This is a genomic window from Rossellomorea marisflavi (assembly GCF_009806575.1).
GTDB lineage: Bacteria > Bacillota > Bacilli > Bacillales > Bacillaceae_B > Rossellomorea > Rossellomorea marisflavi_A.
The window spans coordinates 4,368,424-4,411,234 of the sequence record NZ_CP047095.1; the positions used below are offsets into that span (position 1 = coordinate 4,368,424).

A 42,811-nucleotide genomic window follows, 5' to 3' on the forward strand; every position below is an offset into this window, starting at 1 on the left:
ATTTGCTAATTCCTTGCCCTGATACATTATAAATAAGTCTTTTTCAATAAATAAATCTACTAATATTTTCTCTATTTTAGGGACATGAATTTTTTCTTGTAATTGAATTGGAGATTCAACAACTAAATTTTTGACAACTATATTGTTTTTTCCAGTTAATAAATAAGTGTCTATTTCATTTTTACTTGGGTTTAAAAAAACGTTACTTCTTGTTTCTTGAAGTAGTGAAAATACTGATTCCATTGCATCCTTATCAACTTCTACAATTACATTATCAGTTCTTGGTTGATGTACCATATAATTGTTCAACCAATTAGTTTCCCAAATACTAATATCGATATATGGAAACTGTTCTTTTATTTTGTTATACATCCTTTTTAAACTTAGATTTATAGGTGGAATAAAGTCTATTCTACTCTCCAACATATAAGTTCCTCTTTTAACACTTGTAATTATTCCTTCCTTCTTTAAATTGTAAATCCTCCATCTAAAAGTATTTTCATTTAAATCAGGCTCATAATTTAAATAAAAATGATATAACTCTCTACTTGTAAAAGGTCTGTTTAAAAAGTTTCTTTTCACTTCCGATATACGAAATTTATCGCTCACTTTTATCACCTCTTTCTATTTTACTAAAAAACAAACATTTGGGATTTAAATATCTGTATATCCGTTTGTTTGAACTTTCTATTTCCATTATACACCTAAAAATTTAAGTACTAAACCACACTATTATTTATTTTTTTAAAAACAAACATTTGGGATTTAAATATTTATATACCCATTTGTTTATTTTCTATAATATCAATAAAAGTTAGTATGACATATGATTTCTATGCCATCTTATATTTCTTAAAAAAATTAAAGGAAAAACAAACATTTGGATGTAAACTAAATAAATATCCGTTTGTTGGTTATTTAATAATATTATTAAAAGCTCTAAGAAGTTATATCCTTTAAAGAAACTATAAAAACCAAACAATCGGATTTTTTTCTTTAATATTTCCGTTTGTTTGTGTATATTATCTAATTTTTAATAACTAATAGTTGTTAATGAAAAGAGTGTGCGTTTTTGACTAAATATAATATAAATAATATAAAATGGGGTTTCATTCAAAAAAATAAAAAAGACAGGAATTTATACCTGTCATTTGAAACATTCTTTCAATTTATTTTACTAATTTATTTTGCCACTCTCTTCCTATAATCAATTCTACTCTTTGTTTTACCACTATTTGTGATACGGTTCCCCCCGATTAATCCGAAAAGCCCGATAAAGCTGCTCCACCAGCACCAATCGCATCAGCTGATGAGGAAACGTCATCTTTGAAAACGATAGTTTTTCATCGGCCCGCTTCAATACATCATCACTTAGCCCAAGTGATCCACCGATGATGAAGGCGACTTTGCTTTTGCCGTAGGTGGCGAGTTTGTCGAGGGTGTCGGCTAGTTCCTCGGAGGATTTCATTTTGCCCTGGATGGCGAGGGCGATGACGTGGTGGTCCGGGGAGATCTTGGAGAGGATGCGCTCGCCTTCTTTGTTTTTGACCTGCTGCATCTCGGAGTCGCTCAGGACTTCGGGGGCTTTTTCATCGGCGAGCTCGACGATGTCGATTTTGGCGTAGGCCCCGAGTCGTTTCGTGTATTCGGCGATTCCTTGCTTCAGGTATTTTTCTTTCAGTTTACCGACGGTGATGATGGTGATGTTCATGGTTTATCCACACTCTCTTTACAAACAGATTACAAACATATTATCCACAGAATTTATCCACATATCCACAAAACCCATCCATATGTCGTGGGGGAATATTAGTTCGCCACTACATATATTGCGTTATTCCCACAATATTCACAGGTTGTGGATAACTGTTTTTCCTTTGGAAGCTCTTCCAGTTTAGGCGCGACCTCATGCTCATCGACGGCGATGTCGAGTGCGAGTTCCACGTGTTCCAGGCAGCAGTTAATCATGCTGAATCGACTCCTTTTGCTATGTTTTTATACTTATCCACAGGTTATCATAACACGTAAAGAAAAAGCAGGAAAGGGATGCCCTCTTCCTGCTTTTACGTTATCCACATATTACAATTGTGATTCATCCGTTAATTTCATTGTGACTTCTTGAAGTTTTCCGTCGCGGTAGAATTTCACCTTCATGGAGTCGCCGACTTTTTTCTTCGTGTAAAGATGTTTCCGCAAGTCGACGGTACTTTCAATTTTCTCACCATCAAGCTCAACGATGACATCAAGCTCTTGCAGCTTTGCTTGGGCTGCTGGCGAGTTAGGCATAACCTGGCGAACCAACACGCCTGATTTCACATCTTTAGGAAGCTTCAATGTTTCTTGTTGGTGATACGATGATACTTCGCTCACATCTTGGAGCGTGATTCCCATTGAAGGACGTTTCACTTCTCCATGCTCTTCAAGATCTTCTATGATCGGTTGAGCAGAGTTGATTGGAATTGCAAGACCGATTCCTTCAACGGCGTCCTGGGCGATCTTCATGGAGTTGATTCCGACAAGCTGACCGGAAATATTGACGAGTGCTCCACCGCTGTTACCAGGGTTGATGGCCGCATCCGTCTGGATGACTTCCGTATTCCAGTCTTCAACGCCGTCCTGGTTGATATCAACCGGAATCGTACGGTTCACACCGGACACGATCCCTTGTGTCACAGAACCTGAGAACTGAAGGCCAAGGGGGTTACCGATGGCGATGACCGGTTCACCCTGTTTCAATTTATCAGAGTCACCGAATTTCGCAATGGCACTGTCTTTTACATTGCTGCCCTCGATTTCAATGACCGCAAGATCCGTCCACTGATCGGCACCGCGAGCATTAGCTTTTACTTTGGACCCATCTGAAAGGGTGACTTCAAGCTGATCGGCCCCTTCAATAACGTGGTTGTTCGTGACGATGAGGACCTTGTCCCCTTCACGCTTGTAGATGACACCGGAACCTGATCCCGCTTCCTGGGTTTGAGATCCGTCATTACCGGATTGACCCCAGAAGCTCTGAGACTGGATGTTGCTGATCCCGACAACAGAATCACCGGCTTTTTCAACGGCTTTCGTGACATCCGACGATACATCGACCGCCACATTCTCCGTTTTCGCACTATCCACCTTATTCTCAGTCGTCACGCCGTTCGCATTATTATTCGAACCGAACAAATCGGTCCCGGTCAACTGAGGTACCGCCACCAGCACTAAAAGCGCACCGACAATCACACCAATCAAACCCGAGAAGAAAATCCCGCCGCCTCCTCGTCTCCTTCTTTCCCTATTCTCCGAAGAGGGTCCCTGATCATAATATCCCATCTATTCTTCATCCTTTCTCCATTATTAGTCCATTCGTTAGTTTTTCTTTACTACCCTCATTATAGTCAGATTAAATTAGAAACTGATGAAAAAAAAGTAAGAAAACCATGATGATATAGAGGCAATTTTGTGAACATTCAAGGCGCAAAAACCCATCTTTTCAAATCCCCACACAACTAAAATGAAGGGAAGGAGGGTTGATGCTTGCCTCATCTATGCACTAACACCTCATATCAACCACTAGTGCAGTGCAGCGGAGGCCGACCGACTCCCGCGGAAACAGAGGAAAGGTCGAGACCCCGCAGGCACGAGGAGGCTCGACTTCCTCTCCGCAGGAAAGCGGTCGGCCGAAGCGGAACGAAACATCCCATCTCTCTTCCCCACCAATAAAACAGAAGAAAGGGGTATTGAGACGCACCCCTCTATGCACTAACTCCCATATCACGCAGTAGTGCAGTGCAGCGGAGGCCGACCGACTCCCGCGGAAACCAGAGGAAAGGTCGAGACCCCGCAGGCACGAGGAGGCTCGACTTCCTCTCCGCAGGAAAGCGGTCAGCCGAAGCGAAACGAAACGCCCCATCTTATCACTAAAAGCTAGCCAAGCTCAAAAATACAAAAAAGGATGAAGACCCGAAAGCCTCCACCCTTACTCTACCCCTTGCCAAACAAAGGATAAACCTTCCATCACACAGCTACAAGCGGCGTAGGAACCTTCGGATCCGTATCCAAAAGATCAAACTGCTCCCCAACAAGAATACCCTTCGTCTCCAACGTCTGCGAAACGCTCATCCTTGCCAGATCCTTCATATTATTATCCAAGCTCAAATGCGCCAAATAAAAATTCTTCGTCCGATCGCCAGCCACCTCGGCCATGGCAATCGCCGCATCTTCATTCGACACATGCCCCACATCGCTCAGGATGCGTCGCTTGATGTTCCACGGGTAACGCCCCATTCGGAGCATCCCCACATCATGATTGCTTTCGAACACATACGTATCGGCATTCGCAATGATACCCTTCATACGGTCGCTCACGTAGCCTGTATCCGTCATGAGGACAAGTTTCTTCTCGCCATGATGGAACACATAGAACATCGGCTCCGCTGCATCATGGGACACACCGAATGACTCGATGCTCATGCCGCCGAAATGCTTGGCCGTTTCCATGTCAAAGGTGAATTTCTGCTCGGTATCGATATTCCCCACGAGACCGTCCATGGCGTTCCACGTCTTCTGATTCGCATAGATGGGAAGCTTGTACTTCCGTGCAAGGACGCCGAGGCCCTTGATGTGATCGCTATGCTCATGGGTGACGAGGATGCCGGACAGGTCTTCGATCTTCCGTCCGATCTGGCTGAACAATCCTTCCATCTGCTTGCCGCTGAATCCGGCATCGACGAGGAAGGAGTGCTCTTCGTTCTCAACGAATATGGCATTTCCTGTACTGCCGGAAGCAAGTACACTAAAATGCATGCTCATGTTTCTCTCACTCCAATGGTTTGTCTTTATCTGTCGTGCTCGTCTCCAAAAATTGTCCTTCGAAGGCGTTCTGATAGTAATCCTCTGTCTCATCCCCATTCTTCACGACGAAATGCCATGTAGGGGCCAGCACCTGGGATTCCTCCCAAGGCACAAAGGTGGAGTAGCCGAGAACCGGCCGTTCCACAGTGCTGCCAGCAGGAATGCGCTGGGTGTTATAGAGGTTGCCGAATGCTGCAAACGGGGTGATGATCGGTTTTTGCTCGTCGCTCAGTTCCTTGATGCTGTCGAACATCGTCTGGGTGTACGAGACGATTTCATTGCTCTGATTGAGCTGGAACACGATCATCCCGTTCGTATTATTGTAGATCTTCCTATCCTTGTACGTCTGGAAATAGGTGATCGTTCCTTTTTCTTTATCAATATCCCAGTAGCTGTACTTGTCCCCATCGATCATGTTCACCTTCATGAACTCATTGAGTTCTTCGGGCTTGAATTTCTCACTGATCGGTAAAGGATCCTTCAATACTGAGTTTATCGTATTCTCGTTCATAATTCGAGCATCCTGATTTTTCAAGTCCTTCAGATCCTCTGATTTGAACTTCTTCGCCACCGCTTCAATATACGGTTCCCTCACGACTTCACTGGAGAGGTCCTTCGGATACTTGATATTCTCAGACTTCAGCTGTTCATCAATCGTCCACTGACCGAGGGTATCGAGGTTGCTTTCAGAGACCTTGCTGATAAACGTGGAGACCAGGAAGACGTTCAAGATGAGAAATACGACGATGAAGATCGTTTTCGTCTTACTCCAATCCATTCAAGACATCCTCCTTTTGCTCCGTATCCAGTCTGATCCAATTACCGTCGTACTTATAATACCAGGAAGGCTCAAAGTTCAGCTTCCGGCTATCCTCCGGGTTTCGGGTCATCTTGTATCCGACCACGATATCCTGCACGGAATCGAGATCGATGCTCTTCGCGTCCTGGAGCATCGTAATGACAGAGGCACCGCTTGGAAGCTGTTCTTTCGACACAGCGCTCGACGAGAAGTCGCTGGATGAGAAGTCCAGTGTGAAATAAGGGCGGCTATACTTATTGACCGAGTTGGTCCCCACCGTCTCCGTGATTTCCGCCATTCCCTGATCATTGAATACCGGAAGATTCTGGACGAAGAGTCGGTAGGTGACTTTGTTCTGATCCGGATTGATCGAGAAGAATTGGAAGTTCTTATCGGTCCAACCGCCGTGCTCATTGACGAAGCTCATGGTCTCCGTAAGCAGATGATAAGACGGCCACGGCTCGACTCTCTCCTCTGTGGGATACACGAAGGAGAGCGTGTTGTAATCTTTATTCACGGTCATCAGACTGTACACAGAGATATACGTGTCGACATTTCCGTTTGACGAGAGATTGATGCTCTTCCCATCGATAAACAGGGCATTCTTATAATCCTCTATGGAATCCAGGTCGGTGAAATACTGATAGCTGATGTATTCATCCTTCGCAAGCGGCAGATAGATCGTCCGGTCGTCCGTCAGCGCATATTCCATATACTCTGTATATTGAAGGGAGAGCTTTTTCAAATATCGACTGGCGAACGTGTTGACGCTGTTCTGGTCGACACGGGCTGTATAAACGCTGGTCGTCCCCTTTTTCGTTTCCTTTGGCAGGAAGAAAACGGCACTGGAATCAAGCCCCTTATCATTCAAATCGATGATGATACGTTCGAAATCGGCTCTCGGAACCGACGAGCTGTCCAGATTCAGGATCTGGCTGTAGACCGATAGAGGGACATTGTCAGGGAAGATGATTTCGATGCGATTTTCTCCCTTGGACACTTCCTTTAGATCTTGTTCGCTCAATTGCACCTGGGAAAAATCATAGACGTTCCACGTCCCGATGTCCTCCATGACCTTATCGATCTCTTTTTGATTCGACGTACCGAGGGTCTTATCGGCCTGGTGGTACAGAAGTTTGAACGGCTTGATCAACGAAGGCGCAAGCTCATCTTCCGGGCGCTTTTCCCCGACGGTCACTTTCACGGGGTTATCCTGATCCTCGATTGTTTCATAACGTGGTTGATACGTCCATAGACTGTAGGTCAGGAAGATGCTGATCGCCACCAGGACGGTCAGCAGTATGGATTTGAATTTTTCGTAGTTCATGACCAATCATCCTCTTGAAGAGCGTCATAAGGCAGGGTAAAGGTGATGGTCGTCCCTTTTCCTTCTACACTGTCCGCCCAGATATCGCCGCCATGCGCAGTGATCATTTCCTTCGCGATGGCAAGACCAAGGCCGGTTCCACCCATTTGACGGGTCCGCGCTTTATCGACGCGGTAGAACCGCTCGAAGATTTTACCGAGATTGTCTTTCGGAATCCCGAGCCCCTGGTCGGAAATGCTGATTTCAATGAACCCATTCTTCTCCTCGACGATGAACGTGATCGTTCCGCCTTCCGGAGAATACTTGAGCGCATTGGAAATGATATTATCCAAAACCTGCGTGATTTTATCCTGATCGATCTCGACGAACATCGCCTGATCGGGAAGGATCCGCACGAAGCGGACATCCTGATTCTTCGACATCTCGAAGCGATCGATGATCTTATGGAAGAACCCGATGAAGTCCATCCAGTCCCTGTTGAACCGGTAGTCCTTGCTGTCCATCTTCGACAGCTGCAGCAGGTCATTGACGAGACGGATCATCCGCTCGGTTTCATTCTGGGTGACATCAAGGAAACGCGGTGCGATATTCTCGTCCTGCCAGGCTCCTTCTGCAAGGGCCTCCAGGTAGCTTCGCATCGTCGTGAGCGGCGTCCGGAGCTCATGGGACACGTTCGCCACGAATTCACGGCGTTCCAGGTCGATCTTCTCCTGCTCCGTAATATCATGAAGCACGGTGATCAAGCCGTTCACGAAGCCCGTCTCCTTCTGGATGATGGAGAAATTCGCGCGCAGGATATACGGCTTTTCATTCGTACTGTAGTCCAGGATGATGGAGTCCTGGGTATTGGAAAGATCCTCGAAGCTATACTCTTCTTCGATCCCAAGAAGGGAAACGATTGGTTGAGACACCACCGTTTCACGTGAAACATTCAGCATGTTTGCTGCGGGATCGTTGATGAGGATGACCCGGCCTTTCCGGTCGGTGGCGATGACCCCGTCCGTCATATAGGAAAGGACGGAGGACAGCTTCCTTCGCTCCCCTTCTGTCGACGCCTGGGAGTCCTGAAGCCGTTTCGTCAGGTTATTGAAGGTGATGGCGAGCTGACCGATTTCATCATACCCGTACACCTTGACCTTCCGGGAGAAATTCCCCTTCGACATGGCCAGGGCCTGCTTCCGCATATCGGAAATCGGCCGCGTGATCGTCTGGGCCAGAAGCACCCCAAGGATCGCCGTGATGACAAGGGCGATGATCGTCCCCCTCGTGAAAATCGCATTGATCTCATTCATCTGATCATAGACCGTCTCGATCTGTCCGACGACGAACATTGCCCCGATCACTTCGTTATTGCTCTCGATCGGTTCCGTGAACACCCAAATCCGATCACCTGATTTTTTATCAAAATAAATGTCATTATGGTTGATACCGAGGGCAAGGGCCCGCTTGACTTCCTTTTCCCCGGCTGCCTGGCCGATGAGGTTCTGCTCATTCTGTCCAGACGTCCCGATGACCCGGCTCTTCGCGTTGATCACCCGGATCTCCGAGATATCGTTCGTCCTGCTGTCCCTCAGAATCCGGTTCAGATCGTCCTCAAGCTTCGGATCGGTATCGGTCCGGGTTTTGAGCATTTCTTCTTTCACCGTATACTGAAGGATCTCCACCCTGTTCTGGATGGAGGTCTTGAAGTTATTCACAAACCGTTCCTCAAGGGAGCGGACAAAGTACACCCCGATGATCTGCATGGCGAGCAGGATCAGGAGTACATAGATCATCACGAACTTAAGATGGATGGAACGGGTCAATCCGACTTTCTTCATCCGATTACTCCTGTTCTGGGTTTCTCAAGTAGTACCCGACACCCCGTCGCGTCACGATCCACGTCGGATGGCTCGGATTATCCTCGATCTTCTCGCGGAGCCTACGCACCGTCACATCGACCGTACGGACATCCCCGTAGTAGTCATAGCCCCACACCGTCTGCAAGAGATGCTCACGGGTCATGACTTGTCCGATATGCTTTGCAAGATAATGAAGCAGCTCGAACTCACGATGGGTCAGCTCAATGGTGTCTCCACGCTTCGACACGACATACGCATCGGGATGGATCGTGAGTGAACCGATCGTGATTTCATTATTCTCATCCTCTTCCACCTGGGCCGCACCCTGCTGGTGACGGCGAAGATTCGCCTTCACACGGGCGATCAGCTCGCGTGTACTGAACGGTTTGGTTACATAATCATCCGCACCAAGCTCAAGGCCGAGGACTTTGTCGATCTCTGAGTCCTTCGCCGTCAACATGATGATCGGCATCTCATATTTTTTCCGGATTTCACGGCACACTTCCATGCCGTCACGGTTTGGAAGCATAATATCAAGAAGCACAAGGTCCGGCTTGATTTCCTCTGCCATGCGCACGGCTTCATCCCCGTCATACGCACAGTGAACCTCATATCCTTCTTTTTTTAAATTGAACTGCAGTATATCAGCAATGGGTTTTTCATCGTCAACGACTAGAATTTTCTTATCCATATGAATTGATCTCCTTATTTAAACGAATTTGATTCAGGATACTCTCTTTAAATTTATCACTTTCTTCATATTAAATCACCTTTTACTCAGAAAACTCCTTCTTCCCAATATAACAAAGGGGACTGACATTGCAAAATGGATGTCAGTCCCCTCGTGATGAAATCTATTGATGAAGTACGTCCAATGGATTCAGCATCTTTCCGTCCTTATACACTTCGATGTGCAGGTGGATTCCGGTCGATTGCCCCGTATCCCCCATCACGCCGATCTTCTGGCCCTGCTCGACCTTCTGACCGGCCTTTACAGAGATGGAAGCCAAATGTCCGTAAATCGTCTTATAGCCATTCTGATGATCAATGACGATCTTGTTGCCGTAGCCGCCGTCATTCCATCCTGCCGACTCGACAACACCGTTATCCACGGTCTTGATCGTATGATCGGTCGGACGCGCGATATCGATTCCCTTATGGAATTTACCCCAGCGCTCACCCTGCTTGGAGGAGATGTATCCCCCGTTCGTCGGCCAGACGAAGTTTCCGTTCCCGCGGCCAGGGATCTCCTTTGTTCCTTTAAGGACGATATAGTCCACAGGCTTCTTCAGCGTTTCCTCATCCTTCACGTCCTTTGATTCAACCGCACCGTTCTCTTCGGTCACCTCATAGGTCACGGATTTCTCGCCTTCTTTACCGGCCTGCTCGACCTTTGTATCGCCCTTCGTCATGGACGCATCGTCTTTCACTTTCTTCTCATAGTCGATTGCTTCAAGCTTGTTGACTTCCTTCTTCACCACCATATGAAGAAATGGTTCAGATTCCTTGATCACAAGCTTCTCACCGACCTTCAGCGCCTCGTCAGCCTTCACGCCCTTGTTCAAGTCGAGGATGTCATCCATGGAGAGGTCATGCTCCTTGGCAATTTCCCCAAGGCTGTCGCCGCGCTCCACTTTGTAATCCTTCTCTTCGACTTTACCAGACTCAAGATCCTTCGCAGCCTCTTTCACCGAAACCACTTCATCCGGATCGACCTTCGCTTCCTTCGTCTCCACCTGCTCCTTGAACGAAAGATCCAAGATCCTGGACTCATTCTCCCCGAGCTCCGGCAGTGACTCGTCGTCCTTACGATTCTCGTAATCTTCCAGTTCTTTTTTCGACACGTGATTGAGTTTGAACGCCTTGAGCACGTCCTCGGCGTCCTTCTCATCCTTCACGTAGGCCACCGGCTCACCGTCCACCTCCACGGCATAGGCATTCGCCTCGACAGAAACCGAATTCTGGACGGTATTCAACACGTCCTGATCCTGTGATTCAATCGTAAATACATCTTCAGGTATGTATGTTACTTCTTTATTAAAATCAAGATCGATATCCTTATGTTCATCCATGGCTTTGGAAAGCTTCTTCTCAAGCACAGCATCCACTTCCGCTTTATCCGTCACGGCCCCGACATACTCAGAATCCATATATACATGATACACCGTCTTAAAGTCCTCAGCAGCAGAAGCACTCGACGCCGTAGTAAATGCTCCCAGCACAAGGGCAATCGCACCTGCTCTTTTCAGCGAGGGAAACGGTGATGATGGTAACCCCAATTTCATTGATTTTCCTCCTATTACAAGACATGCATGTCTATCGTAGTAGTCTTTCAATCACTCATACCAACCCAATTTACCATATTTCAACGAATTCCGGGCTGATGTATCATGATTGTAAAAAAACTGTATCAACGACTAGGACAATCGATTGATAGAAGAGCTGTGAAGCTTGTCATAGAGGGAACTGGGAATGTAAGGACATTGCAATAAACATGGGGAAACATGGGTAAAACGAGCGGGGAATATTACAGAGGGATGACAAAAAACATAATAAAAAAGTACTACGAGAGGCAACGTCGTCGCAGTACTTTTTATAAATGGCTCAGGACAGAATCGAACTGCCGACACATGGATTTTCAGTCCATTGCTCTACCAACTGAGCTACTGAGCCACAATATGAAAATGGCGGTCCGGACGGGACTCGAACCCGCGACCTCCTGCGTGACAGGCAGGCATTCTAACCAACTGAACTACCGGACCAACTTTTTTTCGCAATAGCGAAAATAAATCTACAACACATTCGTGACCCAACTCGACATAGGTGTTAAACATCCTACATCAAACGCCGAAACCTTTTAAATCCGGAAAATTTCGACAAATCACGAATAAAAATTTGCGACCCACATGGTGGATCGTCTATTTTTAAATCCCAATGAAGGAATGAAAAAATGACCCGTACGGGATTCGAACCCGTGTTACCGCCGTGAAAGGGCGGTGTCTTAACCGCTTGACCAACGGGCCACAAAAATAATGGTGAGCCATGAAGGATTCGAACCTTCGACCCTCTGATTAAAAGTCAGATGCTCTACCAACTGAGCTAATGGCTCTAAAAAAGGATATATATAAACACGATTCGGCCGTTTATATCTTACATCTATCAGGCCTCTTTCGTGACAACGAAATTAATATTATCACAGAGCAAAACACTCCTGCAATAGTTTTTTGTCTTTTTTCGTCGAAAATTATTTCTCGGGGAATAATTTAGAGGTTTATTTGCTCGGAAATGGTGTAGAACGTGCTTTTGTAGTGGCCGGATTTTGTTAGGTGGGGGTGGATTGGAGGAGGCGGTTTGCCAATGCAAGACAATCGATGAGAAGGAACTCTCTACACTGTTGATTCGTTATTGTATTACTGAGTAGCAGGAAATAATCTCGTACAGCCGTGAAATGGGCATCCTTGGCTTTAAAATCACACTTAATGCATCTCCAGAACTTATATATACGATCCATCGGTAGGAAAGAACATTGGGGACATTTGACTCCAGGATGAATATCATTTTTCTCCAAACCATACCTAAGTAAAATAGAAGTTTGATCCGGTATATGGTGCTTAAGTGTTTGCTTTGAGATTTTCTTTATGATCCGATGTGGGAGTGGATGGGTTTCGTAATAATTCATTAGTGTCTGAAGGTTTGATACGAGGGTCTGTGGACGGATGATGAGGTTATCGTCTTCGTAGTTTTCAGAGGTTAATACTGTATATGGATTACTCATAACAATGAAGCCGTGGATGGGTATCTCAGGGTATCCATTGTTTTTTAACCAGCTTCTATATTGTGATATTTGCTTCTGAAGTTGCAACACAGGGTCCGGAAAAGCCTTTTGCTCACCATTTTTGGTTTGGACTACTTGATTAAATTTCCCGTCAAACGTTAGGTGACCGGACATATTCTTCACTTCTACTATTGCGACAAAACAATGCGAAATGATAAGAAGATCGAGTTGAAAAAAATGCGTACCATTAAATAGCCGAACGTCATGTAAAATATAGTATTGGTCATTAGGTAAGAATGAAAGGTAGTATTCTAAGGATTTTTCCCCATTGTAACCCGACATGAACTTCCTAAGATCAGATTGAATGAGGGGGAGCTTTCCACTAGACTCTGTCACTCTTTCTGAAAGGGCTTGTAACTTTTGGATGGTTAAAGAGGGTTTTAGTTCTTTGACCTTCATTGCATCACTCCTATTTCATTATTGTAAAGATTATTTTCGACTCATAACGGCAAAATCCTTCCTTATAAATTTTTCTTTTTTTGAGAGGTGAAATTTACTTTCAACTCTGGCAGATTTACTTTCAACAAGAGAAGATTTACTTTTAACTTTCAAACAAATACTTTCAACTTTAAAATTCAGCTAAAATTTTTAATCAACTCTCTTCATTTACTTTCAACTTTGAACCCTTTCTTTCAACATGGCTCCCATGTTATCAACTCCACCCACATCGACCACCTCTGCCCAACTCCACTCGTACCGCCCCCAACCAATCCAATCAAAAAAAGACCCAACCCCAAAGGGCCAGGTCCATCCATCAATCAAACCAATCTTATCGTACACTCCACACGCTGCGAACCACGTTCGTCTGTGAACGATCCGGTCCGACAGAGAAGATGGATAGCGGGATACCTGTGAGCTGTGAGACGCGCTCGAGGTAGTGGCGTGCGTTGTCTGGAAGGTCTGTGAGCGTCTTGCAGCCGGTGATGTCTTCGGTCCAGCCTGGAAGCTCTTCGTAGACAGGCTCGCACTCGGCAAGGATGTTGAGGTTTGCCGGGAACTCTTCCATGATTTCGCCTTTGTATTTGTAGGCGACACAAATTTTCAATGTTTCGATGCCGGTTAGGACGTCGATGGAGTTCAGTGATAGGTCAGTCAATCCGCTGACGCGGCGTGCGTGACGGACGACGACGCTGTCGAACCAGCCGACACGGCGGGCGCGGCCGGTGGTTGTGCCGTATTCGCGGCCGACTTCACGGATTTGGTCACCGATTTCGTCTGTCAGTTCAGTCGGGAACGGGCCATCTCCTACGCGGGTCGTGTACGCTTTGGATACACCGACAACGTGGTTGATCTTCGTTGGGCCGACACCTGAACCGATGGTCACGCCACCAGCTACCGGGTTGGATGATGTAACGAACGGGTATGTACCCTGGTCGATATCGAGCATGACACCTTGTGCTCCTTCGAATAGGACGCGGCGTCCGTTGTCGATGGCGTCGTTCAGAACGACGGATGTATCGACGACGTAATGCTTGATTTGTTGACCGTACTCATAGTACTCGTCAAGGATATCTTCGATCTTGAAGCCTTCTGTTTCGTAGAAACGCTCTAGGAGACGGTTCTTTTCTTCAAGGTTGCGTTCAAGCTTTTCTTCGAATGACTTGCGGTCAAGAAGGTCGGCGATACGGATTCCGATACGGGCAGCTTTATCCATGTAAGCAGGGCCGATTCCTTTTTTCGTTGTACCGATCTTATTGGCACCTTTACGCTCTTCTTCCACTTCATCAAGCTTCAAGTGGTATGGAAGGATGACGTGGGCGCGGTTGCTGATGCGCAGGCTGTCTGTTTTCACATCACGGTCGTGAAGGTATTTCAATTCTTGTACGAGTGCCTTCGGATCCACGACCATACCGTTTCCGATGACGGAGATTTTTTCATTATAGAAGATTCCAGATGGGATCAAGTGTAATTTGTAAGTTTCGCCATCGAATTTGATGGTGTGTCCGGCGTTGTTTCCGCCTTGATATCGTGCGATTACTTCTGCATGTTCAGAAAGGAAATCAGTGATCTTTCCTTTTCCTTCGTCTCCCCATTGTGTTCCAACAACTACTACTGAAGACATGTGAGCACCTCCGACGGGAATCGTGATTCCCCTTTTTTCAAACAAGCTTATTTTATCAACTCACTGGAAGAAAGTCAACGAAAACACGAACATTTAATAATAAACACAATGAATACGTTCGTGAAAAATGATGAATCTTTTCTCCTCACTACACCGGTGCTATGGTAAAATTATCTTATGTTTTGTCTATTACATAAAGGTGGAGTGGTCCTATGATCAAACGATTTTTCTCGTATTACCGTCCCCATCGACGGCTTTTTTATATTGATTTTTTCTGTGCCGTACTCGTCGGAGTCTTGGAACTTGGATTCCCCATGGCCGTATCGTGGTTCATTGATACGCTCCTTCCAGAGGGGAATTGGAGCACGATCGTATCGGTGAGCATCGGCCTCTTGCTTCTTTACCTGATCAGCTCGTCTATGCAGTTCGTCGTGAACTACTGGGGGCATAAGCTCGGCATCAACATCGAGACGGACATGAGGCGGGAGCTGTTCCATCACGTGCAGCGCCAGTCGTTCCGCTTCTTCGATAATACAAAGACCGGGCATATCATGAGCCGGGTGACCAATGACCTCATGGATATCGGGGAGCTTGCCCATCACGGACCGGAGGACTTGTTCATTGCCGTCATGACGTTCGTCGGCGCGTTCTGGATCATGCTGACGATCAATGTGAAGCTTGCCCTCGTCGCAATCATCATCGTGCCGTTCCTCATCTGGCTCATTTCGTATTCCAACATCAAGATGAACAAGGCGTGGACGAAGATGTACGGAAATATTGCAGACGTCAACAGCCGCGTGGAAGATAGCGTATCAGGCTCCCGTGTCGTGCAATCGTTCACGAACGAGTCCTATGAAATGGAACGCTTCAACAAGAACAACCTGTTCTTCCGTAAATCAAAACTGAAGGCATACAAAGTGATGAGCGTGAACCTATCCGGAATCTACATCACCACAAGGCTCATGACGCTGGTCATCCTCGTGTACGGGGCATGGCTCACATTCAGCGGCGCCCTTTCTTATGGGGAGCTTGTTGCCTTTATCCTGTATATCAACGTACTGTTCAAACCGATTGATAAGATTTCTGCCCTCCTGGAGCTCTATCCGAAAGGGATGGCGGGCTTCAAGCGCTTCACGGAGCTCATGGATCAGGAGCCGGATATCGAAGACCGTCCGAATGCGGTGGAAGTGGAGAGTCTTGAAGGGCGCATCACCTTCCGCGACGTGACGTTCGGATATGAAGCGGAACGTCCGATTCTGAACGACCTCTCCTTCACGATCCAACCGGGACAGACGGTGGCATTCGTCGGACCATCCGGTGCCGGAAAAACGACGATCTGCTCCCTCATCCCGCGCTTCTATGATGTACAGGACGGGGCAATCACCATCGACAGCATCGATGTCCGCAACATGACGAAGGCGTCACTCCGGTCCCAGATCGGGATCGTGCAGCAGGATGTCTTCCTGTTTGCCGGTACGCTGCGTGAAAACATCGCCTACGGACGTCTCGGAGCGACACAGGAAGAGATCGAGGAGGCGGCCAGACGCGCCCATCTGACGGATCTCATCGCTTCCCTGCCTGACGGGTATGACACCGAGATCGGGGAGCGTGGACTCAAGCTCTCCGGTGGGCAGAAGCAGCGCCTGTCCATTGCGAGGATGTTCCTCAAGAACCCTCGCATCCTCATCCTTGATGAAGCGACGTCGGCCCTTGATACCGAGACAGAAGCGATCATCCAGGATGCCTTGAACGACCTTGCGAAGGACCGTACCACCCTGGTCATCGCCCACAGGCTCGCCACGATCCGCAAAGCCGACCGGATCCTCGTCGTCACAGAAGATGGCATTGCTGAAGACGGGACCCACGAAGAGCTCCTCTCGGACGCAGGAGGAATCTTCACGAGGCTCCATTCTCATCAGAATGCGACGATCGGTTCGTAATAAAAATAGAAAGGAGGAAGCCGTGTGTGGCTTCCTCCTTTTTGCCGTTTGATAGATGGTTGGTTGTGAATTTGAGTCGGGTCGATTGATGTCTATTTGCGACTTTTTCCTGTTACGAGTGAAAGGTATGGGATACTTGGAAAACAGGGTGATTTATCAGCGAGATACTGGATGTGATTTTCCAGTTGTACCTCCACCGACAAATTCCGACTTATTTCGCAGGCTATTTTAGAGAGTTTGGACCTTATTGGGGACGCACTGGTCCGAGAGTAGTGGATTTACTTGCGACTTTCAAAAAAATAGTTGTGACTTTTTGAATTTTATTTGTGAAACCAAACATTTTATTTGCTAACGGCGATCCTGCTCGAATTTTCATTTGCGGGTGCGGCACGGTACATACGAAAGACCTTCCTTATTTGCGAATCCCGCCGCCATGCTCCCATTCAAACCAACTGCTCTAATCTCTGCCTGAACCTTCTCTCAACACTCAAACTCCATATCCAAAGCGAACCTCTTGCCATGCCACAAACGCACACTCTGACCCTCTGCTTAGCATCTACTCTTACGATATCCACTTTCCCTCCGTAAACACCCCGCCCCTGCATACCTTGCACCTCCTACAAACGATCCCACCCCAATTTCAACCGATCACAAAAAAAGAGACCCGGCCAAAACCGGATCTCTTCCTCTACGCTGGAGCATCATCAAATCGACGCTCCAGATTCACGAATTTATTGTATTCTTTCACGAACGCCAGTGAGACGGCGCCAACGGGACCGTTACGCTGTTTGGCGATGATGATTTCGATGATGTTCTTGTTCTCTGATTCTTTGTCGTAGTAGTCTTCGCGGTACAGGAAGGCGACGATGTCGGCATCCTGCTCGATGCTTCCGGATTCACGGATGTCGGACATCATCGGGCGTTTGTCCTGGCGCTGCTCGACTCCACGGGAGAGCTGGGAGAGGGCGATGACCGGTACCTGGAGCTCACGGGCGAGTCCTTTGAGGGCACGGGAGATTTCCGATACTTCCTGCTGGCGGTTTTCGCCGGCGCGGCCGCTTCCCTGGATGAGCTGGAGGTAGTCGATCATGATCATGCCGAGTCCCTGGTCCTGAGCGAGACGGCGGCATTTGGAGCGGATTTCCCCGACTTTGATCCCCGGGGTATCATCGATGAAGATCCCGGCGTTTGAGAGGCTTCCCATGGCCATGGTGAGCTTCCGCCAGTCTTCGTCACTCAGGTCACCTGTACGGAGGTTCTGGGCGTTGATGTTCCCCTCTGCACAGAGCATACGCATGACGAGCTGTTCTGCCCCCATCTCGAGGCTGAAGATCGCGACGTTTTCACGGGCCTTGACGGCGACGTTCTGGGCGATATTCAGGGCGAAGGCGGTCTTACCCATGGAAGGACGGGCTCCTACGATGATGAGATCATTCCGCTGGAATCCGGCGGTCATGTGATCAAGGTCGGCGAAGCCTGTCGGGATCCCCGTGACGTCCCCTTTACGGTTGGTCAGGATCTCGATGTTGTCATAGGTACGGACAAGGACGTCCTTGATGTTATGGAAGGCTCCGGCGTTTTTCCGCTGGGCGACTTCCATGATGTTTTTCTCGGCTTCACCCAAAAGGGCATCGACTTCATCTTCGCGGGCATAGCCGTCTGAAGCGATGTCGGTGGCGGTGCGGATCAGTCTACGGAGAAGCGACTTCTCTTCGACGATCTTGGCATAATATTCGATGTTGGCTGCCGTCGGGACGGAGCCAGCCAATTCACTCAGGTAGGCGACGCCGCCCACATCTTCGAGTTCCTTGGCGGCAGCGAGTTCTTCCGTGACCGTGATCAGGTCGACGGCTTTCCCTCCGTCACCGAGCTTCAGCATCACATTGTAGATCTTTTGATGGGAATGACGATAGAAGTCCTCCGGTATGAGGATCTCCGATGTGGTCGTCAGAGCACTTGGCTCCAGGAATACCGCACCTAGAACGGCCTGTTCGGCTTCGATGTTCTGAGGCGGGATCCGGTCCTGAAACATTTCGTTCATTGTATATGACCTCCTGCACGAGGAATTCTTGGTTTCCACTATAGGCTGATGATTGAGGCATGTATCGTTTACGGAAAAAAAGTGACCTGGACCGAATCCAAATCACCTTTTTTCATTCTAGTACTATTTTAACATGTTTTCGTTGGAAATGAAGATGTCAATCTCTTACTCTTCTGTGACGTGGACCTTAAGGGTAGCTGACACTTCAGTATGGAGCTTGACCGGTACGTTTGTGAAGCCGAGTGCGCGGATCGCGTCGTTCATCTCGATTTTGCGCTTGTCAACTTTAATGTCATGCTGCTTTTTAAGGGCATCGGCAATCTGCTTGCTCGTGATGGAACCGAACAAACGGCCGCCTTCACCGGATTTCGCTTTCAGTTCGACCTGAAGCTCTTCCATGGCTGCCTTCAGCTTTTTCGCTTCTTCCAGTTCTTCCTGTGCGATTTGCTTTTCTTTGTTCTTTTGACCCTCAAGCTGGCTGATGTTGGCGTTGCTTGCTTCTACAGCCAGGCCTTTTTTGAGAAGGAAGTTATGTGCGTAGCCATCAGCCACGTTTTTCACTTCGCCTTTTTTACCTTTACCTTTTACGTCTTTCAAGAAAATGACTTTCATAGTTCTCTTCTCCCTTCGAAATAATCATCTAGTGCTTCTTTCAGAAGTTTTTCGGCTTCATGGACCGTTTTATGTTTCAGCTGGGTGGCGGCATTGCTCAAATGACCTCCGCCTTCAAGATTCTCCATGATGATCTGGACGTTTACATCACCAAGGGATCTGGCACTGATGCCCACCGTATCCTCATCCCGCTTCGAGATGACAAAGGAGGCGATGACACCGTCCATGGTCAGGAGCGTGTCGGCTGCCTGGGCGATGAGGACGGGATCGGAAACGACCTCGTCCGGCGCATGGGCAATAGCGACGCCGTCCCGGTAGAACTCCACGGTTTCGATGAGGCGGGCCCGTTTGATGTACGTGGCCACGTCCTCCTTGAGGAACTTCTGGACAAGGACCGTATCGGCGCCCTGTGCCCGCAAATACGAGGCGGCATCAAACGTCCGGGACCCGGTACGGAGGGTGAAGCTTTTCGTATCGACAATGATACCTGCGAGAAGCGATGTCGCTTCCAGCATGGAGATTTTCTCGTGCTTCGGTTGGTACTCCAAAAGCTCGGTGACAAGCTCAGCAGTCGAGGAAGCATATGGTTCCATATACACCAAGAGCGGATTTTGTATGAAGTCCTCACCCCGTCTGTGATGGTCGATGACGACAACCTTGTCCACCTTGTTCAGGAGGCGCTCCTCGATGACAAGGGAAGGCTTATGCGTATCGACTACGACGAGTAGCGTATCATCCGTCGCCATCTCAAGCGCTTCTTCAGGCGTGATGAAACGGCTGTGAAGATCGGTATTTCCTTTGATTTCCTTCATAAGGCGCTTGACGCTGTTGTCGATTTCGTTGAAGTTCAGCACCACATACCCGTCGCGCTGATTCATCTGGGCCACCTTGCGGATCCCGATGGCTGCTCCGATCGCGTCCATATCGGGATGTTTATGCCCCATGATGAGGACCTTGTCGCTTTCTACCATGATTTCCTTCAGGGCATGGGAGATGACGCGGGCACGGACACGGGTCCGTTTTTCCATCGGGTTCGTTTTCCCGCCGTAGAACTTGACCTTCCCGTTCGTCTGCTTGATGGCGACCTGATCTCCTCCGCGCCCGAGGGCAAGATCAAGGCTAGACTGGGCGAGCGTGCCGAGTTCCGGCAGGGATGAAACGCCGGTCCCTACCCCGATACTCAAGGTGAGGGGGACGTTATGCTTGGATGTGGAATCGCGGACATCATCGAGGATCCCGAATTTTTCTTTTTCAAGAATCTGAAGGACTTTATCGTTGATGACGGCGATGAAGCGCTCGGACGATGTCCTCTTAAGGAAGACACCGTATTCCTGCGCCCATTTATTGAGGTTGGATGTCACCAGGCTGTTGAGGCTGCTCCGGGTCTGATCATCCATCCCCTGGGTGAGCTCGTCATAGTTGTCCAGGTAGATGATGGCGATATTCGTTCGTTCTTCATGATACTGCTTCTCGATCTCCTTCTGTTCCGTTACATCGAAGAAGTACAGCAATCGTTCTTTCAGTTTTAACACAACATGATATTTCCGTTCATTGATCGTCACGATTTCCGAGTCTACCTCTTGCTTGATCAAGGGGACAAGTGAGTCCGCCACATCATAAAGGGATCTTCCGACGACGGTATCCTCATTGAAACAAGAAGCGAGGAATGGATTGGTCCATTCTATGTAGTACTCGTCATTGATCAGCATGATTCCGATCGGCATCTCCATCAGCGCTTCTTCTCCGACGCGCTTGACCCTGTAGGACAAGGTGGAGATGTACTCTTCCGTCTCATCGTGGGACCTTCCTTCGAAATAGAAGGCAAGGAAGAAGACAAGTCCGAATACGAGGAGCCCCGCAAACGCAAGGATCCAGTTATAAAACACGATCGCTACCAGTAAGAGAAGCGTTAATACAGCAAGACCGTACAGTGGGTAGCGGATCATTCGCTTATTGAAATAAGAAGGCATACTGTCAGCTCCTGCAACAAATTTTTTCTATGACTTATTCTTTAAGCGTTCTCTGAGGTCGAATCCTAAGTCAATTATACCTAAAATCCGGACGAGAGAAAGGAGTGGGATTGAAATAATGGTCACAACTGCCATTAAACCTTTCGACCAATTTTTCATGTGGCCGAAGAAATATAGGAACGAAAGCCCTTGAATGGTGAACAGCATCCCAAGGATGATCTGTACATTGATGATCGCGCTGAATGTAAACGATCCGCTCTCAGGCTGAATGACCAATGATAGCACAAACAATAGGATGTAGTACCACAGGATGCTCTTTGGGAACTTCCATTCCCGGAACCGAAGGAAAGATGGGACATTCCTTCCAAGGCGCTTCATGAGCGGGAAGCTGATCGCCAGGATGAGGAACGTGTATAGCGCAGCCCCGATTGCAAATGCGGCTGGCGTGGTCACGTTCATCAATTTCAGCACGTTATCCATCTGCTCCAGCTTTTTCTCATCAGGCTGGATGAAACCAAGATCGGTCATCGCTGCATAATTCTGATGCGCCACAGTCTTCGCCATGTCCAGGCTCTCCTTGATGACATTCATCCCAAGCAGTTTAATGGAGATTACATAAGCGACTACGGCATTGATGGTGGTGACCAAGGTTCCGAGTAAAAGGATGTGGGTTTTCTGTATATCCGATTTTATCGCCCAGCCAATAGCCGTCCCGAGGGAAGCGCCCAGGACACCGAAGCCCAATCCAGGTAAACCGCCGAAAAGGAATGAAATCCCAATGCCTACAAGCGACATCACCACCGCATCACGATGGGCGAATTTTTGACTGTAGAGCATGAAAGGGAGCGGTAGGAAGAGCAAACCTACTATGGATATAACAGGTGTATATAACGTAAACAATAGAAACACAGTAAAGATGGCCACCGATATGGCGCCTTCTGTGATGATGCGGGCATTTTTCACTTCATTACTCTCCTCGCGAAATACATACAATAGTATCATCATATCAATTTTGGAAGGGAATTTCATCTTATGGACTCTTCAGTCATTTCCCCTCTAAATAGGATGCGTATAAACCCGGGCTTTGAAACGTTTTAAGATGACAAACAAAACAGCCGGTCCATGGGAGCATCCACACGGTCCGGCCGACATCGTTTATTCTGATTGGGCGATCTTGAAGCGGTCGATGGCCGCCTGGAGTTCCTGGCTCAGGTCGGTGAGCTGTTCAGCTGCCGCCGTGATGGACTGGACGGCCTTCAGTTGCTCATCTGTTGACGCATTCATCTCTTCACATGACGCAGCCGTTTCTTCTGCAGCCTCTGCCATGGCCTTGATGACGGTGAATACCTGGTCTTTATCGCCATTGATCCCTTCGATCCCCTCATGCATATGTCCGATTTCTTCATTGATTTTCCTCATGACCGCTGCATTCCGGTCAAACACCTCATGGGTTTCATTCAACACGCCAAGCTGAGCATCGAACGTGTCTTTAGTCAGGTTCATTTCTTCCACTGCCTGGTCGGAACCCGCCTGGATATCCTTGATCGTGCGCTTCACGCTCTCCGTCGCCTGGACGGATTGGTCCGCCAGCTTCCGTACTTCTTCTGCCACGACGGCGAATCCTTTCCCGTGCTCTCCTGCACGGGCAGCTTCAATGCTTGCATTAAGGGCAAGAAGATTGGTCTGGGAGGAAATATCTGTGATGGTCGCCATCACGTTTTCGATATTCTTCACATGCTCCCCGAACCCGAGAATCACCTGTTGCATCGAGTCCATATACTGCTGGGACGTATCATACGCCCCGCGAAGCTTGGAGATTTGATTCATTCCCTGTTCATTCCGCTCGCCCACTTCAATGGCAAGCTCCGACATTTTATAGGACTGTTCGTAGATGTGGTCGATGCTTTCCCCGAGGCTTTCGCTACCACTTTGGGCGCGCTCCGAATCAGAAGCCGTTTCAGAGGCGGTCCTGGCGATACTCGAAATGGCAGAGGCCATCTCTTCACTTGACGCATGTGTCTCCTCAGAAACGGCACTGAGCCCTTCTGCAGCCTGTCTCACATTGAGGAAGGCATCCTGAACAGTCTGAAGCGTCATGGAGATCGACTCGATCATTTGATTGAAATCGTCGGCCAGACGACCTGTTTCATCCTTCGCTTTTACATCGGAGCGCTTTGTCAGATCCCCCCGTGCTACATGCTTCACCGTTGCCTGAAGTGATTTCAGCGGGCGGGTCATCTTTCTCGAGACGATGGCGATTGCCACGAGGAGGACAGCTAGGGTTATGAGGCCCGTTACAAGGAGCTGCCGTTCAATATCTTTCGCACTGCCTATGATGTTATCCATGGAATAGACGGCGCCTGTCTTCCAGCCTGTACCGGGGATCGTATCATAAATCATGACTTTTCGTTCTCCTTCAAGTGTGTAGTGGATGATTCCGCTCTCATCCGTGGAATCAAGCATCTTTTTGATGAATGTAAAGGATGATAGATTCTCACCGCGCCTAGTAGGATGGACGATGGCGGTTCCATTCTCCCCGATCAGCACGGCATCCCCACCATACCCTAACTCCATGGAAGAGATACGTTCCGTCAGCTTCGATAGATTGATATCGACACCAATGACACCGACGAGTTTGTTATCCACCAGAATGGCCTTGGAAGCCGTGATGATGTCCTGATTGGTCGCCGTATCCACATAGGGGTCACTCCAATTCACATCGTTCTGTGAAGCGGCAGCGGCCTTGAACCAATCCCTTCCGGTGGGATCGAACCCTTCCGGCAATTCAGCCTCGGGAACGATGAAGAGATTCTTGTTCGGGGAAGCGATATAAATAGAAGTCGCTTCATCATACAGATCAATATAATTATCAAAGTCCTCCTGTACCCCTTGAGTAAGCTCTTCTTCCGATTTTCCGTTCTTATTCCCCGTCATCTTGAAGGCTTCATATTCCAGCAGCCCTTTCGACTTTGAGTACTGAATGAGGCTCTTCTCGAACTGGCCGAGGAAGAGTTCGACGGAATCACCCATTTCACCCGCCACGGTTGTCGACTGCCTGATCACCTCATCCTCCGTCTTCGACCGGGTTTGCCACGAAGTAATCGCAAAAATGACTGTCAACGATAAAATGAATAACGTCGAAAATACCCCTGTTAACTTTGTTCGAATCGAAAGGCCCCTCTTTTTCTTTTTCACCAAAACTCACTCCAGACACTGCTTAGTATTGGTTGTATCGGCAGAATAGGGGAGAGGTTGAGTCTTTTTTACTAAAAATATGGAATTTTCTAATATTTACGAAGGATATTGGTATGATAGAGGAAAAGGGAGGCGGTGTCATGAATCCAATTGAAACGACATGTTTCACCATCCACTTGCTCTGCGAAGGCGTTTACGGAGTGATTGCCAAACCTGGGCAGGGTGCATGGAGCAACGCAGGGATCATAGATTTGGGAGGAACCACCCTTATCTTCGACACCATGTCCACACCATCGGCAGGATACGAACTTCGCAAACAGGCAGAACGGCTGACAGGGAATACGAAAATGGAGGTTATTAATAGTCATTTCCACGGTGACCATGTCTTCGGAAATCAAGCATTTGAAGGGTTTCCAATCTATTCTACTGCCATAACGAAGCATTGGATCAAAGAAAAGAACGATGTGAAGGACCTTGAATTGGAACGAGAAGGAATGGAAGCCTATCTAAAAGCTACGGAACAACGTATAGCGAAGGAGTCCGATCCCGTAATGATCGAGAGTCTTACGCTACAAATGGAGGAAATGACGCATATCCTTCGCGACCTCTCACGCTTGAAACTCTTCTTACCTGATAGGATTTTCGATAACGAGCATGTATTCATAGGTCCTCATAGAGAAGCGATCCTTCGTTGCCCGGGTGGTGGCCACTCACCGAGTGATTCCTATCTGTACCTTCCACAAGATTCTATCTTATTTGCAGGAGACCTGATAACCCGCAAGTTGCACGTACCCATCTTTGATCCAGTTTCATATCTTGCCTTGATCAAAGAGATTGGAGGTTTGAATGCGGAGACCTATATACCAGGACACGGTGGTTCAGGAGGGAAGGAGTTGGTGCATTCGATGGAAGCTTATTTGAACATGCTCCTCGAGAAAGCACAGAGGGCAAACGATGAGGGAATCTCAATGGAGACATTCATAAAAGACTTTGTGCTCTCTCCTGAATATACGAAATGGCTCGGCATCCATGGCATTGAAGGCAATCTGCGCAAGATGTATGAGTACATCTCCAACCTTTGAAGAAGCTTTTGATGGGAGGAATGTAGAGGGCTCTAGGTTTCTTACGCAATCCGTTCATCGCACAAAAAAAGACATCCTCCAAAAGAAGGATGTCTCTCTTATTTATTCTCCGCTTACGTATGGAAGCAATGCCATTGTACGCGCACGTTTGATTGCACGAGTCAATTTACGTTGGTACTTAGCGTTTGTTCCAGTTACGCGACGTGGAAGAATTTTTCCACGTTCAGAGATGAATTTTTTAAGAAGTTCCACATCTTTGAAATCGATGTGAGTAATTCCGTTTGCTGTGAAGTAGCATACCTTACGGCGTCTACGTCCACCTCTACGTCCTCCTGCCATGTTTTTCGCCTCCTATCCTGTTAAAAGTCGGTATCGTTCGCTCTTAGAATGGCAGATCGTCATCGGAAATGTCGATCGGCTGACCGTCATTTGCGAATGGATCTTCATCTACGCGAGTGTAGTTATTGTTGTTGTTGCGCTGTTGTTGATTCTGATTCTGGCCGAATGAGTTACCACCTTGGTTACCCTGTTGGTAACCACCACCGCCGCCAGAATAGCTTGGGCTTCCGCCGCGATCTCCACCTTGATTCGCACTGCGAGGCTCAAGGAATTGAACGCTTTCGGCCACGACTTCCGTCATGAACACGCGTCGTCCATCCTGACCTTCGAAGTTACGAGTCTGGATTCGACCGTCAACGCCGGCCAGGCTTCCTTTCTTAAGGAAGTTCGCTACGTTTTCGGCAGGTCGGCGCCAAACAACACAGTTAATAAAATCTGCTTCCCGTTCACCTGATTGATTCGTAAAAGAACGATTCACTGCCAGGGTGAATGAGGCAACAGCCACTCCACTTGGAGTATATTTTAGTTCAGGGTCTTTGGTTAATCGGCCCACTAATACAACTCGGTTCATCATCAGAATCAACCCCTTCCTTCTATTGCTAGAAGTGTATATCTATGAAACGTTCGAATTATTGTTCGTCTTTTACAACGATATGACGGATAATGTCGTCACTGATCTTAGCCAAACGATCGAACTCGTTTACAGCTTCAGAGCCAGCGTTGATTTTTACCAATTGGTAGAAACCATCACGGAAATCATTGATTTCGTACGCTAAACGACGTTTACCCCAATCTTTTGACTCGATGATCTCCGCACCGTTAGTAGTCAATACGTTATCAAAACGCTCAACAACTGATTTCTTTGACTCTTCGTCAATGTTCGGGCGGACGATGTACATAACTTCGTACTTTTTCATCTGAATGTCACCTCCTCGTGGTCTATGCGGTCCTTTCTTTACGAAAGAACAAGGAGCAATGCGTTCATTACTCACGAATTAAAATTATATCATAGGGATTGTCCAATTGCAATAAGCTGGGGGAAAAAGACAGATTCGCCCGTAACATGCAGAAGCCTTTATCTGCACACCAAAAAGCCCGAATGCAGATTCGGGGCTGAGTGATCTTATTATACGTTAAAGCGGAAGTGGATGATGTCTCCATCTTTCACCAAATACTCTTTTCCTTCAAGGCGGACTTTTCCTGCTTCCTTGGCTGCATTCATTGTACCAGCAGCAACGAGGTCGTCATAGGAAACCGTTTCGGCACGGATGAACCCGCGCTCAAAGTCGGTGTGGATGACACCGGCACATTGAGGAGCCTTCATGCCTTCACGGAATGTCCATGCACGGACTTCCTGTACACCTGCCGTGAAGTAAGTGGCAAGGCCAAGAAGGGAGTAGGTCGCGCGGATCAGCTGATCGAGTCCTGATTCTTCAATGCCAAGCTCCTGAAGGAACATCGCTTTCTCTTCATCATCAAGCTCGGCGATTTCTGATTCAATCTTCGCGCAGACGACGATGACTTCCGCATTGTCTTCGCTCGCGAATTCGCGAACCTTTTGCACGTATTCATTGTCTTCAGTATCAGCAATCTCGTCTTCGCTGACGTTTGCCACATAAAGAACAGGTTTAGACGTCAACAAGTGAAGCTGCTTCACGTATTTTGCCTGTTCTTCGTTGAATTCAGCCGTACGGGCAGGCTGCTCGTTTTCAAGGACTTCTTTCAGCTTGGAAAGGATTTCGAATTCAAAGACTGCTTCCTTGTCCTTTTGTTTCGCCATTTTTTGCACCTTCACGAGACGCTTGTCCACGGTTTCAAGGTCGGCAAGGATCAACTCAAGGTTGATGACCTCGATATCCGCGATCGGATCCACTTTTCCGGCTACGTGCGTGATGTTGTCATCGGCGAAGCAACGGACAACCTGACAGATGGCGTCAACCTGACGGATGTGAGAAAGAAATTTATTCCCGAGTCCTTCCCCTTTGCTCGCACCTTTCACGATTCCTGCAATATCGGTGAATTCGAATGCGGTCGGAACCGTCTTCTTCGGATTCACAAGCTCCGTCAATTTATCCAGACGATGATCGGGTACTTCTACGATCCCCACGTTCGGATCGATGGTACAGAACGGGTAGTTCGCAGATTCCGCACCCGCTTTTGTAATTGCGTTGAACAACGTAGATTTACCGACGTTCGGCAGACCTACAATACCAGCTGTTAAAGCCATATCGGTCACTCCTCCTGATTGATTGCCTATCTATTCATATCTCTGCCATCATGACAGCTTCATACCTGAATGACGACCGTGAGAACGGTCGAACCTTTCACAATTATAGAGATAATGGGGGAAAAAGACAAGTGATGCTCCACTGAGGTCGGTCCGTAAAATTGCTGTCCCGCTCCCCGGGAAATAAAAAACAGCCTGCCGGAAATCGGTAAGCTGTTTTTGTGTGTAAAGACACACTGGTTTGGATTATGGATCGTGCCAGCTGGGTACTTATCAGTATCAGCTTTCTGATGAGCTAAGGACTTTTTTCATCTTTTTGGAAAAATCCTTCCGAGGAATCATCACGCTGTGCCCGCAGCCCTCGCATTTGATCCTGATATCCATCCCCATGCGAATGATTTTCCACTCGTTGGTGCCGCATGGATGGGGCTTTTTCATTTCCACCACATCATTAAGTGCGAACGTCTTCGCCTCCATGGACGCATACCTCCTTAGTCTCGTTCAACCTGCTTTTGTTTTTTCTGAAGTTCTTCCTGCACATCGTCCTCGTCGTTACGTGAGTACATGACCATGCGGGGAAGAGGGATTTCGATGCCGTTCCGTTCGAAGCACTGCTTGACTTCCTTGCGGAGGACCCTGGCGATATACCAGTGATTCATCGGTGTCGTCTCGGCGACGATCCTCATCATCACATCAGGCGCCCCAAGGGTCTGGATACCGAGAAGCTCCGGCGGATTCACCAGCTCCTCATATTTTTGAGGAAGCGTGAGAAGAAGCTCCTGCAGGACCCGCTCGGCCTTGTCGATATTCTCTTCATACGCGATGTTGACGTCCACGACCGCCACGCTGTTATGAACGGAGAAGTTGGTGACTTCTGCTACGTTGCCATTGGGGAATATATGTAATTCACCCGTCCAACTTTTTATTTTCGTCGTCCGGAGCCCGATTTCCTCCACCGTTCCTTCGGCGGAGCCAATTTTCACATAGTCCCCCACAGAGAACTGATCCTCGAAGATGATGAAGAAACCGGTAATGATATCGCGAACAAGGTTTTGGGCACCAAAACCGACGGCAAGACCGACGATTCCTGCACCGGCGATCAAGCCCTTAACATCTATAGAAAGGGTCGACAAGATCGTCATCAACGAAATGAAATAGATCACATAGGTCAACACGTTTTCCAATAGTTTCAATAACGTGGCTTCACGGCGTTCGGAGAATTTGATCGGCGAACGTGACCTTGCCTTGAAGACGTTCCGGATCGCAGATCTCCCGACACGGAGAGCGATATACGTAATGACCATGATGGCAATAATCTTTAGGACGACTAGCCCCAAATCTGTCCATAAACTTTCGTTAGAAAGACTTTTAATGATTTCATCTATCTTTTTTGACATACTTCTCAACAGCCACCCTTACTTTAGAAAGTGAAAGTACCCTTTATTTTATCAACTTTCCCTCTCCATGAATAGATATAACCTCGATCTGTAAAGAAGTTTAAAAATTTTTATCATATGAAAAAACTGCCCCGATTATGTATGAATGACGACGATTGTCCGTATACTGTTAAAAAGCGGTAAACATGCCTGGACGATAACGAGGAGCAAGGGAGTGGTAGTGATGAATCTGAAACGAGGACTTTTCGACCGCAAGACCGAACCATACAGGGTCTCTTATGAAGATGAAAATGCGGCACTGGATCTTTCCGTCCACCTTTCAGCCATGCTGCCCATCCTCTACCGGACGCGTCCGATCGTATTCATATGCATCGGAACAGATCGTTCCACGGGTGATTCCCTCGGTCCATTGATCGGAACTCTCCTGGAAGATCGCGGCATAGAGACCTTCCACGTTTATGGGACCCTGGATGATCCCATTCATGCTGTCAATCTGGAAGAGAAGATGGCCTATATCCAATCCATTCATAAGAATCCATTCATCATCGGGATCGACGCCTGTCTGGGACGTCTTAAGAGTGTCGGAGCGATCCAGCTCAGTCACGGTCCACTCAAACCCGGCGCTGGAGTGAATAAAGAACTTCCCGAAGTAGGAAACATCCATCTGACCGGCATCGTCAACGTGAGTGGGTTCATGGAGTTCTTCGTACTTCAGAATACCCGGCTCAGCCTCGTGATGAGAATGGCCAAAGTCATGGCCGAGTCAATCGTCCTGGCTGCCGAAACCATCGAGCGCAGGAACGCCGTGAGCATCGAAAAATGGCGGGAAGAACTGCAATAGGAGGACGGTCCGGATGCGGACTGTTTTTTTATGGATATTTTTTGAAACCATCATTCCGTTCTTTCGTATATACAAGGTAGAAAGGTGGAGATTTAAATGACCATACTCTTACTTGTTAAAATTGCACTTGGTACTCTTTTAGTAGGTGTTATTGCACACACGATCAAAACGGCTTATTCAAAAGAAAAAGACGTGAATGCCAACTGGCTCCTATTTCTATTGGCAGTGGAAGCAATCGCCACACCAGCGTACGGATTATTCTTGACGGTCTGAATAAAAAGAATAGCTTGTTAGAAAAACAAGGGTCCGTTTATATATCAGTGTGAATTCTTTATACCGCTCATGATTTCCGTGCAAGACTACGCTTTCCGCGGGTAGCCCGTGAGCCTACTCGGCAAGCCAGCGGGGTCTCACATCAGCTACTCTTCCCGCTGGAGTCTTCGTCTTGCACTCCGATCAACCGCTAGAAAAAATTTCATACAAATGTTCGTGAAACAAATGAAAAACCCGAACTAATTTGCTTTAACGCAGGCGAATTAATTCGGGTTTTGCTATGACTGAAGCACTCTTTACGCTTGATACAGATGAAGGAACGAGACGATTATACCGACGACCACAATTCCAGGAAGAAGATTAGCCACCCTGATCTTGGTGATTCCGACCAGATTGAGTCCGATGGCAAAGATCATGATGCCGCCTGTCGCGGTCATTTCAGTGATGAAGGCGTCCATGAGTTCCTGTGGGACAAAGCGGTGGATCTGGGTGGCGAACAACGCGATCGTACCTTGATAGAGGATGACCGGCACAGCTGAGAACATGACGCCGATCCCAAGAGTCGTGGCAAGGATGATGGAGGTGAATCCATCGATGATCGCTTTTGTGAGCAGGACGTCATGGTCTCCCCTGATTCCGCTGTCGAGGGCACCGATTACCGCCATGGCCCCGATCACGAAGATCAGGGTGGCCGTAATGAATCCTTGAGAAATGGACGTGTCTCCCTTCGTACCGATTCTCCTTTCAAGCCAATCCCCGAGGGCGTTGAGCTTGGAATCAAGGTTCATCCATTCTCCAAGGGTCGCACCGACCGCTAGAGAGATGATGACAATAAGGAAGTTTTCACTTTTTAGTCCCATCTGAAGTCCCAGCACCGTCACGGCAAGGCCAATTGCCTTCAGTACCGTATCCTTCACATTCTCCGGAATGCGGTGAAGGAGTTTACCGAGGAGCGTTCCCAGGATGATACATATTCCGTTGATGATCGTACCGAATAACACCATTTTTTCTTTCTCCCATCACTCTCGACAAAAAAAGAACCGGCTCGAAGGGATTCCCTTCAGAGCCGGACTCCATCAGTCGTGTTGTTGAAGAAGATCGAGGATCCGTTCAAGGTCTTCTTTCGAAAAGAACTCAAGCTCAATCTTTCCTTTTTTCTTCGATTGTTTAATTGTAACCGTGGTGCCGAACCGTTCCCTGAGGCGCGTCTCCTGCTCCTCGATGAACACGTCCTTGCGTTCTTTTTTCTTCGTTTCACGTGAAACATCGTCGTTCAGTTCCTGTACGAGCTTCTCAAGCTGACGGACATTGAGGGAATCCTTCATGACCCGATTGACAAGCTGGGTCAATCCCTTCTTGTTCTTCAGTCCAAGAAGGGCCCGGCCGTGTCCCATCGTGAGCTTTCCGTCTGAAATCAGTTCCTGTACGGGCTGTGAGAGCCCAAGAAGACGGATGTGGTTGGCGATATGGGGACGGCTTTTCCCCAACCGCTTTGCCAGCTCCTCCTGCGTGATCCCGAGCTTCTCCATCAGCATCTGATAGGCGGCAGCTTCTTCGATCGGTGTCAAATCCTCACGCTGGAGGTTTTCCAGTACAGCCAGTTCCATCATTTGCTTCTCATCAAGCTCCCGTACGACAACAGGTACTGTCTTGAGATCCGCCGCTTTCGCCGCACGGTAGCGGCGCTCACCGACCACGATCTCATAGCCTTTGATGGATTTCCGGACGATGATCGGCTGGAGGATCCCATGCTCCTGGATGGAGGCCTTCAGCTCTTCGATCGCCTGGGGTTGGAAGATCTTACGGGGCTGATAAGGATTCGGACGGAGATCCTTCAGCTTCACTTCCTGGACCGTTTCCTCTTCTTTATTTGCCGTGAACAGGGCATCAAGCCCCTTTCCCAAACCTTTAGCCACTCATCGCCACCTCCTTCGCAAGTTCTAAATACACTTCCGCTCCCCTGGACTTGGCATCATAGATGATGATCGGTTCCCCGTGGCTCGGTGCTTCGCTCAGTCGGACATTACGCGGGATAATGGTTCGATACACTTTATCCTGGAAATATTTCTTCACTTCCTCAATGACCTGGATGCCGAGATTCGTACGGGCATCGAGCATCGTCAAGAGGACGCCGTCGATCATCAGATCATGATTCAAATGCTTCTGCACAAGACGCACGGTGCTTAGCAGCTGACTAAGCCCTTCGAGTGCGTAGTATTCACATTGGACCGGGATGATCACCGCATCCGAAGACGTGAGGGCATTGATGGTCAAGAGCCCCAACGATGGCGGGCAATCGATGACGATATAATCGTAATCGTCCTTCACTTTTTCCAGTGCCTTTTTCAAGCGGACTTCCCTTGAGATGGTCGGAACCAGCTCGATTTCTGCCCCGGCAAGGGAAATGGTGGCAGGTACGATATCCAGATTCTCGACCTTCGACTGCTTGATCGTTTCCTTTACGTCCACATCGTCCACTAAAACATCATATATGCATTGCTGCACGTCTCCTTTTTCCACACCTGCACCGCTCGTGGCGTTTCCTTGTGGATCTATGTCGACAAGCAGGACTTTCTTTCCAATATAAGCTAAACAAGCCCCCAGATTGACGCTGGTCGTGGTCTTACCGACTCCGCCCTTCTGGTTTGTAACGGCTATGATTCTGCCCAAGGTTGTCACCTACCTAGTTTTTTTCACAGTATTCTTCTATTCTAACAAAATTCTCGGAAAATTGTCTGGCAATTTTTATTATGTCGCGAGTTCATATCGACTTTCATCGCCAAAATCCCACAAAAAAAGTGAGAACTGCCTGATTACAGTCTCTCACTCTATGATTCTATTTCTTTTTTGGGATGCGGATGGTGAACTGATAGAATTCCTCATGTTCTTCTTCCTCGGCATCCAGGTTGATCCCGCTGTCGGACACCATATTCAGCGACTGACGGATCGTGTTGACGGCAATCCTCATGTCTTTTGAGAAGGCTTTGCGCTTTGGCTTCGGCTTTTTGTCCGAAGCTTCCTGCATTTTGTTCACACGGTCCTCCGTCTGCTTCACGTTGAGGTTCTTCTCGACAACCTCTTGAAGAAGCTGGATCTGTTTCTCCGCATTCTTCAAGGGAATGAGTGCGCGGGCATGGCGCTCGGTGATCTTCTTATCAAGAAGGGCACCCTGCACCTCTTCCGGAAGCTTGAGGAGACGGAGCTTGTTGGCCACCGTCGACTGCCCTTTCCCCAGGCGCTGTGCAAGGGCTTCCTGCGTCAATTCATGAAGCTCGAGAAGCTTGCCGTACGCGATGGCTTCCTCGATCGGGGACAGCTCTTCGCGTTGCAGGTTCTCGATCAGCGCGACAGAGGCCGTTTCCGTGTCATTCATATTCTTCACGATGGCAGGGACCGTTTCCCAGCCGAGTTTTGACACCGCCCGGAATCGCCGCTCCCCGGCAATGATCTCGAATTGATCTTCGCCGTATTCCCTCACCACGATAGGCTGGATGATGCCGTGTATATGGATCGTCCTCGATAACTCTTCTATTTTATCATCATTAAAAATCGTCCTAGGCTGGAAGCGGTTGGGAACGATCTGAGAGACGGGAATCTTCTTCACTTCATCCCGATCTTCCACTACTGCTGATTCTGTTGATTCTTCCGGCTCTTGCTCCTTTTCACCCAGACCAAAAAAACGAGAGAAAGGATGCTTCATCTTCCTACACCACCTTTAAGAAACTCCCTTTAATACTATTCTCTAAGAAATGACAAGTTCCTGCCTTATTCCCATGACATTTTCCGTAGTACTACGTCAGTTTTCTATTCTAATGGTAATTTATTCGGTGTACCAGGCTTCCTGGGATACTTATTCGGTGTATCTTTCACTTTCTTGATCTGAACGATCGTGCGCTCACTGTTCTCCTCAGGAAGGAGGAAGGAATCGACCTGCTCCGTCTTCCCGCCGAGGGTCGTGATCGCTTTCTTGGCTTTATCCATCTCATCGTTCACACTGGCCGCCTTCATGGCGACGAAATAGCCGCCTTTTTTGACAAGGGGCAGGCAGAGCTCGCTGAGGACCGACATTCTGGCAACGGCACGCGCCGTCACCATGTCGTATGATTCACGGTGGTCCTTATTCTTACCGAATGTTTCTGCACGGTCGTGATGGAAGTGCGTGTTCTCCAGTCCCAGCTGATCCGCTAGATGATTCAGGAACGTGATGCGCTTGTTCAGCGAATCCACGATGGATACATGCAGATGCGGGAAGCAGATTTTGATCGGGATGCTTGGGAACCCGGCCCCTGCACCGACATCGCACAGGGAAGTGATGGAATTGAAATCAACGTAAAAGGCAGCAGAGATGGAATCATAGAAGTGCTTCAGGTACACCTCTTCTTTATCCGTGATGGCCGTCAGATTCATCTTTTCATTCCACTCGACCAAAAGCTCATGGTATTTCTCGAATTGTGCCAGCTGTTCAGAGGAAAGGGAAATCCCCTTTTCCTCGAGACCGGCTTGAAATTCATTGATATTCATACGCAACCCATCCTTTATTGATCACCTGATACTTTTGCAATTTTCCCCTGTTCGATATAGACGAGAAGGATGGAAACGTCCGCAGGATTGACTCCGGAAATACGGGAAGCCTGGGCAAGGGACAACGGCTGTACTTCAATCAGTTTCTGTCTCGCTTCGGATGCAAGACCGCTGATCTTTGTGTAATCGATGTTTTCAGGGATCCGCTTGTTCTCCATTTTCTTCATCTTGTCGACCTGCTGAAGGGATTTTTCGATGTATCCTTCGTATTTCACCTGGATTTCCACCTGTTCTTCCACTTCTGGATCAAGCTCCACTTCATTCGGAACAAGGGATTTCATGTGAGAATAGTTCATCTCCGGACGTTTCAGAAGATCCACTGCCAGGATCCCGTCCTTCAGTTCGCTTCCGCCTGCTTCACGGATCACGGACTGAGTTTCTTCCGTCGGTTTGATACGGGTTGACTTCAGGCGCTCTTTTTCTGCTTCGATCAGCTCTTTTTTCGCTGTGAAACGTCCGTAGCGCTCGTCTGAAATCAGTCCGATGCTGTGACCGATATCGGTCAGACGAAGATCGGCGTTGTCATGACGGAGAAGAAGGCGGTATTCTGCCCTCGAAGTCAATAGACGATACGGTTCGTTCGTACCCTTGGTGACAAGGTCGTCGATCAGCACACCGATATACGCATCGGAACGGCCCAAGATGACTTCCTCTTTATCAAGGGAGCGGCATGCGGCATTGATTCCTGCCATCAGTCCTTGTCCGGCTGCTTCTTCGTAACCGGATGTTCCGTTGATTTGACCCGCTGTGTACAGATTTTTGATCTTCTTCGTCTCAAGGGTCGGCCATAGCTGGGTCGGTACGATGGAATCATACTCGATGGCGTAGCCCGGACGCATCATTTGGACGTTTTCAAGACCAGGGATCGTGGAAAGGATCTTCTGCTGCACATCTTCCGGCAGGCTTGTTGAAAGCCCTTGAACGTATACTTCCTGGGTATTGCGGCCTTCCGGCTCAAGGAAGATCTGATGGCGCGGCTTGTCGTTGAAACGGACGACCTTATCCTCGATGGACGGACAGTAGCGCGGGCCGGTCCCTTTGATCATGCCGGAATACATCGGCGAGCGATGAAGGTTGTCATCGATGAGCTGATGCGTCGTTTCGTTCGTGTAGGTCAACCAGCATGGAAGCTGATCGGTGATGTACTTCGTCGTTTCGTAGCTGAATGCTCTCGGTACATCATCCCCTGGTTGGATTTCCGTTTTGGAATAATCGATGGTCGAACCGTTCACGCGTGGCGGCGTACCGGTCTTGAATCGTACTGTATCGAATCCGAGCTCGCGCAGGTGGTCTGCCAGGCGGATCGATGGCTGCTGATTGTTCGGACCGCTTGAATATTTCAACTCGCCGAGGATGATTTCCCCGCGTAGGAAGGTCCCGGTCGTGATGACGACCGTCTTCGCGCGATAGGCGGCACCGGTCATGGTCACGACACCTTTACATTCACCGTCTTCCACGATGAGCTCTTCCACCATTCCCTGCATGAGGGTGATGTTCGGTTCATTCTCGATCGTTTTCTTCATTTCGTTTTGGTACGTGAATTTATCGGCTTGGGCACGCAGGGCGCGTACGGCCGGGCCTTTACCTGTGTTCAGCATCCTCATCTGGATGTGGGTCTTATCGATGTTGCGGCCCATTTCACCGCCGAGGGCGTCAATTTCCCTAACGACGATTCCTTTTGCCGGTCCGCCGACAGATGGGTTACATGGCATGAAGGCGATCATATCAAGGTTGATGGTGACCATCAGCGTTTTCGCCCCCATGCGGGCGGAAGCAAGTCCAGCTTCCACTCCGGCGTGTCCAGCACCAATGACAATGACATCATAATGTCCTGCGTCATATTGCATGGTGATTTATCCTCCTTAAAGGATCACATGATCCTATATACAAATTTATTTCCCTAGGCAGAATTGTGAGAACAACTGATCGATCAAACTGTCATGGACGCTCTCCCCGATGATTTCACCGAGAAGCTCCCATGTTCTTGTCAGATCGATCTGGGCAATGTCAATCGGTATGCCCATTTCTACGTTTTGAATCGCTTCATTGATGCTTGTCGACGCCTGATGGAGCAGGGCGATGTGACGGCTGTTGGAGACATACGTCATATCCCCCGCCTCGATGGACCCATCGAAGAAGAGGGATGAAATAGCTTCCTCGAGCTCATCCACCCCTTCTTCCTCAATCAGGGCTGTGGTCACAAGCTTGTGATTGGCGGCAAGTGCTTCCACTTTCTCCAGGTCGATCTTCCTCGGAAGGTCCGTCTTGTTCACGATGACAATGACGTCCATTCCCTTGACGGCTTCAAACAATTGCTCGTCTTCGAATGTGAGGTCGTCCGCATGATTGAGGACGAGGAGAATGAGATCCGCTTCCTTCAATACCTGTCGCGAACGCTCGACACCGATCCGCTCGACGATATCCTCCGTCTCCCGGATTCCCGCCGTATCGACGAGGCGGAGCGGTACACCCCTGACGTTCACATACTCCTCGATCACATCACGCGTCGTTCCGGGAATATCCGTCACAATCGCCTTGTTTTCATGGACGAGGCTGTTCAATAAAGAGCTCTTCCCGACGTTCGGGCGACCGATGATGACAGTGGACAGCCCTTCACGGAGGATTTTCCCCTGCTCGGACGTCTTGATGAGCTTCTCGATCTCATCACTGACATAGCGCGATTTCTCCAGGAGCACGCTGTGGGTCATTTCCTCCACGTCATCATATTCCGGATAATCGATATTCACTTCCACATGGGCAAGCGTCTCAAGGATTTCCTGACGAAGCTTCTGGATCAGCTTGGATAGGCGTCCTTCCATCTGATTCAACGCCACATTCATGGCCCGGTCCGTCTTCGCCCTGATCAAATCCATGACGGCCTCCGCCTGGGACAGATCGATCCGTCCGTTCAGGAAGGCACGTTTGGTGAACTCTCCCGGCTCTGCCAATCTCGCACCGTGCTTCAACACAAGCTGAAGCACCTTATTCACCGATACAAGACCTCCGTGACAGTTGATCTCAAGGACGTTTTCACGCGTGAAGGTTTTCGGTCCCTTCAGCACGGATACCATGACCTCTTCCACCACCTGCTCTGTCGCGGGATCCACGATATGACCGTAATGGATCGTATGGGAATCCAGTTCCGTCAGCGGCTTGCCTTTCTTGCCCCTGAACACCTGGTCCCCGATCGCAAAAGCGTCATCTCCGCTCAGGCGGACAATGGCAATCGCCCCTTCCCCCATGGGAGTGGAGATCGCTGCAATCGTATCGAATTCCATGCGAGTCACCTCTCTTTCTTCTCTTCTTACATCTATAAAAAAATGGCTGTCTCGTTCTAGCAGCCTCTATCATTAAGCAGTGTTTCCCCAAATTATTAGAATAGCACAAACCGATTTAAACCTAAAGAACGGAAAACTGGCAGATACGTCAAATTATCCACAACCCCCATTCTTTCATCCCTCTCATTTTAACTTATCCACATGTGAATAACAATAAACGGCAGGTGAAATTGGCAGGATTGTCACTTATCCAGAGGGCAGGCGCAAAAACATCGGGCCCCTTCTATTGTGGTCTGGTAAAATATAGGCATGGATAACCCATTGATGTCGTCGAGAAAGATCGTATTTTTTCAAAACACTAAATATCCCTGCGGTCAAACCGATACTATAGCCAACCAGGAAAGGAGCAACACATCATGTTCACCTACAAAATCGACCACGATCTATCATTAAAACTACTTGAACCCCAGGATGCCCAGGCGCTTTTTGAGCTGACCGTCAAATCCCGCTCCCACTTGAAAGAGTGGTTGCCATGGCTGGACTTCACCACCAAGGTGAGCGATACAGAAGAGTTCATTGCCGGAACGATGAAGGGCTATGCCAACCGCAGCAGTCTATCCGCTGCCATCCTCTATCATGGTGAAGTGGTCGGGGTTGCCGGATTCAATAACATCAACTGGTCCAACAAAACCGCCTATATCGGATACTGGCTCGGCGAAGGCAACCAGGGGAAAGGGATCATGACCCGGGTGGTCAGTACGTTGACGACCTATGCATTTGAACATTATGCTCTCGACAAAGTGGAAATCCGCGCGGCCGTCGGCAATAAAAAAAGCCGGGGGATCCCGGAACGACTAGGCTATATCAAGGAAGGAACCATCCGTCAGGCAGAATGGCTCTATGACAAGTACGTGGATCACGTAGTATATGGAATTCTTGCAGATGAATGGCAAGAAAAGAGTGAATGATAGGGTAGAAAGGCCGCTCGGGTTGTTGATCCGGGCGGCTTTTTGTCGGTTTTTGATGGGAAGGGGGGTGGCGAAATTTGTTGAAAGGGTTGAAATGGGATGTGGTGGAGACGATTTTTAGGGGTTAGCACCTTTGAACATGATGAAAAGAGGTGGATTTCATCCATTCCGGTTACATTTTTCGGAAGAGCTCTGGTTTAATTACCGACTTTTTCAATTTTACTATCAACTTTTCGAGTTTTATTATCAACTTTCGGCTTTTTTCTACCAACTCTCACTTTTTCAACCGTTTCTACTGCCAACTTCACGGATTTATTTCCAACTTTCAACCTTTGTAGTCAACTTCCACCGTTTATTTCCAACTTCCAACGTTTATGATCACCCCCTCATCTAAAATATACTCCCCCACTAAATGACCGCGCCGACACCAGCCATCCAATCAAAAAAACGACCCAACCGGAACGCCCACTCCAACGAGTGCGTCCCAACTGGGTCGTTTTTGTTTATTTCGGTGAAATCACAATATATCGATTCGGTTCACGGCCTTCCGAGTGGGTCTCCACATCGGTTTGGTTCACAAGGGCCGCGTGGATGACCTTCCGTTCGTAGGATGGCATGGCCTCGAGGGAAACGGGACGATTGATGCGGAGGGCCTTGTCGGCAAGGCGCTTCGCTAGATTCGATAACGTTTCCCTGCGGCGGGCCCTGTAATTCTCCGCATCGAGGAGGATCGTGACGAATTGATCAGAAGAACGATTCGCCACTAGCTGGGCAAGATGCTGAAGGGCGTTCAGTGTCTGCCCCCTTTTCCCGATCAGGAGAGCCATTTTCTCACCAGAGATATTGAATTCCACTTCTCTTCCGCTGCGTTTCTCTTCAATCGACGCTTCCACGCCCATTTCTTTGGCGACTGCCAACAGGAAGTTCTTCGCTTCTTCCACGGGATCGATCGTTTCCTTCACTGCCACGACGGCAGGTTTTCCTCCGAAAAGGCCGAAAAAGGCTTTCTTCCCTGGATCGATGACCGTGATTTCGGCACGGTCCTTTGTGATGTTCAATTGAGACAAGGCTGATTCAATGGCTTCTTCCACCGTTGGACCTGTCACATTCACTTCTCTCACTTCTTCTTGCCCCCTGATTGTGCAGTGGCCTTGGCCGCTTTGACTTCTTTAATATCAGGACCTTTGATGAAATACGTTTGAGCAATCATGAATAGGTTACCTACAACCCAGTATAAGGAAAGGGCGGCAGGGAAGTTGATGGCGAAAATGATGATCATGACCGGCATGATGTAAAGCATCATGGCCATTTGCGGGTTTTGGTCTGCTGTTCCTGCCATCATCAGCTTCTGCTGGATGAAGGTCGTCAAACCGGCAATCAACGGAAGCGCATAGAATGGATCCGGGCTTCCAAGGTCGAACCATAGGAAATTGTGTTCCTTGATGGCCGCTGTACGACTGATTGCGTGATAGAAACCGATCAGGATCGGCATCTGGATGATCAACGGGAAACATCCTGCTAGTGGATTGACGCCATGTGTCTGGAATAACGCCATTGTTTCCTGCTGTAGTTTTTGCTGTGTTTGTGCATCTTTGGAGCTGTATTTCTCACGCAGCTTTTTCATTTCCGGCTGCAATGCCTGCATCGCTTTAGAATTTTTCGTTTGCTTGATCATTAATGGTAGAATCGCTAAACGGATGATCAATGTGACGATGATAATGGCCAGACCGTAAGATCCGAACCCGTCCAATTTCTCTCCGAAGAATGTAATTAATTGTGACAAAGGATAAACAATGTACTCGTTCCAAAAACCGGTACTATCTGAGTTGATCGGCTTATTATATTCTGTACAACCAGATAGAATAGCCATTAGCCCAACAATTGACATCAGGGCTATTATTCTCTTTTTCACCCTCTATTTCCTCCCAACTAATAAGTAATCAAGTGTGATAAAGGATGCGGTTACATCCTATTATGACAAAAGATAGAATCTTTCGTATTGTAACATCTTTTCACAGGTTTGTGCTGAGCAATCCTGTGCAACCCGCAAATAGTTTATGACTTTTTACGAACATTTTTGCCATAAGAACCCCGTTTCAATACTTTCCCTCTATTAAGAACGTGCGTGAGGCTGCTTTTCACCTCATGGAAGTTCATGTCGGCCGCCGGTTTCCTGGCGATGATTAAATAATCGTACTGATCTTTCACTTCTTCCTTCAACTCAAGGAATGATTGTCGAACATACCGTTTGATCCGGTTCCGGCATACGGCATTGCCGATTTTTTTACTCACCGAGATCCCGATCCGGAATGGCTGAGGCTCATCTTTTTTCAAAAAATACAAAACGAACTGCCGATTGGCAAATGACGTCCCTTTTTTGAAGATGTCCTGAAACTCTTCATTCTTTTTCACTCGTTGTTCTTTGCGCATGAATCACACCTAATTTTCTTAATGGTTTTCCCTGCTCAATCTTGCCCAACTGCATGGCCTTTCAATCACATGGATAGAGAAAAAAAGACCACTGAGTCAGTTCAGTGGTCTAAGCAGATAATACTTTTCTTCCTTTGCTACGACGACGAGCTAAAACATTACGGCCGTTTTTTGAACTCATACGTGCGCGGAAACCGTGTACTTTACTTCTTTTACGCTTATTTGGTTGAAACGTTCTTTTCATCTATGACACCTCCCTGAAGGATATCTTTATAAGTTAAAGACATTCTTCACCATTATAAAGATGCCCCCCATCAAAAGTCAACACCGTTCTCATATTATTTTATAGTGGGGAAATGTGGCATCGATTTCCCCGAAAAAATCTTCTCACGAGTCTCGATGAGATCCTCCTGCCTAACCATTCATTTTCTGCGAGCTGCATGTGAAAAACTTCTGCCTCATCCAGAAAGGAAGATCTCTTTTCCTTCTACAACTATCATCCACGATTCCCCGAAAACGTCTCTGTGGATAGATTTCGACATGCTTTTAAATTATCCACAACACATACTGACAACTTTTTCACATATTCTTTGCCTGTGGACAAAATTATTCCACAAGGAAAAGGGGTTGTGGATAAAATTTTTAAAGCATTGCACCGCTTAGGATATTTTGATATGATTATTGTGTTTTCACTCTTAATAACGTGAACAGCCAAATATGTTTATCCACAATTTGTGGATAGTTTGTGGGTAACTTATTCAGAGGCTTTGTAAAACGTTGTCCACAAGTGGTGGATAATGTCGAAAAACCGAGTTTCTTCCTTATAATATAATTTCTCCACATTCAAAGCGTTGTATGTTTATGAACACTAGCGATTTAGCACTTATACATGTTGTACAGAGGTTATACAAAGAGAGAAAAGGAGGGATCAGGG

At 48.0% G+C, this 42,811-nt stretch carries 39 protein-coding genes and 4 tRNA genes (1 of these 43 cut by a window edge); 5 read left to right on the top strand and 38 right to left on the bottom strand.

Going from position 1 to position 42,811, the window contains the following annotated elements:
- From D5E69_RS22365 to D5E69_RS22440, 16 genes are all read right to left on the bottom strand, one after another.
- A protein-coding gene (locus tag D5E69_RS22365; RefSeq protein WP_159130297.1) for a DUF6577 family protein crosses the window boundary here: on the bottom strand, positions 1 to 609 show its 5' portion. 141 nt of this gene lie to the left of the window's left edge; only the first 609 of its 750 coding nucleotides appear in the window; its start codon is at positions 607 to 609; the stop codon falls past the left edge of the window.
- Positions 610 to 1,231: 622 nt separating this feature from the next.
- Positions 1,232 to 1,711, bottom strand: coding sequence for a 23S rRNA (pseudouridine(1915)-N(3))-methyltransferase RlmH (rlmH, locus tag D5E69_RS22370; RefSeq protein ID WP_159130298.1), 480 nt, complete (start codon positions 1,709 to 1,711; stop codon positions 1,232 to 1,234).
- A 98-nt stretch (positions 1,712 to 1,809) separates the two neighbouring features.
- Positions 1,810 to 1,968 carry a CxxH/CxxC protein gene (locus tag D5E69_RS22375; protein ID WP_082139223.1) on the bottom strand — a complete coding sequence of 53 codons (159 nt, stop codon included), beginning with the start codon at positions 1,966 to 1,968 and terminating at the stop codon, positions 1,810 to 1,812.
- Positions 1,969 to 2,079: 111 nt separating this feature from the next.
- Positions 2,080 to 3,318 carry a S1C family serine protease gene (locus D5E69_RS22380; protein WP_159130299.1) on the bottom strand — a complete coding sequence of 413 codons (1,239 nt, stop codon included), beginning with the start codon at positions 3,316 to 3,318 and terminating at the stop codon, positions 2,080 to 2,082.
- 684 nt (positions 3,319 to 4,002) lie between these two features.
- Positions 4,003 to 4,797 carry an MBL fold metallo-hydrolase gene (locus D5E69_RS22385; RefSeq protein ID WP_048015809.1) on the bottom strand — a complete coding sequence of 265 codons (795 nt, stop codon included), beginning with the start codon at positions 4,795 to 4,797 and terminating at the stop codon, positions 4,003 to 4,005.
- A 7-nt stretch (positions 4,798 to 4,804) separates the two neighbouring features.
- Positions 4,805 to 5,617, bottom strand: coding sequence for a two-component system regulatory protein YycI (locus tag D5E69_RS22390; protein ID WP_048004602.1), 813 nt, complete (start codon positions 5,615 to 5,617; stop codon positions 4,805 to 4,807).
- The gene (locus D5E69_RS22395; RefSeq protein ID WP_048004601.1) at positions 5,604 to 6,965 is read right to left on the bottom strand and encodes a YycH family regulatory protein; all 1,362 of its coding nucleotides are present in this window, start codon (positions 6,963 to 6,965) and stop codon (positions 5,604 to 5,606) included. The genes D5E69_RS22390 and D5E69_RS22395 overlap by 14 nt, the downstream gene beginning before the upstream one ends.
- Positions 6,962 to 8,785 (bottom strand): cell wall metabolism sensor histidine kinase WalK, encoded by a 1,824-nt coding sequence (walK, locus tag D5E69_RS22400; RefSeq protein ID WP_048004600.1) that lies wholly within the window; start codon positions 8,783 to 8,785, stop codon positions 6,962 to 6,964. The genes D5E69_RS22395 and walK overlap by 4 nt, the downstream gene beginning before the upstream one ends.
- A gap of 4 nt (positions 8,786 to 8,789) precedes the next feature.
- Positions 8,790 to 9,497 (bottom strand): response regulator YycF, encoded by a 708-nt coding sequence (gene yycF, locus D5E69_RS22405; RefSeq protein WP_048004599.1) that lies wholly within the window; start codon positions 9,495 to 9,497, stop codon positions 8,790 to 8,792.
- Positions 9,498 to 9,660: 163 nt separating this feature from the next.
- Positions 9,661 to 11,091 carry a peptidoglycan DD-metalloendopeptidase family protein gene (locus D5E69_RS22410; RefSeq protein ID WP_159130300.1) on the bottom strand — a complete coding sequence of 477 codons (1,431 nt, stop codon included), beginning with the start codon at positions 11,089 to 11,091 and terminating at the stop codon, positions 9,661 to 9,663.
- Positions 11,092 to 11,406: 315 nt separating this feature from the next.
- Positions 11,407 to 11,479, bottom strand: a tRNA-Phe gene (locus tag D5E69_RS22415).
- Positions 11,480 to 11,491: 12 nt separating this feature from the next.
- Positions 11,492 to 11,568 (bottom strand) — tRNA-Asp (locus D5E69_RS22420).
- 189 nt (positions 11,569 to 11,757) lie between these two features.
- Positions 11,758 to 11,829, bottom strand: a tRNA-Glu gene (locus tag D5E69_RS22425).
- A 10-nt stretch (positions 11,830 to 11,839) separates the two neighbouring features.
- A tRNA-Lys gene (locus D5E69_RS22430) sits at positions 11,840 to 11,915 on the bottom strand.
- Positions 11,916 to 12,128: 213 nt separating this feature from the next.
- The gene (locus D5E69_RS22435) at positions 12,129 to 13,040 is read right to left on the bottom strand and encodes a nuclease-related domain-containing protein (RefSeq protein ID WP_159130301.1); all 912 of its coding nucleotides are present in this window, start codon (positions 13,038 to 13,040) and stop codon (positions 12,129 to 12,131) included.
- Between the two features lie 370 nt (positions 13,041 to 13,410).
- Positions 13,411 to 14,703, bottom strand: a complete 1,293-nt coding sequence (locus D5E69_RS22440) for an adenylosuccinate synthase (protein WP_048013890.1) — start codon at positions 14,701 to 14,703, stop codon at positions 13,411 to 13,413.
- Positions 14,704 to 14,915: 212 nt separating this feature from the next.
- Here D5E69_RS22440 and D5E69_RS22445 point away from each other — a divergent pair, with 212 nt between their 5' ends.
- Entirely contained in the window at positions 14,916 to 16,643 is a 1,728-nt protein-coding gene (locus D5E69_RS22445) for an ABC transporter ATP-binding protein (RefSeq protein WP_048015812.1), read from the top strand.
- Between the two features lie 688 nt (positions 16,644 to 17,331).
- Here the strand turns inward: D5E69_RS22445 and dnaB are convergent.
- From dnaB to D5E69_RS22470, 5 genes are all read right to left on the bottom strand, one after another.
- The gene (dnaB, locus tag D5E69_RS22450) at positions 17,332 to 18,684 is read right to left on the bottom strand and encodes a replicative DNA helicase (RefSeq protein ID WP_048004594.1); all 1,353 of its coding nucleotides are present in this window, start codon (positions 18,682 to 18,684) and stop codon (positions 17,332 to 17,334) included.
- 165 nt (positions 18,685 to 18,849) lie between these two features.
- Positions 18,850 to 19,296, bottom strand: coding sequence for a 50S ribosomal protein L9 (gene rplI, locus D5E69_RS22455; protein WP_048004593.1), 447 nt, complete (start codon positions 19,294 to 19,296; stop codon positions 18,850 to 18,852).
- On the bottom strand, positions 19,293 to 21,266 hold the full coding sequence (locus D5E69_RS22460; RefSeq protein ID WP_048004592.1) for a DHH family phosphoesterase: 1,974 nt from the start codon (positions 21,264 to 21,266) through the stop codon (positions 19,293 to 19,295). Before D5E69_RS22460 ends, rplI begins: the two co-directional genes overlap by 4 nt.
- Before the next feature lie 27 nt (positions 21,267 to 21,293).
- On the bottom strand, positions 21,294 to 22,271 hold the full coding sequence (locus D5E69_RS22465) for a YybS family protein (RefSeq protein WP_213085570.1): 978 nt from the start codon (positions 22,269 to 22,271) through the stop codon (positions 21,294 to 21,296).
- Between the two features lie 150 nt (positions 22,272 to 22,421).
- A complete protein-coding gene (locus D5E69_RS22470; RefSeq protein ID WP_159130303.1) occupies positions 22,422 to 24,461 on the bottom strand; it encodes a methyl-accepting chemotaxis protein in 2,040 nt (679 codons plus the stop codon).
- Positions 24,462 to 24,601: 140 nt separating this feature from the next.
- On the opposite strand from D5E69_RS22470, the gene D5E69_RS22475 reads away from it, so the two are divergent.
- Entirely contained in the window at positions 24,602 to 25,543 is a 942-nt protein-coding gene (locus D5E69_RS22475) for an MBL fold metallo-hydrolase (protein ID WP_048013885.1), read from the top strand.
- A 102-nt stretch (positions 25,544 to 25,645) separates the two neighbouring features.
- Here D5E69_RS22475 and rpsR read toward each other — a convergent pair whose 3' ends face one another.
- The 6 genes from rpsR to D5E69_RS22505 form a co-directional block, all read right to left on the bottom strand.
- Positions 25,646 to 25,882, bottom strand: a complete 237-nt coding sequence (rpsR, locus tag D5E69_RS22480; RefSeq protein ID WP_048004588.1) for a 30S ribosomal protein S18 — start codon at positions 25,880 to 25,882, stop codon at positions 25,646 to 25,648.
- A 43-nt stretch (positions 25,883 to 25,925) separates the two neighbouring features.
- Positions 25,926 to 26,456: a single-stranded DNA-binding protein gene (gene ssb, locus D5E69_RS22485; RefSeq protein ID WP_048004587.1), complete on the bottom strand. Its 531-nt coding sequence runs from the start codon at positions 26,454 to 26,456 to the stop codon at positions 25,926 to 25,928.
- 55 nt (positions 26,457 to 26,511) lie between these two features.
- Positions 26,512 to 26,799 (bottom strand): 30S ribosomal protein S6, encoded by a 288-nt coding sequence (rpsF, locus tag D5E69_RS22490; RefSeq protein WP_048004586.1) that lies wholly within the window; start codon positions 26,797 to 26,799, stop codon positions 26,512 to 26,514.
- Between the two features lie 209 nt (positions 26,800 to 27,008).
- Positions 27,009 to 28,109, bottom strand: a complete 1,101-nt coding sequence (gene ychF, locus D5E69_RS22495) for a redox-regulated ATPase YchF (RefSeq protein ID WP_048004585.1) — start codon at positions 28,107 to 28,109, stop codon at positions 27,009 to 27,011.
- Positions 28,110 to 28,388: 279 nt separating this feature from the next.
- Positions 28,389 to 28,586: a DUF951 domain-containing protein gene (locus tag D5E69_RS22500; RefSeq protein ID WP_048004584.1), complete on the bottom strand. Its 198-nt coding sequence runs from the start codon at positions 28,584 to 28,586 to the stop codon at positions 28,389 to 28,391.
- Positions 28,587 to 28,600: 14 nt separating this feature from the next.
- Positions 28,601 to 29,506: a mechanosensitive ion channel family protein gene (locus tag D5E69_RS22505; RefSeq protein WP_048004583.1), complete on the bottom strand. Its 906-nt coding sequence runs from the start codon at positions 29,504 to 29,506 to the stop codon at positions 28,601 to 28,603.
- 223 nt (positions 29,507 to 29,729) lie between these two features.
- Between D5E69_RS22505 and yyaC the strand changes: the two genes are divergently transcribed.
- Positions 29,730 to 30,347, top strand: a complete 618-nt coding sequence (gene yyaC, locus D5E69_RS22510) for a spore protease YyaC (RefSeq protein ID WP_048004582.1) — start codon at positions 29,730 to 29,732, stop codon at positions 30,345 to 30,347.
- Between the two features lie 96 nt (positions 30,348 to 30,443).
- Positions 30,444 to 30,620: a hypothetical protein gene (locus D5E69_RS22515; RefSeq protein ID WP_156183384.1), complete on the top strand. Its 177-nt coding sequence runs from the start codon at positions 30,444 to 30,446 to the stop codon at positions 30,618 to 30,620.
- Between the two features lie 296 nt (positions 30,621 to 30,916).
- On the opposite strand, the gene D5E69_RS22520 is transcribed toward D5E69_RS22515, so the two are convergent.
- From D5E69_RS22520 to mnmE, 7 genes are all read right to left on the bottom strand, one after another.
- Complete coding sequence (locus D5E69_RS22520; RefSeq protein WP_159130304.1) at positions 30,917 to 31,624, bottom strand: DUF554 domain-containing protein; 708 nt, start codon at positions 31,622 to 31,624, stop codon at positions 30,917 to 30,919.
- Positions 31,625 to 31,696: 72 nt separating this feature from the next.
- Complete coding sequence (locus D5E69_RS22525) at positions 31,697 to 32,536, bottom strand: ParB/RepB/Spo0J family partition protein (protein ID WP_048004579.1); 840 nt, start codon at positions 32,534 to 32,536, stop codon at positions 31,697 to 31,699.
- Positions 32,529 to 33,290 (bottom strand): ParA family protein, encoded by a 762-nt coding sequence (locus tag D5E69_RS22530; protein ID WP_048004578.1) that lies wholly within the window; start codon positions 33,288 to 33,290, stop codon positions 32,529 to 32,531. Before D5E69_RS22530 ends, D5E69_RS22525 begins: the two co-directional genes overlap by 8 nt.
- 166 nt (positions 33,291 to 33,456) lie before the next feature.
- Positions 33,457 to 34,320, bottom strand: a complete 864-nt coding sequence (noc, locus tag D5E69_RS22535; protein ID WP_148794326.1) for a nucleoid occlusion protein — start codon at positions 34,318 to 34,320, stop codon at positions 33,457 to 33,459.
- 104 nt (positions 34,321 to 34,424) lie between these two features.
- Positions 34,425 to 35,141 (bottom strand): 16S rRNA (guanine(527)-N(7))-methyltransferase RsmG, encoded by a 717-nt coding sequence (gene rsmG / locus D5E69_RS22540; protein ID WP_048004576.1) that lies wholly within the window; start codon positions 35,139 to 35,141, stop codon positions 34,425 to 34,427.
- 14 nt (positions 35,142 to 35,155) lie between these two features.
- Positions 35,156 to 37,048, bottom strand: a complete 1,893-nt coding sequence (gene mnmG / locus D5E69_RS22545; RefSeq protein WP_048004575.1) for a tRNA uridine-5-carboxymethylaminomethyl(34) synthesis enzyme MnmG — start codon at positions 37,046 to 37,048, stop codon at positions 35,156 to 35,158.
- Positions 37,049 to 37,093: 45 nt separating this feature from the next.
- Positions 37,094 to 38,479 carry a tRNA uridine-5-carboxymethylaminomethyl(34) synthesis GTPase MnmE gene (mnmE, locus tag D5E69_RS22550; RefSeq protein WP_048004574.1) on the bottom strand — a complete coding sequence of 462 codons (1,386 nt, stop codon included), beginning with the start codon at positions 38,477 to 38,479 and terminating at the stop codon, positions 37,094 to 37,096.
- A 416-nt stretch (positions 38,480 to 38,895) separates the two neighbouring features.
- Here mnmE and D5E69_RS22555 point away from each other — a divergent pair, with 416 nt between their 5' ends.
- On the top strand, positions 38,896 to 39,447 hold the full coding sequence (locus D5E69_RS22555; protein ID WP_159130305.1) for a GNAT family N-acetyltransferase: 552 nt from the start codon (positions 38,896 to 38,898) through the stop codon (positions 39,445 to 39,447).
- Between the two features lie 503 nt (positions 39,448 to 39,950).
- Here D5E69_RS22555 and jag read toward each other — a convergent pair.
- From jag to rpmH, 4 genes are all read right to left on the bottom strand, one after another.
- Complete coding sequence (jag, locus tag D5E69_RS22560; RefSeq protein ID WP_048013548.1) at positions 39,951 to 40,568, bottom strand: RNA-binding cell elongation regulator Jag/EloR; 618 nt, start codon at positions 40,566 to 40,568, stop codon at positions 39,951 to 39,953.
- Entirely contained in the window at positions 40,565 to 41,359 is a 795-nt protein-coding gene (gene spoIIIJ, locus D5E69_RS22565) for a YidC family membrane integrase SpoIIIJ (RefSeq protein ID WP_048004571.1), read from the bottom strand. The genes jag and spoIIIJ overlap by 4 nt, the downstream gene beginning before the upstream one ends.
- A 143-nt stretch (positions 41,360 to 41,502) precedes the next feature.
- Positions 41,503 to 41,877, bottom strand: a complete 375-nt coding sequence (gene rnpA, locus D5E69_RS22570) for a ribonuclease P protein component (protein ID WP_048004570.1) — start codon at positions 41,875 to 41,877, stop codon at positions 41,503 to 41,505.
- A gap of 109 nt (positions 41,878 to 41,986) precedes the next feature.
- Entirely contained in the window at positions 41,987 to 42,121 is a 135-nt protein-coding gene (gene rpmH, locus D5E69_RS22575) for a 50S ribosomal protein L34 (protein WP_079513904.1), read from the bottom strand.
- Positions 42,122 to 42,811 lie beyond the last annotated feature (690 nt).

What these genes read in the sequence shown, in the direction of transcription:
- rlmH (WP_159130298.1), bottom strand. Translation starts at nt 1,711, where the DNA reads ATGAACATCACCATCATCACCGTCGGTAAACTGAAAGAAAAATACCTG.
- D5E69_RS22375 (WP_082139223.1), bottom strand. Translation starts at nt 1,968, where the DNA reads ATGATTAACTGCTGCCTGGAACACGTGGAACTCGCACTCGACATCGCC.
- D5E69_RS22380 (WP_159130299.1), bottom strand. Translation starts at nt 3,318, where the DNA reads ATGGGATATTATGATCAGGGACCCTCTTCGGAGAATAGGGAAAGAAGG.
- D5E69_RS22385 (WP_048015809.1), bottom strand. Translation starts at nt 4,797, where the DNA reads ATGAGCATGCATTTTAGTGTACTTGCTTCCGGCAGTACAGGAAATGCC.
- D5E69_RS22390 (WP_048004602.1), bottom strand. Translation starts at nt 5,617, where the DNA reads ATGGATTGGAGTAAGACGAAAACGATCTTCATCGTCGTATTTCTCATC.
- D5E69_RS22395 (WP_048004601.1), bottom strand. Translation starts at nt 6,965, where the DNA reads ATGAACTACGAAAAATTCAAATCCATACTGCTGACCGTCCTGGTGGCG.
- walK (WP_048004600.1), bottom strand. Translation starts at nt 8,785, where the DNA reads ATGAAGAAAGTCGGATTGACCCGTTCCATCCATCTTAAGTTCGTGATG.
- yycF (WP_048004599.1), bottom strand. Translation starts at nt 9,497, where the DNA reads ATGGATAAGAAAATTCTAGTCGTTGACGATGAAAAACCCATTGCTGAT.
- D5E69_RS22410 (WP_159130300.1), bottom strand. Translation starts at nt 11,091, where the DNA reads ATGAAATTGGGGTTACCATCATCACCGTTTCCCTCGCTGAAAAGAGCA.
- D5E69_RS22435 (WP_159130301.1), bottom strand. Translation starts at nt 13,040, where the DNA reads ATGAAGGTCAAAGAACTAAAACCCTCTTTAACCATCCAAAAGTTACAA.
- D5E69_RS22440 (WP_048013890.1), bottom strand. Translation starts at nt 14,703, where the DNA reads ATGTCTTCAGTAGTAGTTGTTGGAACACAATGGGGAGACGAAGGAAAA.
- D5E69_RS22445 (WP_048015812.1), top strand. Translation starts at nt 14,916, where the DNA reads ATGATCAAACGATTTTTCTCGTATTACCGTCCCCATCGACGGCTTTTT.
- dnaB (WP_048004594.1), bottom strand. Translation starts at nt 18,684, where the DNA reads ATGAACGAAATGTTTCAGGACCGGATCCCGCCTCAGAACATCGAAGCC.
- rplI (WP_048004593.1), bottom strand. Translation starts at nt 19,296, where the DNA reads ATGAAAGTCATTTTCTTGAAAGACGTAAAAGGTAAAGGTAAAAAAGGC.
- D5E69_RS22460 (WP_048004592.1), bottom strand. Translation starts at nt 21,266, where the DNA reads ATGCCTTCTTATTTCAATAAGCGAATGATCCGCTACCCACTGTACGGT.
- D5E69_RS22465 (WP_213085570.1), bottom strand. Translation starts at nt 22,271, where the DNA reads ATGATGATACTATTGTATGTATTTCGCGAGGAGAGTAATGAAGTGAAA.
- D5E69_RS22475 (WP_048013885.1), top strand. Translation starts at nt 24,602, where the DNA reads ATGAATCCAATTGAAACGACATGTTTCACCATCCACTTGCTCTGCGAA.
- rpsR (WP_048004588.1), bottom strand. Translation starts at nt 25,882, where the DNA reads ATGGCAGGAGGACGTAGAGGTGGACGTAGACGCCGTAAGGTATGCTAC.
- ssb (WP_048004587.1), bottom strand. Translation starts at nt 26,456, where the DNA reads ATGATGAACCGAGTTGTATTAGTGGGCCGATTAACCAAAGACCCTGAA.
- rpsF (WP_048004586.1), bottom strand. Translation starts at nt 26,799, where the DNA reads ATGAAAAAGTACGAAGTTATGTACATCGTCCGCCCGAACATTGACGAA.
- ychF (WP_048004585.1), bottom strand. Translation starts at nt 28,109, where the DNA reads ATGGCTTTAACAGCTGGTATTGTAGGTCTGCCGAACGTCGGTAAATCT.
- D5E69_RS22500 (WP_048004584.1), bottom strand. Translation starts at nt 28,586, where the DNA reads ATGGAGGCGAAGACGTTCGCACTTAATGATGTGGTGGAAATGAAAAAG.
- D5E69_RS22505 (WP_048004583.1), bottom strand. Translation starts at nt 29,506, where the DNA reads ATGTCAAAAAAGATAGATGAAATCATTAAAAGTCTTTCTAACGAAAGT.
- yyaC (WP_048004582.1), top strand. Translation starts at nt 29,730, where the DNA reads ATGAATCTGAAACGAGGACTTTTCGACCGCAAGACCGAACCATACAGG.
- D5E69_RS22515 (WP_156183384.1), top strand. Translation starts at nt 30,444, where the DNA reads ATGACCATACTCTTACTTGTTAAAATTGCACTTGGTACTCTTTTAGTA.
- D5E69_RS22520 (WP_159130304.1), bottom strand. Translation starts at nt 31,624, where the DNA reads ATGGTGTTATTCGGTACGATCATCAACGGAATATGTATCATCCTGGGA.
- noc (WP_148794326.1), bottom strand. Translation starts at nt 34,320, where the DNA reads ATGAAGCATCCTTTCTCTCGTTTTTTTGGTCTGGGTGAAAAGGAGCAA.
- rsmG (WP_048004576.1), bottom strand. Translation starts at nt 35,141, where the DNA reads ATGAATATCAATGAATTTCAAGCCGGTCTCGAGGAAAAGGGGATTTCC.
- mnmG (WP_048004575.1), bottom strand. Translation starts at nt 37,048, where the DNA reads ATGCAATATGACGCAGGACATTATGATGTCATTGTCATTGGTGCTGGA.
- mnmE (WP_048004574.1), bottom strand. Translation starts at nt 38,479, where the DNA reads ATGGAATTCGATACGATTGCAGCGATCTCCACTCCCATGGGGGAAGGG.
- D5E69_RS22555 (WP_159130305.1), top strand. Translation starts at nt 38,896, where the DNA reads ATGTTCACCTACAAAATCGACCACGATCTATCATTAAAACTACTTGAA.
- rnpA (WP_048004570.1), bottom strand. Translation starts at nt 41,877, where the DNA reads ATGCGCAAAGAACAACGAGTGAAAAAGAATGAAGAGTTTCAGGACATC.
- rpmH (WP_079513904.1), bottom strand. Translation starts at nt 42,121, where the DNA reads ATGAAAAGAACGTTTCAACCAAATAAGCGTAAAAGAAGTAAAGTACAC.